At 73.8% G+C, this 42,009-nt stretch carries 41 protein-coding genes; 28 read left to right on the top strand and 13 right to left on the bottom strand.

What is annotated here, in order from left to right:
- The first annotated feature begins 137 nt into the window (after nucleotides 1–137).
- Entirely contained in the window at nucleotides 138–443 is a 306-nt protein-coding gene (locus PKE99_RS33615) for an adhesin (RefSeq protein WP_037053146.1), read from the top strand.
- 95 nt (nucleotides 444–538) lie between these two features.
- Here the strand turns inward: PKE99_RS33615 and PKE99_RS33610 are convergent, their stop codons facing one another.
- The 6 genes from PKE99_RS33610 to PKE99_RS33585 all read right to left on the bottom strand — a co-directional run bounded on the left by PKE99_RS33610 (nucleotide 539) and on the right by PKE99_RS33585 (nucleotide 4,696).
- Nucleotides 539–1,429: an oxidoreductase gene (locus PKE99_RS33610; protein WP_037053145.1), complete on the bottom strand. Its 891-nt coding sequence runs from the start codon at nucleotides 1,427–1,429 to the stop codon at nucleotides 539–541.
- A gap of 33 nt (nucleotides 1,430–1,462) precedes the next feature.
- Nucleotides 1,463–1,756, bottom strand: a complete 294-nt coding sequence (locus PKE99_RS33605; protein ID WP_037053144.1) for a YciI family protein — start codon at nucleotides 1,754–1,756, stop codon at nucleotides 1,463–1,465.
- On the bottom strand, nucleotides 1,753–2,262 hold the full coding sequence (locus PKE99_RS33600; protein ID WP_231498439.1) for an SRPBCC domain-containing protein: 510 nt from the start codon (nucleotides 2,260–2,262) through the stop codon (nucleotides 1,753–1,755). Before PKE99_RS33600 ends, PKE99_RS33605 begins: the two co-directional genes overlap by 4 nt.
- Nucleotides 2,259–2,585 (bottom strand): ArsR/SmtB family transcription factor, encoded by a 327-nt coding sequence (locus tag PKE99_RS33595; RefSeq protein WP_231498437.1) that lies wholly within the window; start codon nucleotides 2,583–2,585, stop codon nucleotides 2,259–2,261. Before PKE99_RS33595 ends, PKE99_RS33600 begins: the two co-directional genes overlap by 4 nt.
- Nucleotides 2,582–2,956, bottom strand: a complete 375-nt coding sequence (locus tag PKE99_RS33590) for a VOC family protein (protein WP_037053143.1) — start codon at nucleotides 2,954–2,956, stop codon at nucleotides 2,582–2,584. The genes PKE99_RS33595 and PKE99_RS33590 overlap by 4 nt, the downstream gene beginning before the upstream one ends.
- A 93-nt stretch (nucleotides 2,957–3,049) precedes the next feature.
- Nucleotides 3,050–4,696, bottom strand: coding sequence for an ABC-F family ATP-binding cassette domain-containing protein (locus PKE99_RS33585; protein ID WP_037053141.1), 1,647 nt, complete (start codon nucleotides 4,694–4,696; stop codon nucleotides 3,050–3,052).
- 32 nt (nucleotides 4,697–4,728) lie between these two features.
- Between PKE99_RS33585 and PKE99_RS33580 the strand changes: the two genes are divergently transcribed.
- The 3 genes from PKE99_RS33580 to PKE99_RS33570 all read left to right on the top strand — a co-directional run bounded on the left by PKE99_RS33580 (nucleotide 4,729) and on the right by PKE99_RS33570 (nucleotide 8,485).
- The gene (locus PKE99_RS33580) at nucleotides 4,729–5,445 is read left to right on the top strand and encodes a PIG-L deacetylase family protein (protein ID WP_037053139.1); all 717 of its coding nucleotides are present in this window, start codon (nucleotides 4,729–4,731) and stop codon (nucleotides 5,443–5,445) included.
- A 61-nt stretch (nucleotides 5,446–5,506) separates the two neighbouring features.
- Complete coding sequence (gene menD, locus PKE99_RS33575) at nucleotides 5,507–7,186, top strand: 2-succinyl-5-enolpyruvyl-6-hydroxy-3-cyclohexene-1-carboxylic-acid synthase (RefSeq protein ID WP_051738248.1); 1,680 nt, start codon at nucleotides 5,507–5,509, stop codon at nucleotides 7,184–7,186.
- A gap of 198 nt (nucleotides 7,187–7,384) precedes the next feature.
- A complete protein-coding gene (locus PKE99_RS33570) occupies nucleotides 7,385–8,485 on the top strand; it encodes a hypothetical protein (RefSeq protein ID WP_271214959.1) in 1,101 nt (366 codons plus the stop codon).
- Nucleotides 8,486–8,664: 179 nt separating this feature from the next.
- Here the strand turns inward: PKE99_RS33570 and PKE99_RS33565 are convergent, their stop codons facing one another.
- Together PKE99_RS33565 and PKE99_RS33560 are read right to left on the bottom strand one after the other, a co-directional pair.
- The gene (locus tag PKE99_RS33565) at nucleotides 8,665–9,945 is read right to left on the bottom strand and encodes a calcium-binding protein (protein WP_231498435.1); all 1,281 of its coding nucleotides are present in this window, start codon (nucleotides 9,943–9,945) and stop codon (nucleotides 8,665–8,667) included.
- Between the two features lie 91 nt (nucleotides 9,946–10,036).
- Nucleotides 10,037–10,654, bottom strand: coding sequence for a TasA family protein (locus PKE99_RS33560; protein ID WP_037053135.1), 618 nt, complete (start codon nucleotides 10,652–10,654; stop codon nucleotides 10,037–10,039).
- 194 nt (nucleotides 10,655–10,848) lie between these two features.
- On the opposite strand from PKE99_RS33560, the gene PKE99_RS33555 reads away from it, so the two are divergent.
- Nucleotides 10,849–11,421, top strand: coding sequence for a signal peptidase I (locus PKE99_RS33555; protein ID WP_051738246.1), 573 nt, complete (start codon nucleotides 10,849–10,851; stop codon nucleotides 11,419–11,421).
- Nucleotides 11,422–11,608: 187 nt separating this feature from the next.
- Here the strand turns inward: PKE99_RS33555 and PKE99_RS33550 are convergent, their stop codons facing one another.
- Nucleotides 11,609–12,811 carry an isochorismate synthase gene (locus PKE99_RS33550; protein WP_231498433.1) on the bottom strand — a complete coding sequence of 401 codons (1,203 nt, stop codon included), beginning with the start codon at nucleotides 12,809–12,811 and terminating at the stop codon, nucleotides 11,609–11,611.
- Nucleotides 12,812–12,890: 79 nt separating this feature from the next.
- Between PKE99_RS33550 and PKE99_RS33545 the strand changes: the two genes are divergently transcribed.
- Complete coding sequence (locus PKE99_RS33545; RefSeq protein WP_051738245.1) at nucleotides 12,891–13,376, top strand: DUF3592 domain-containing protein; 486 nt, start codon at nucleotides 12,891–12,893, stop codon at nucleotides 13,374–13,376.
- Here the strand turns inward: PKE99_RS33545 and PKE99_RS33540 are convergent.
- Nucleotides 13,355–14,152, bottom strand: coding sequence for an inositol monophosphatase family protein (locus tag PKE99_RS33540; RefSeq protein WP_037053132.1), 798 nt, complete (start codon nucleotides 14,150–14,152; stop codon nucleotides 13,355–13,357). The two genes, PKE99_RS33545 and PKE99_RS33540, sit on opposite strands and share 22 nt — an antisense overlap.
- 84 nt (nucleotides 14,153–14,236) lie before the next feature.
- On the opposite strand from PKE99_RS33540, the gene PKE99_RS33535 reads away from it, so the two are divergent.
- A complete protein-coding gene (locus tag PKE99_RS33535) occupies nucleotides 14,237–15,460 on the top strand; it encodes a glycosyltransferase family 4 protein (RefSeq protein ID WP_269323057.1) in 1,224 nt (407 codons plus the stop codon).
- A 1-nt stretch (nucleotide 15,461) separates the two neighbouring features.
- A complete protein-coding gene (locus PKE99_RS33530) occupies nucleotides 15,462–16,559 on the top strand; it encodes a glycosyltransferase (RefSeq protein WP_037053128.1) in 1,098 nt (365 codons plus the stop codon).
- 110 nt (nucleotides 16,560–16,669) lie between these two features.
- On the opposite strand, the gene bla is transcribed toward PKE99_RS33530, so the two are convergent.
- Nucleotides 16,670–17,557 carry a class A beta-lactamase gene (bla, locus tag PKE99_RS33525; RefSeq protein ID WP_037053126.1) on the bottom strand — a complete coding sequence of 296 codons (888 nt, stop codon included), beginning with the start codon at nucleotides 17,555–17,557 and terminating at the stop codon, nucleotides 16,670–16,672.
- Nucleotides 17,558–17,644: 87 nt separating this feature from the next.
- Between bla and PKE99_RS33520 the strand changes: the two genes are divergently transcribed.
- The 18 genes from PKE99_RS33520 (at nucleotide 17,645) to PKE99_RS33435 (ending at nucleotide 38,478) form a co-directional block, all read left to right on the top strand.
- The gene (locus PKE99_RS33520) at nucleotides 17,645–18,220 is read left to right on the top strand and encodes a hypothetical protein (RefSeq protein ID WP_156068066.1); all 576 of its coding nucleotides are present in this window, start codon (nucleotides 17,645–17,647) and stop codon (nucleotides 18,218–18,220) included.
- A 410-nt stretch (nucleotides 18,221–18,630) separates the two neighbouring features.
- Entirely contained in the window at nucleotides 18,631–19,323 is a 693-nt protein-coding gene (locus PKE99_RS33515; protein WP_037053124.1) for a demethylmenaquinone methyltransferase, read from the top strand.
- 530 nt (nucleotides 19,324–19,853) lie between these two features.
- Nucleotides 19,854–21,227: a geranylgeranyl reductase family protein gene (locus PKE99_RS33510; protein ID WP_081924702.1), complete on the top strand. Its 1,374-nt coding sequence runs from the start codon at nucleotides 19,854–19,856 to the stop codon at nucleotides 21,225–21,227.
- Nucleotides 21,228–21,365: 138 nt separating this feature from the next.
- Nucleotides 21,366–21,731, top strand: coding sequence for an NADH-quinone oxidoreductase subunit A (locus PKE99_RS33505; RefSeq protein ID WP_037053122.1), 366 nt, complete (start codon nucleotides 21,366–21,368; stop codon nucleotides 21,729–21,731).
- A 10-nt stretch (nucleotides 21,732–21,741) separates the two neighbouring features.
- Complete coding sequence (locus PKE99_RS33500) at nucleotides 21,742–22,293, top strand: NuoB/complex I 20 kDa subunit family protein (RefSeq protein ID WP_037053119.1); 552 nt, start codon at nucleotides 21,742–21,744, stop codon at nucleotides 22,291–22,293.
- Nucleotides 22,294–22,295: 2 nt separating this feature from the next.
- Entirely contained in the window at nucleotides 22,296–23,150 is an 855-nt protein-coding gene (locus PKE99_RS33495) for an NADH-quinone oxidoreductase subunit C (RefSeq protein ID WP_037053118.1), read from the top strand.
- Between the two features lie 55 nt (nucleotides 23,151–23,205).
- On the top strand, nucleotides 23,206–24,528 hold the full coding sequence (locus tag PKE99_RS33490) for an NADH-quinone oxidoreductase subunit D (protein WP_037053116.1): 1,323 nt from the start codon (nucleotides 23,206–23,208) through the stop codon (nucleotides 24,526–24,528).
- 31 nt (nucleotides 24,529–24,559) lie between these two features.
- The gene (gene nuoE, locus PKE99_RS33485; protein ID WP_037053114.1) at nucleotides 24,560–25,378 is read left to right on the top strand and encodes an NADH-quinone oxidoreductase subunit NuoE; all 819 of its coding nucleotides are present in this window, start codon (nucleotides 24,560–24,562) and stop codon (nucleotides 25,376–25,378) included.
- Between the two features lies 1 nt (nucleotide 25,379).
- Nucleotides 25,380–26,738, top strand: a complete 1,359-nt coding sequence (nuoF, locus tag PKE99_RS33480; protein WP_051738242.1) for an NADH-quinone oxidoreductase subunit NuoF — start codon at nucleotides 25,380–25,382, stop codon at nucleotides 26,736–26,738.
- Complete coding sequence (locus PKE99_RS33475) at nucleotides 26,735–29,200, top strand: NADH-quinone oxidoreductase subunit G (RefSeq protein WP_037053111.1); 2,466 nt, start codon at nucleotides 26,735–26,737, stop codon at nucleotides 29,198–29,200. The genes nuoF and PKE99_RS33475 overlap by 4 nt, the downstream gene beginning before the upstream one ends.
- Before the next feature lie 26 nt (nucleotides 29,201–29,226).
- The gene (nuoH, locus tag PKE99_RS33470) at nucleotides 29,227–30,495 is read left to right on the top strand and encodes an NADH-quinone oxidoreductase subunit NuoH (protein ID WP_037053155.1); all 1,269 of its coding nucleotides are present in this window, start codon (nucleotides 29,227–29,229) and stop codon (nucleotides 30,493–30,495) included.
- 3 nt (nucleotides 30,496–30,498) lie between these two features.
- A complete protein-coding gene (nuoI, locus tag PKE99_RS33465) occupies nucleotides 30,499–31,056 on the top strand; it encodes an NADH-quinone oxidoreductase subunit NuoI (protein WP_037053108.1) in 558 nt (185 codons plus the stop codon).
- Nucleotides 31,053–31,922, top strand: a complete 870-nt coding sequence (locus tag PKE99_RS33460; RefSeq protein WP_051738241.1) for an NADH-quinone oxidoreductase subunit J — start codon at nucleotides 31,053–31,055, stop codon at nucleotides 31,920–31,922. Before nuoI ends, PKE99_RS33460 begins: the two co-directional genes overlap by 4 nt.
- Nucleotides 31,919–32,218, top strand: a complete 300-nt coding sequence (nuoK, locus tag PKE99_RS33455; protein WP_037053106.1) for an NADH-quinone oxidoreductase subunit NuoK — start codon at nucleotides 31,919–31,921, stop codon at nucleotides 32,216–32,218. The genes PKE99_RS33460 and nuoK overlap by 4 nt, the downstream gene beginning before the upstream one ends.
- 11 nt (nucleotides 32,219–32,229) lie before the next feature.
- Complete coding sequence (gene nuoL / locus PKE99_RS33450; RefSeq protein ID WP_051738240.1) at nucleotides 32,230–34,197, top strand: NADH-quinone oxidoreductase subunit L; 1,968 nt, start codon at nucleotides 32,230–32,232, stop codon at nucleotides 34,195–34,197.
- The gene (locus tag PKE99_RS33445) at nucleotides 34,194–35,837 is read left to right on the top strand and encodes an NADH-quinone oxidoreductase subunit M (protein ID WP_231498431.1); all 1,644 of its coding nucleotides are present in this window, start codon (nucleotides 34,194–34,196) and stop codon (nucleotides 35,835–35,837) included. Before nuoL ends, PKE99_RS33445 begins: the two co-directional genes overlap by 4 nt.
- Nucleotides 35,834–37,450 (top strand): NADH-quinone oxidoreductase subunit NuoN, encoded by a 1,617-nt coding sequence (gene nuoN / locus PKE99_RS33440; RefSeq protein ID WP_037053103.1) that lies wholly within the window; start codon nucleotides 35,834–35,836, stop codon nucleotides 37,448–37,450. The genes PKE99_RS33445 and nuoN overlap by 4 nt, the downstream gene beginning before the upstream one ends.
- Nucleotides 37,451–37,479: 29 nt before the next feature.
- Nucleotides 37,480–38,478 carry a polyprenyl synthetase family protein gene (locus PKE99_RS33435; RefSeq protein WP_081924703.1) on the top strand — a complete coding sequence of 333 codons (999 nt, stop codon included), beginning with the start codon at nucleotides 37,480–37,482 and terminating at the stop codon, nucleotides 38,476–38,478.
- A gap of 190 nt (nucleotides 38,479–38,668) precedes the next feature.
- On the opposite strand, the gene rarD is transcribed toward PKE99_RS33435, so the two are convergent.
- Complete coding sequence (rarD, locus tag PKE99_RS33430) at nucleotides 38,669–39,604, bottom strand: EamA family transporter RarD (protein ID WP_051738239.1); 936 nt, start codon at nucleotides 39,602–39,604, stop codon at nucleotides 38,669–38,671.
- Nucleotides 39,605–39,743: 139 nt separating this feature from the next.
- On the opposite strand from rarD, the gene PKE99_RS33425 reads away from it, so the two are divergent.
- Together PKE99_RS33425 and PKE99_RS33420 are read left to right on the top strand one after the other, a co-directional pair.
- On the top strand, nucleotides 39,744–40,295 hold the full coding sequence (locus PKE99_RS33425; RefSeq protein ID WP_037053102.1) for an OmpA family protein: 552 nt from the start codon (nucleotides 39,744–39,746) through the stop codon (nucleotides 40,293–40,295).
- Nucleotides 40,296–40,349: 54 nt separating this feature from the next.
- Nucleotides 40,350–40,874 (top strand): hypothetical protein, encoded by a 525-nt coding sequence (locus PKE99_RS33420; RefSeq protein ID WP_037053101.1) that lies wholly within the window; start codon nucleotides 40,350–40,352, stop codon nucleotides 40,872–40,874.
- A gap of 65 nt (nucleotides 40,875–40,939) precedes the next feature.
- On the opposite strand, the gene PKE99_RS33415 is transcribed toward PKE99_RS33420, so the two are convergent.
- Complete coding sequence (locus PKE99_RS33415; RefSeq protein WP_051738249.1) at nucleotides 40,940–42,001, bottom strand: 2-oxoacid:ferredoxin oxidoreductase subunit beta; 1,062 nt, start codon at nucleotides 41,999–42,001, stop codon at nucleotides 40,940–40,942.
- Nucleotides 42,002–42,009 lie beyond the last annotated feature (8 nt).

The raw sequence follows: 42,009 nt of genomic DNA, 5'->3' as shown, positions 1-42,009 counted from the left end.
AACGCGACCGGCTCATCCACCAACTCCACAACCTCGGCTACCGGGTCACCCTCGACAAGACCGCGTAGCCCGGCTGCGGTCGATTCTCTTCACAGCCTGGTCTGCACGCCTGGCCGGTTCTCGGTACGGTCGCTCGAATGCTGGCAATCACCGACACCGCGGCAGAAGCCATCAAGTCCCTGACCACGGACGCCGAGCTGCCGGACGGCGGGGGGCTGCGGATCGCGGCCACCGACCCGGAGCAGGGCCTCGAGCTCTCGCTGGCGGCGCAGGCGGACCAGAGCGACACCGTGCTGACCGGCGAGGGGCTGAACGTCTTCCTCGAGCCGATGGCGGCCGAGGTGCTCGACGACAAGGTCCTCGACGTGCAGCCCTTCACGAACGAGCAGGGCCAGGAGGAGCTGCGCTTCGCGATCGGCCCGCAGGGCGAGCCGCAGGCCTGACGCACCGCACGTCCGACAGGGGCGGTCCCTCCACCCGGAGGGGCCGCCCCTTCGCCGTGCTCGGGACTGTCTGCAGGGCCGTCTGCAGGCCGTGTTCAGCGCCGCACGGGCACGGCGATCGACACGCCGGTGAGTGCCTCGGCGCGCTCCCAGAGCGCCCGCTGCACCGCGCGGTCGTGCGAGGCGCGGCCGGACCCGACCGGCCGCGGCGCGCCGCGGGTCTCGCCCGGCCCGCCGGGCCCGACGTAGGTGCCGCCGGGCAGGTCCGGCACCGTGGCCGCGTACAGCGTCGGCAGGGCCCCGGCGGCCGCGTCCTGGGCGACGACCCGGTTCGCGATCGCCATGAACCGGTCCTGGACCGTCCCGGTGCGGGTCTGCAGGTTGGTCGCCGCGTACCCGGGGTGCGCGGCCACCGAGCGCAGCAGCGATCCGGCGGCCACGAAGCGGTGCTGCAGCTCGTAGGCGAACATCAGGTCCGCCAGCTTCGACTGCCCGTACGCGAGCCAGCGCTGGTAGCGGCGCCGCTCCCAGTTCAGGTCGTCCAGGTCGATCCGCCCGATGCGGTGCATGAGGCTCGACAGCGTGACCACCCGGTCGGTGATCCGCGGCAGCAGCAGCCCCGTCAGCGCGAAGTGGCCGAGGAAGTTCGTGCCGATCTGCATCTCGAACCCGTCGGCCGTCCGCTGCTCGGGCACGGCCATCAGGCCGGCGTTGTTGACGAGCACGTCGACGGGACGGTCGAGGTCCGCGGCGAACCGGCCGACCGAGCTCAGGTCGGCCAGGTCCAGCTCGCGGACCTCGGTCGAGCCGGTGAGCGAGGCGGCGGCCGCCTCACCCTTCGCCGTGTTCCGGCAGGCCAGGACGACGTGCGCGCCCGCGGCCGCGAGCGCCCGCGCCGCCTCCAGCCCGATCCCGCTGTTGGCGCCGGTGACGACGACCGTCCGGCCGGTCAGGTCGGGGACGTCCGCTGTGCTCCAGGAGGCCATGCGGCGTTCCTACCAGCGGCGCCCCCGACCGGCTCAGCGGGTGACCGCCGAGATCATCGGGAACATCTCGAACCGGGCGATCCCGGCCACGACGGCCGGGTCCCCCTCGCCGAGCGCCCGGGCGTCGTCGAGCGACTCGCCGTTGACGATGCCGAGGCCCCACGCCCCGGCGGGGTCGGCGACCGGCCCGAAGAAGATCGTCCGCCCGGCCTCCAGGAGGCCCCGCCAGTACTCGCCGTGCTCCGTCATCGCGGCGCGCTCGCGCTCGTCCATCGTCATGGCGAAGTCCGGGCGCGGCGGCACGAGCCGGTACAGGAACCAGTTCACGGTGCGTCCTCCCGCACGGCGTCGGCGAAGGCGCCGAGGATCGTGGCCCAGCCGCGCTCGAAGGCGCCGCCGGAGTAGCCCCCGGGCAGCGCGCACGCGGCCCGCAGCTCCTCGAGCGAGAGCCGCTCCCAGCCCCGGTGCTCGAGGTCCACCCGGGTGGTGGTCCCGTCCAGGGCGACGAACCGCAGCTCGACCTCGGTCGGGGTGCCGGTGACGTTCCACGTCATCGTCAGCCCGACCGGCGGGTCCCAGGCCAGCAGCGTGCCCCAGTCGTGGCTGCTGCCGTCGTGCCAGTGCTCGGTGACCGTGCCGCCGACCCGGCGGTCGACGGTCACCGAGGCGATCCGGTCGCTGCCGCCGAGGGAGAACGGGTCGAGGGGCCACCACTCGGCGAGCCGGTCGACGAACACGCGGAACGTGCGCTCCCGGGCCGCCGCCACGACGGTCGAACGGTGGATGGGTGGGCGGGCGAGGTCGACCACCTCGCCGTAGGTCTCGCTGCTCACGACTCCTCCTCCACGAGGGCGCGCGCCCGGTCGAGCGCGTCGGACCAGATGCCGTCGAGGGCCGCCTGCAGCTCGCGGACCGCCTCCCGCCGGGCACGGTACAGCCGGCGGGTGCCCTCGCGGCGCTCCGCGATCAGCCCGGACTCCTTCAGCACGGTGAGGTGCTGGCTGACGGCCGTGCGGGACACCTCGAACTCCGCGGCGATCTCGCCGGCCGCGCGTTCGGTGGTGGCGACCAGCCGCAGGATCGCCCGGCGGCGCGGCTCGGCGAGGGCCCGGAGCATGGCCCCGACCCGGTCGTCGAGCGGGGCGGGAGAGGTCACGATCCCCCCGTCGGTCCCGCCCACAGGCCGACCGTGTTGCCGTCCGGGTCGGCGAACATCGCGAACGAGCCGTACCCCTCGGGCAGGTCGGTGGGCTCCACCAGCCGGGACGCCCCGAGCCCCTCGGCCTTGCCGAGCCAGGCGCCGAGGTCGTCGACCCCGACGTAGAACTTCACGCCTGTGTCCCCGGGCTGGTACGACGGCCCGATCCCGCCCATCAGCGGTCCGGGCTCCGAGTGCGTGTCGACGAGCCCGTAGCCGCCCCAGGCGGGGTCGGCGTTCACGGTCCAGCCGAAGAGCTCGCCGTAGAAGCGGCCCAACCGGCTGGGGTCGGTGCTGACGATCTCGAACATCGCGACCGGGTTTCCCATGACGACCTCCCGAGTTGTTCTGTGCGTGTTCGCTAACGTTAGCGAGAACTGACAGAAGGCGCAAGGGCCGATCCCGCCCGGTCGCGCAATGAATCAGGCCTCGGTGAGGCGGCCTTCCTCGACGCGCCACCGGCGGGTGGCGCGGACCGTGTCGAGCATCCGGCGGTCGTGCGTGACCAGCAGGACCGTGCCGGGGAAGGCGTCGAGGGCCTGCTCGAGCTGCTCGATCGCGGGGAGGTCGAGGTGGTTGGTGGGCTCGTCGAGCACCAGCAGGTTCACCTCGCGGGCCTGCAGCAGTGCCAGCGCCGCCCGGGTGCGCTCGCCGGGGGAGAGCGACGAGGCGGGCCGCGGCACGTGCTCCTTCGACAGCCCGAACTTGGCCAGCAGCGTGCGCACCTCGGACTCGGGCCAGTCCGGCACCGCCCGGCCGAACGCCGTGACCAGCGGCTCGTCGCCGAGGAAGAGCCCGCGGGCCTGGTCGATCTCGCCGACGGTCACGCCCGCCCCGAGCCCGGCGGAGCCCTCGTCGACCGGGATCCGCCCGAGCAGGGCGCCGAGCAGCGTGGACTTCCCGGCCCCGTTCGCCCCGGTGACGATCACCCGGTCCGCCCAGTCGACCTGCGCCGTGACCGGGCCGAGGACGAAGTCGCCCCGGCGGACGACGGCGCCGTCGAGCCGCGCGGCGACCGCCCCGGACCGGGGGGCCGCGGCGATCGTCATCCGCAGGTCCCACTCCTTGCGGGGCTCCTCGACGACGTCCAGCCGCTCGATCGCGCGCTGGGTCTGCCGGGCCTTGGCGGCCTGCTTCTCGCTGGTCTCCGCGCGCTTGGCCCTGACGTTCTTGTCGTTGTCCTTCGACTTCCGCCGCGCGTTGCGCACGCCCTGGGCCATCCAGTTGCGCTGCATCTGCGCGCGGTCCTTCAGCGCGCCGAGCTTGTCGTCGTACTCCTCGTAGGCCTCGCGGGCGTGCCGGCGGGCAATCTCGCGCTCGACCAGGTAGCTGTCGTAGCCGCCGTCGTAGACCCCGACCTGCCGCTGGTGCAGGTCCAGCTCCACGATCCGGTTGACGGTGCGGGCGAGGAACTCGCGGTCGTGGCTCACGATCACGGCCGGGCTCCGCAGACCCTGGACGAACTTCTCCAGCCGCTCCAGGCCGTCGAGGTCGAGGTCGTTGGTGGGCTCGTCGAGGAGCAGCACGTCGTAGCGGGAGAGCAGCAGCGCGGCCAGCCCGGCGCGCGCGGCCTGGCCGCCGGACAGTGCCGTCATGGGGGCGTCGAGCGGCACGCCGAGGCCGACCTCGGCAGCCACCTCGCCGGCCCGCTCGTCGAGGTCCGCGCCGCCGAGGGCGAGCCAGCGGTCGAGGGCCGCGGCGTACCTCTCCCCGTCCCCGCCCGCGCCGAGCTCCTCGGCCGCGGCGTCCATCGCGACCTGCGCGGCCGCCACCCCGGTGCGGCGGGCCAGGTACTGCGCCACGCTCTCGCCCGGGCGGCGCTCCGGTTCCTGCGGCAGGTGGCCGACCGTCGCGTCGGGCGGGCCGAGGGTGACCTCGCCCTCGGCGTCGCCTCCCCACCCACCCGGCTGCTCGCCGGCGAGCAGGCGCAGCAGGGTGGACTTGCCGGCGCCGTTCACCCCGACGAGCCCGACGACGTCGCCGGGCGCGACCACGAGGTCCAGGCCGCTGAACAGGACGCGGGCACCGTGCCCGGCGGACAGGCCCGTGGCCCGGAGGGTCGCGCTCATGACATCGCCGAGGGTACGGGGACGATGTGCGCATGACGCTCCAGCCCTTCCCCGACGACTGGTCGCGCGCCCTCGTCGTGGTCGCACACCCCGACGACATGGAGTACGGCGGGTCGGGCGCCGTCGCCTGCTGGACGGAGGCGGGCAAGGAGGTGACGTACCTGCTGGTCACCCGGGGCGAGGCGGGCATCGACACGATCCCGCCCGTGGAGGCCGGGCCGCTGCGGGAGGCCGAGCAGCGGGCGGCCTGCGCCGCCGTCGGGGTCGCGGAGGTGGAGTTCCTCGACCATCCGGACGGTGTGGTCGAGTACGGGCTCCCGCTGCGCCGCGACATCGCCGCGGTGATCCGGCGGCGCCGGCCCGAGCTGGTCGTCACGGGGAACTTCGCCGACCGCTGGCCGGGCGGCTGGCTCAACATGGCCGACCACGTCCACACCGGGCGCGCCGTCCTCGACGCCTGCCGCGACGCGGGCAACCGCTGGGTCTTCCCCGGCGCGGGCGGCGACCCGTGGACGGACGTGCGGTACCTCGCCGCGACCGGCGTGCCCGAGCCCACCCACGCCGTCGACATCGGGCCGGTGTTCGACCGGGCAGTCGCGTCGCTGTCCGCCCACCGGGCCTACCTGGCCGCGCTCGGCGACGACGTGATGGCCGACCCGGCGACCTACCTGCGGTCGCACGCCGAGGCGGTCGCGCAGCAGTTCCCGGGCGCGGACCTGGCCGTCGGCTTCGAGCTGTTCCCGATGTGACGGGGTGGTGTGAGCAGCGGAGCACGGCGGGACCGGCGGGTGGCGACATAGGGTCGGAGGCGTGAACCCGGCACCGACGAGCGACCCCGCGGCAGGGCCCGTCCAGGCCCGCGTGGTCGTGGACGAGCTGGTGCGCCTCGGCGTCACCGACGCGGTCCTGTGCCCGGGGTCGCGCAACGCGCCGCTCGCCTTCGCCCTGCACGCGGCCGACGCGGCCGGCCGGCTGCGCCTGCACGTGCGGATCGACGAGCGCACGGGCGGGTTCCTCGCGCTCGGCCTGGCGCTCGGCTCCGGCCGCCCGGTCCCGGTGGTCACGACCTCGGGCACCGCCGTCGCGAACCTGCACCCGGCGGTGCTCGAGGCCTCGCACTCGGGGGTCCCGGTGCTCGCGCTCACCGCGGACCGGCCCCCGGAGCTGGTCGGCACCGGCGCCAGCCAGACGATCGAGCAGCAGGGGATCTTCGGCGGGGCCGTCCGCCGGGCCGGCACCCTGGCCGTCGCCCGGCTCGCGCCCGGGGAGCCGGGACGGTGGCGCGCCGCCGTCGACCGCATCGTGGCCGCGGCGACCGGCGCCCTCGGCGAGCCGCCGGGTCCGGTCCACCTGAACATCCCGTTCGCCGAGCCGCTGGTTCCCGACCCGGCCGCGGAGGTTCCGCCCGGGCGCCCCGACGGCGCCCCCTGGACGGTGGTGCCGCCGGCGCGCCGGACCGCGCCGCCGCTGCCGCTGGACCCCTCGGCGCCGACCCTCGTGATCGCCGGTGGCGGGGCGGGGGTCGACCCGGCACTGCTGGGCGGGGCCCCGATCGTCGCCGAGCCGTCGTCGCCGCTGTGGCCGCACGCCCTGCGCAGCGGGCCCTGGCTGCTCGGGGCACCCGGCGGCCCGCCGCGGCCGCGGCAGGTGCTCGTCGTCGGGCGACCGACCCTGCACCGGTCCGTCGCGCGCCTGCTCGCCGCGTCCGACCTGCAGGTCTACGTCGCGGCGGACCCGCAGGGCACGCCGTGGACGGACGTCGCCGGCACCGTGCGGGCGGTCGGCGACGTGCCGGCCCTCGCGCCACCGCGGGCGTGGGTGCAGCGCTGGCGGGAGGCCGACGAGGTCGCGTCCGCCGCGCTCGACCGGGCGCTGCCCGAGGGGCCGCGAGGACTGTCGCTGGCACGCGAGCTGGTCGGCGCGCTGCCCGACGGCTCCCGGCTGGTCCTCGGCTCGTCGAACCCCGTGCGGGACGTCGCGCTCGCCGCGGTGCCGCGGACCGGCCTGTCCGTGCTGTCCAACCGCGGGGTCGCGGGGATCGACGGGACGGTGTCGACGGCCGTCGGCGCCGCGCTGACGCATCCCGGCCCGACGGTGGCGCTGCTCGGCGACCTGACCCTGCTGCACGACACCACCGGTCTGCTCATCGGCCCGGACGAGCCGCGGCCGGCGCTGTCGATCGTGGTGCTCAACGACTCCGGCGGCGGGATCTTCGGGCTGCTCGAGCAGGGGGCACCGGCACACTCCGCGTCGTTCGAGCGGGTCTTCGGCACTCCGCACCGGGCCGATCTCGCCGCGGTCGCGACCGGCCTCGGCGCCGCGCACGTGCTGGTCACCGCGCCGTCGGAGCTGGTCGAGGCCGTGCTGCCGGCCGGTCCGGGGCTGCGGATCGTCGAGGTCCGCGCCGATCGGGCGACGCTGCGCGCGGGCCACGCCGCGCTCGCCGACGAGGTCGCCACCGCCCTGGCCGCCCTGCCCGCCCGGACCTGAGCCTCCTCGCTACGGCGTTGGCCCGCAACGAGTATGGGCCGTCCGTCGCAGAGGGCTCGTCCGGGCGGTCACTGTGCGGCAGCTACTGTGCGGTCTGCGTAACGGCCGGTGGTGGAGCGCCGACAGGGGAGCGGAGCCGACGCTCCCGGCCTCGCCCGCTCCCCGCGCCCGGCCGCCCGTCGAACGACCGAGGTACCGGTGACTTCCAGCACCCGGAGCCGCGCGGACGCCCCCGCCGCGCGGCCCGCCGCCCCCGACGCATGGCCCACGGGCCGGCGCCGCCGCGGGGCCGGCCCCGGCGTTCCCGGCCGCGGTGCCGACGCACGCCCGTCCGTCCGCTTCCGTGTGCGGCCGGTGGCCGCGCGGGCCTTCGCGCTCGAGGTCGGTCTGGTGGCCCTGACCGGCGGGCTCGCGTGGACCGCGGTGCGGGGCGTCGACGCCGCGGGGCTGCCGGCCGCGCGGATCGCCTCCGTGCTCGTGTTCGCCGGGGGGATCTCGGCGGCCGTGATGATCGCCGTGGCCGGCCGGGCCTCCGGCAGCCGGCGCGCGGCCGGGATCGCCGCCGCGGTCGGCGGGGCCGCCCTCGTCGGGCCGCTGCCCGTGGCGCTCGACCTGGGCGGTGCGGCGGGCCTCTGGCCGGCCGTGGCCGTGGTGGGGCAGCTCGCCGCCGTCGCCCTGCTGGTGGTGGCGGTGCGCCGGCGGTCGCCCGCGCACCGGCCCGTCGTGACCCTCGCCGCCGCGGTGCTGGCCTGCGCGGCCGCCCTCGCCGGGACGCTGCACGGCCTCGCCCCCTCCGTCGGGCTGCCCGCCGCGCTGGTCGCCGACGCCGCCCTCGCCGCCTGGGCCGGCACCGGCGCGGCCGGCCTGCTTGCCGTCGGGGCGGGGCTGCGGCGGGACCGCCCGCTGCTGCGCCGGGTCGGGGTCGCCTTCGCCGTGCTCGCCGCCTCCCATGCCGTGCGGGCGTCGGGGGCCGCGGTCGTCGTGCCCGTCGCACTGACCTTCGCCGCCACCGCCGCGCTCCTGGCTGCGGCCGTGCCGTTCCTGTTCAGCGCGGTGCGGGGGCTGTGGGAGCAGCGCGAGGCGTACCGGGTGGAGGCGGAGCGGCTGCGCGCCGCCCTCCGCTCGGCCGGGTCCGAGACCCGCGCCCCGGCCGTCGCCGAGGTCGTGGCTCTCGCCGACGCGGTCGACGAACGCCGCAGGACGACCCGTGCCCCCCTCCGCCTCGTCGCGGCCCCGCCGCCGCGCGGCGAGCCCTCCCCGGCGCCGGAGGGGGCGCCGGGGAAGGTGAGCCGGGGGTAGTGCCCGCGGTCCGTGGACGGTCGGGGATCGTCTGCGCCGCTCCCGACGTGGTGATCGTTTCCGTGGTGATCTTTTCCGTGGTGATCGCTGTCCGGGACGGGATGCGGCCGTGGGTGGCCGAGGTCGGTCCGGGGCGGTGATCTTCGCTGGCCGGCAGGGCCGCTGCTGTGTGCCGCCGCTCAGGTGGGTGGGGCGGAGCTGGTGGGGTCGGCGGAGCCCTCCGGGACGGCCGCCGGGGCGCTGCTGCCGGGCGGCGGGTCGGGCGCGATCGTCGTCGGGACCGCGGTCGTCGTGGTGACCGGGGCGGGGGAGGTGGTGGTCGTCGGGTCGGCGCCGCCCTCGACGGCCGCGGCGAGGCAGCCGGTGGTCGTGTCGGAGGCGTCGGTGGTGCAGGTCGCGCCGTCGACCCCGCCGTCGAGCAGGTCGGCGCCGGCGCCGCCGTCGAGCGTGTCGAGGCCGGGTCCGCCGTGGAGACGGTCGGCGCCCGCATCGCCGGAGAGGCGGTCGGCGCCCGCCCCGCCCACGAGGACGTCGTCGCCCGTCCCGCCGGACACGACGTCGTCGCCGTCGCCCGTGGACACACAGTCGGCGCCCGCGGAGCCGATCACCGTGTCCGCGACCGGGGAGCCGAGGACCAGGAACGGTCCGGCGCTGCCCGGCCGGTCGCGCCCGGCGTCGAAGCTCGGCCGGGTCGCGGTCAGCGTGATCTTCTCGACGAAGGAGGCCGCGGTCATCCCGGCGGCCGTGCACTCGGCCGGCACGTCCCCGCCCGCGACCGGCGTGCCGGTGGGTGCGGTGGTGGTCGTGGGCGCAATTGTGCTCGTCGGCGTGGTGACGACGGCCAGCGACCGCGGGGTCGGCGACGCGCTCGTCGCGACGCCGAGGGTGCCGGACACGACGTCGGAGAAGCCCGAGCCGCTGGCGCCGTAGGCGTGGACGAGCAGCGGCACGTTCTGGTCCTTCTTGGGCGTCGCTCCGCTCAGCAGGCCGAAGGTGGCCGAGGTCGCCACGGCGGCGGTGCTGCCCGCCGCGACCGAGCTCGCGAGCGTGACCTCGGCGCCGTTGAGCAGGGTGCAGTAGTCGACCGTCGTGCCCCCAAAGGACAAGGTGATCGGTGTCGCCAGGGTCGTCCGCGACCAGGACCTCGTCGACGCCGAGTACGTGCAGAAGGCCGACGAGTAGGTCGAGGCCGGCTTGGCCTGCAGCGTCAGGCGCGCCGGCGTGGTGCCGGTGTAGACGACGTTCAGGATGGCGGAGGACACGCCGCCGAGCAGGACTCCGGTGTAGCTCAGCGCCGGCGCCCGGGACGACGTCCCGATCACCACGGTCGCGGCGCCCACGGTGCCCGGTTTCGCCTCGACGTCCGTGTACCGGGCGTAGGTGCCACTGCCCCCGGACAGGACGCCCGTGGCGGTGACGACCACCGCCACGAGCGTCCCGGCGATCACTCGGCGTCGCATCGAAATCCTTCAATTGCGGCGGCCGATCCTGAATGACGTGAACCGCCGGACGTTCATATCCTCGCAGTGACCCGCTAATGGTCTGTTCGGGTCAGCTCGTCACCTGGTCGAGGTTGAAGGTCGAATTCAGGGTGACCGTGTCGCCCTGAACGATGTTGCCCGTGTCTGCCGGGAGCGAGAAGACGAGTGTGTAGGTGGCGCTCTTTCCGCCCTCCAGGGTGCCCCCGGTAGGCAGCTTCTTACCGGACACGAAGTCCGCGAGCTTCGTCTTTCCTACCGTCGCGCCCGACGGGCTGCCGGTCACCTCGACCATCAGGTAGTCCTGCAGGTCGCCGGTCGACTTGCAGCCGCCTGTGAGCTCGCTCTCGGGCTCCGGACAACTGCCGTCTCCACCATTCACGGTCAGGGAGTTGGATAGGGTGCCTGCGATGGTCCCGGCGTTGCGCACGGTGATCGTCACCGGCGTGGGGCTCACATAGCCCGGCGCGATGTTGGAGGCGCTGAACAGCGTCGCGTTTGCAGGGGCGCTGCCCACCTCGAGGTCCAATGTGCCCGCGCCGATGGTGCCGCTCGGCCCGGTCTCCGTGTCGCTGAAGGCGGCGTAGGTGCCCGCCCCGATCGCGGCGGCGGCGACCACCAGCGCGACGAGCCCGACGATCAGGCCCGCCTTCCGCTTGCGGTTCTTCTTGTCTTCCGACTGAACGGCCATGCTGATGCTCCGGGGAGTGGATTTCGACGGGGCCGCGGGAACGGTGCGGAATCGACGCGGCAGGCTTCGAGTATCCGCACGGCACAACGCACGCGCCGATTCCGGAACCAATCGCCATTCGATCGGGTGGTGTTCCGTCGGGTCGGTGTGTGTTCCGGGTACGACTCGGTCGGACGACTGCACCGGGAGGGCGGATGGGCTCGCACGCGCGTACGGCGGACGCCGACCAGGAGACGGCGCGGCACGCCTCGGCGCCGCCACGGGTGCACCCGGTCCGCCGGGTCCTGAACCTGGTGCTCGGCCTCGTCGTGCTGGTCGTGGTCGCCCTCGCGGCGGCGGTCGCGCTGGTCCCCGCCGTGGTGGGCGGGCACTCGCTGACCGTCCTGTCGGGCTCGATGGAGCCGACGCTGCAGGTCGGGTCGGTCGCCGTGATCAAGCCCGTCGACACCGCGCAGGTCAAGCCGGGCGACGTCCTGAACTTCACCGACCGCGACGCCGCCACCGGGCAGGCGCGGGTCGTCACGCACCGCGTCGTCGAGGTCCTTCCGGGACCCGCGTTCGTCACCAAGGGCGACGCCAACCGCACGAACGACCCGGCGCCGGTCGCGGCGCAGGACGTCCACGGGGTCCTCTGGTACGACGTCCCCTACGTCGGCGGCCTGCGCGACCGCCTCGTCAGCCCCGCCGGCCTTGCCATCGCGGGCGGGATCGTCCTCCTCGCGCTCGCCCTCGCCCTCCTCGTGCCGAAGCACGCGAAGCAGCGGTAAAGGCCCTCAGTACTGCTCCTTCGGCACGAGACCCTGCTCGCAGGCGTACGGGAACTGGGCCTCCCCCCGTCCCCCGACGTGTCGGCCGCCCGAACCGACGGCATCCGCGCCCTCCGTCGCGCAGGGACGTGAAGCTGTTTCAGCGGAGTAACGGAATACATCGACGGGGCAGTGAGCTCGCCGGCTCCTACCCCTCCAACGCCTCCCGCACCGCGAGGAGCTTGGCGGCGGCCTCGCGGACCTCGGTGTCGGGGTCGGAGTCGGCGACGATGCCGCAGCCCGCGAAGAGGCGGGCGACGGGTCCGGCGAGCTGGGCGCAGCGGAGGGCGACGCCGAGCTCCCCGCCGCCGTCGGCGCCGACCCAGCCGACGGGGCCGGCGTAGCGGCCGCGGTCCATGCCCTCGAGGGTGGCGATGAGGGCGACGGCGTCCTCGCGCGGGGTGCCGCCGACCGCAGCGGTGGGGTGCACAGCGCCGGCGATGCGGAGCAGGGAGGCGTCGCCGCGGACCCGGCCGCGGACGTCGCTGGCCAGGTGCGAGACGTTGTGCAGGGCCAGCACCGTCGGCTCCGACGGCACCTCGAGCGAGCGGCAGAAGGGGCGCAGCCGCTCGGCCAGCGAGTCGACGGCGTAGGCGTGCTCCACGCGGTTCTTGTCCGAGCTCAGCGAGCCCTCGCCCGGCCACACCGTGCCGGCCAGGACCCGCGACTCGACGACCGCGCCGCGCTTGCGCAGCAGCAGCTCCGGGGTGGCCCCCACCAGCCCGTCGACGGCGAAGGCCCAGCAGGTGGGGTAGCGCTCGGCGAGCCCGCGCAGCAGGTGCCGGGGGTCGTGCGGGGCCTCGTCGACCGCGAGCAGGTCGTGGGCGAGGGCGGCCTTGTCCAGCTCGCCCGCCCGCATCCGCCGGACGGCCTCGGCGACGGCGGCGCGATAGCCCGCGACCGGCAGGTCGCCGTCGGCGTAGCGGAGCCGGGTGCTGGGCCGGACCGGCTCGGCCGCGGTCATGGGGTGCGGGTCGCCGAACTCGGTGACCCACGCGCGCCCGCCCCGCATCCCGACGATGACCCGCGGCACCACCAGCACGGACCCGGGCGAGCGGTCGGCGAAGGTCAGTGACGCGAAGGCGACCGCTCCGGTGCCCGGCAGGCCCACCTCGTCCGTGACGTCGAGCTCGGCGAGCAACCGCCGCCACCAGGCGTCGGCCTCGGCGAACCGGCCCGCGCCCGTGCCGGTGAAGCGCGCGACCTCGCCCCAACCGACCAGTCCCTCGCCGCCGCGCACCCAGGACAGCGCGCCCCGCGCCTCCGGCAGGAGCGACAACAGGCCGCCCGCGGGCGGGTCCACCTCACGGGTCCGGACCTCCAGACCGGTGGGCAGCGCAGCGGTCGTCACGCCGTCGAGCGTAGGCACCGCGACCGGCCGGCGCCCGTCCCCGGCGGGGAGGCGGTAGCCACACTCCTATGCTCGACCCATGGCCGGAGGCGTGGCGGGCGAGGTGTTCGTCGAGGCCGGGCGCACCGCCCGGGCCGTCGGCCGCACCCTGTGGCGGCGGCTGCCGACGATCCTGACCGGGCTCGCCGTGCTGGCCACGTTCCTGTCGGTCGTCGGGTTCCTCGGGGCCGTGGCGGACGACGTCGCCATCAACCGCAACCGCGCCACCGCCACCGCCGAGGTGCTGGACGGGTCCACCTTCTCCCGCACGCTCGTGCGGTTCCCGGTACCCGACGGCCAGCTGCTGGTCCCCGAGCGGGGCGTCTACCACCCGCGCGGCCTGCAGCCGGGCACGACCGTCCTGGTCGAGTACGACCGCGCCGACCCGGACCTGGTCCGCGTGGCCGGGCGCACGGCGTTCTCCGGCCTGCCGCTGACGATCGGGTTCGTCGCCCTCGCCTGGGCGGCGTTCGGCGGGGCGGCGGTGCTCGTCCGCAGGCGGCGTCAGGCCGCCCACCACGAGTAGACCTGCTCGACGACGGCGGGGACCGCCACCAGCAGCCCGTCCGCCGGCATCGGGTCGGGCCGCCCGGCCCGGTCGACGACCACGGCCCCGGCCTCCAGCGCCAGGCAGAGCGCGCCGGCGACGTCCCACTCGTGGTAGTCGTCGATCACCGCGGCGACCGCCCGGCCCAGCGCGACCTGCGTGATCGCGAGCGCGGTCGAACCCAGCACCCGCACGCCCGTGTGGTGCGCGGTCGCGCGCTCGGTGAGCTGCGGCGAGGGCGACTCGGCGCAGACCAGCGCCCCGACGGCGGTGGTGCGGGTCGCCGCGCGCACCGGGGTGCCGTTGGCCCGCACGCCGCGCCCGCGGGCCGCCGCGTACATCTGCGCGCGACTCGGGTCGGCCACGACCCCCACGACCGGCCCGTCGCCGTCGACCAGGCCGAGGCTGTAGGCGCACCACGGGAAGCCGGCGACGTAGTTGGCCGTGCCGTCGACCGGGTCGACGATCCAGCGGTAGGCCGAGCCGGCCGCCGTCGCGTCGGCGCCGTACTCCTCGCCCACCACCGGGATGCCGGGGAACTCGGCGGCCAGGACCCGGCGGGTGTGCCGTTCGAGGGTGCGGTCGGTGTCGGTGACCCAGTCGAAGGGATCGGCCTTGGCCTCGGACCCCGGCGCGCGGCCGGCGGTCGCGGCGATCACCTCCGCCGCGTCGTTGGCGAGCCGGCCCGCGACCTCGAGGGCGCGGGAGAGCAGCCCGGGGTCCACCGGGGTCGGGGTGCGGGTGAGGACCGTCATGGCGCCGAGGGTCCGCGAACGGGGTATCGCCGGGGCGTCCCGCCGGTGACGGCCCGGGGTGGGCCCGCGTGAACTCTCGCGCTGTTGTCCGGACGTTCCCCCGCAGGTCACGTCGCCGACGGCGGGTGGCGCGGCGGGCACGACAGCTTCTCCGACGTGCGTGTCGCGATCGTGTCCGAGTGCTTCCTCCCCGTGGTCAACGGCGTCACGAACTCGGTGCTGCGGGTGCTCGAGCACCTGCGCGACGCCGGGCACGACGTCCTCGTCGTCGCCCCCGGCGCCGACGAGCCGGACTCCCACGACGGCGTCCCGGTCGTGCGGGTGCCGGCGCTGGAGCTGCCCGTCGTGTCCTCGATGCCGGTCGGGGTGCCGAGCCGGCGGATCGTGAAGGCCCTGCGCGCCTTCCGGCCCGACGTCGTGCACCTGGCCGCGCCGTTCGTCGTCGGTGCGCGGGGGTTGTGGGCGGCCCGCCGGCTGGGGATCCCGACGGTCGCGGTCTACCAGACCGACGTTGCCGGGTTCGCCTCGTCGTACGGGCTCGGGCTGACCGCGCGCGCCGCCTGGCGCTGGACCTGCCGGCTGCACGCGCAGGCCGACCGGACGCTGGCGCCGTCGAGCTGGGCCACCGAGGCGTTGCGCGAGCGCGGGGTGCCGCGGGTGCACCAGTGGGCCCGCGGCGTCGACACCCGGCGGTTCACCCCGGCCCGGCGGTCGGCCGCGGTGCGGGAGCGGCTGGCGCCGAACGGGGAGCTGCTGGTCGGCTACGTCGGCCGGCTCGCCCCGGAGAAGCAGGTGGAACGGCTGGCCGCGCTGCGCGGGATGCGCGGCACCCGGCTCGTCGTGGTCGGGGCCGGGCCCAGCGAGGAGCGGCTGCGGGCGGCGCTGCCGGGGGCGGCGTTCCTCGGTTTCCGGGGCGGCGACGAGCTGGCCGAGCTCTACGCCTCCCTCGACGTCTTCGTCCACACCGGCCCCGCCGAGACCTTCTGCCAGGCCGTGCAGGAGGCGCTGGCCAGCGGGCTCCCGGTCGTCGCACCCGACGCCGGCGGCCCGCGCGACCTCGTCCTGCCCGGCCGGACCGGCTACCTCGTCCCGCCCCTGCCCGACGACGAGGCGGGCCGGCCCGCCGCCGACGCCGCCCTCCGCGCCGCGGTCGACCGGCTCCGCGACCCGGGCCTGCGCGCCGAGTTCGGGGCGGCCGCGCGCCGCTCGGTCCTGCGCCGGACCTGGTCGACGGTGTGCGACGAACTGGTCGGCCACTACTGCGAGGTCGCCGGGGTCACGGGGCTCCTCCACGACGAGGCCGCCTGACGTGCGGATCGTCCAGCTCGCCAACTTCTACGGGCCGCGCTCGGGCGGCCTGCGCACGGCGCTCGACGCCCTCGGCACCGGCTACGCCGCCCGCGGCCACGAGGTCGTGCTGGTCGTCCCCGGTCCGCGGGCCGAGGACCGCCGGCTTCCCGGCGGCACCCGCCGGATCACGGTTCCGGCGCCGCGGATCCCCGGCACCGGCGGCTATCGCGCCGTCGACCCCTGGCGGGTGCAACGCCTGCTCGACCGCCTGCGGCCCGACGCCCTCGAGGTCTCCGACCGGCTCACCCTGCGTGGGCTGGGCGCCTGGGCCGCGCGCCGCGGCATCCCGAGCGTGGTGATCTCGCACGAGCGGCTCGACCGGCTGCTGCACCAGTTCCTGCTGCCCGCGGGCACCGCCCGCCGGGTCGCCGACCACGCCAACGCGCGGATGGCGGCCGCCTACGACACGGTCGTGTGCACCACTGGGTTCGCGCGGGCGGAGTTCGACCGGATCGGGGTGCGCAACGTCCGGCAGGTCCCGCTCGGCGTGGACCTCGCGACCTTCTCGCCGCGGCGGCACGACCCGGCGTTGCGGGCCCGGCTGGGTGGCGGTGCCGACGCCCTGCTCGTCCACTGCGGGCGGTTGTCGCCGGAGAAGCACCCCGAGCGCAGCGTGGACACGGTCGCCGCGCTGTGCGATGCCGGGCACCGGGTGCGGCTGGTCGTCGCCGGGGACGGGCCGCGGCGGGCGGCGCTGGAGCGGCGGGCGGCCGGGCTGCCGGTGTCCTTCCTCGGGTTCGTGCCGGACCGGGCGCGGCTGGCGGCCCTGCTGGCGTCGGCCGACGTCTCGCTCGCCCCCGGCCCGCACGAGACGTTCGGGCTGTCGGCGCTGGAGTCGCTGGCCAGCGGCACGCCGGTGGTGGTGTCGCGGTCCTCCGCACTGCCCGAGATCGTCGGCGACCCCGGGGCCGAGGACTCGCCCGAGGACTTCGCCCGCGGCGTCACGACCCACCTCGCCGCCGACGAGGGGGTCCGCCGCAGCGCCGCCCGCACCCGCGCCGAGGGTTACGGCTGGCCCGCCTCCGTGGAGCGCATGCTGTCCGTCCTCACCCCGTGAGTGGCAACTGCCCCTAGAGGGGCAGTTGCCACTCACGACCCCTGCTGAGCTGCGGGTTTCGGACAGCGCCGGGCGCTCGACCTCGGGAGCCCGGGGCTCGGTGGACTGGCTCAGGCGAAGGACCGGGCCACGATCCGGGCGGCCTCGGCGACGGTCGGGGCGGCGTCGGCGTCGGGATCGGGCGGCTCGGTGTAGACCGCGATCACCAGCGGGGCCCGCCCGGGCGGCCAGACGACCGCGACGTCGTTGATCTCGCCCCGCGCGCCCGCCCCGGTCTTGTCGCCGACGACCCAGTCCGCGGGCAGTCCCGCGCGGATCCGGGTCACGCCGGTGGTGTTGGCCTTGAGCCAGCCGACGAGGACGTCCCGGTTGTCGGGCGTGAGGCCGTCGTCGAGGGCGAGAAGGCGGGTGTTCGCGGCCATCCGTGCCGGGGTGGAGGTGTCCAGGTCGCCGTCGCGGGCGTTGAGCGCGGTCTCGGTGCGGTCCAGCCGGCTGACCGGGTCACCCGCGCTGCGCAGGAACGCCGTGACCTTCTCCGGTCCGCCCAGCACGCCGAGCAACAGGTTCATGGCGGTGTTGTCGCTCAGGGTCATCGCGGCGTGGCAGAGCTCGCCGACCGTCATCGACGTGTGCTTGCCGGTCTCGGGGGAGTTCGGGACGAGCACGGACGAGGTGTACGGCACCACCCGCTCCAAGATGTCCCGGTCGGCCTCGAACTGCCGGCGGTGCAGGATCGCCGCAGCGGCCAGCAGCTTGCCGGTCGAGCACAGCAGGAACCGCTCGTCGGCCCGGTGTCCGAGCGCGGCGCCGGAGCCGGTGTCCAGCGCGGACACGCCGAGGCGGCCGCCGGCCCGTCGTTCGAGGTCGGCCAGCTCGGCCTGGGCGGGGGCAGGGTCGAAGGTGGGTGTGGCCGGTGGGTCGGCGCAGCCGGTCGCGAGAGCACCCAGGCCGGCGAGTCCGGCGAAGAGGACCGCGCGACGGGGAAGCGAGGCGATCATGTGACGCACGGTAGGCGGCCGCGCACGCTCCGTCCTCCGTAGAGTCACGGATGCCCGGAGGTGGTCGTGCGGGCGAGGCTCACGGACATGAACAGGACCGTGGTGGTCGAGCCCACCGGCGAGCACGCGACGATCGACACCGCCCTGGCCCGCGACGCGATCGCCGGCCTCCTCGACGCCGACCCGGACGTCCGGCGGCGGGTGGCGGAGCTGGTCCAGCTCGAGCCGGAGCGCGTCGCGCCGCCCGTGCTGTACGCGCTGTCCGAGGTACTGCTCGACCAGGGCCGTCCCGCCGACGCCGCCTTCTGGTTCTACGCCGGGCAGGTCCGCGCCCGGTTCGACGCCCGCCGCTGCACCGACGCGACCGCTGCTGCCGCCGTCGACGCCCTCAATCAGCGCTTCGGCGGCCCCATCAACCGCTTCGCCTTCACCGACCCCGAGCGGTTGCGGCGCACGGTGATCCGCGCCGTGGCCTGGGACCGCCGCACCCAGCACGCCTACGACCACCGCTGGATCGCGCTGCACGGGATGGGCGCCTACCTCGGCTCGGACGGCCCGCTCTCGGTGCCGGAGGGGGAGTGGGACGCCCTCGCCGCTCGCACCCGCGCCGAGTACCTCGAGGGCCTCCGCACCGCCCTCCGCGCCATCCCCCACCCCCGCTGACCCGACATCGCCGACTCGGTGAGCGAAAGTGCCGACTCGGGAGTCGGGGGTGGGCGCGACTCGCAGGGGGTGAGGTCCCGACTCGCGAGCGCGGAGACCCCGACTCGCACAGCTCCCGACTCGCGATCCCAGAATTCGCGACTCGCGGCCCCAGAACTCCCGACTCGCGGGCGGATAGCTGTCGCTCCGCGAGTCGGGAGTTCCTGCACCGCGAGTCGGGAGTTCCTGCTCCGCGAGTCGGGAGTTCCTGCACCGCGAGTCGGGAGTTCCTGCACCGCGAGTCGGGAGTTCCTGCTCCGCGAGTCAGGGTGTGAGGTTCCGCGAGTCGGGGTGTGGGCTTCTGTGAATCGGGGCCGGCCGCCCTCCGGCCCACGGGCGGGACGCAGGGGCGGGGCCGTAGGGTTCCCGCTGTGGGCAGGGCCGAGCTCGACAAGGACCCGCACGACGTCGCGGCGATGTTCGACGACGTCGCGCGGCGGTACGACCTCACCAACACCGTCCTCACCGCCGGGCAGGACCGGCGCTGGCGGCGGTTGACCCGGGAGGCCCTGGAGCTGCGGCCCGGTCAGCGGGTGCTGGACCTGGCCGCCGGGACCGCGGTGTCGACGGTCGAGCTGGCGAAGTCCGGGGCGTGGACCGTCGCGGCCGACTTCTCCCTCGGGATGCTGAAGGCCGGGGCGCAGCGCCCGGTGCCCAAGGTCGCCGCCGACGCCCTGCACCTGCCCTTCGCCGACGACGCCTTCGACGCCGTCACCATCAGCTTCGGCCTCCGCAACGTCGCCGACACCGCACGCGCCCTCGCCGAGCTCGCCCGCGTCACCCGGCCCGGCGGGCGTCTCGTGGTGTGCGAGTTCGGCACCCCGACGTGGACGCCGTACCGCGTCGCCTACCAGGACGTGGTGCTGCGCCGGGTCCTCCCGGCGATCGCGCGCCGGGTCTCGTCGAACCCCGAGGCCTACACGTACCTGAGCGACTCGATCCTCGACTGGCACCCCCAACGCCGGCTCGCGGAGATCATCGCGGGCGCCGGGTGGTCCCGCGTGGCCTGGCGCGACCTCGCCGGCGGGGCCGTCGCCCTGCACCGCGCCACCAAGCCCGCCTGACGACCGACTTCGCCCGCAAGCCCACCCGACGAGCGACTGCGCCGCCAGGCCCGTCTGACGCCCGAGCCCCTGGTGGGCTTCCGCCCGGCTCTCCTCCTGCGCGCACAACCGTTCGCGCCGCTCACACCTCGTCGACGCCCTGTGCGGCTGACCTTCCGGGTGTGCGACGGCGCTCGGCGGGTGTGCCGCGCTCGCCCGGGTGTGCCGATGGTTCCTGCAGGTGTGCCGCTCCGCCCCGACGACGCCCGTCCCTCTCCACCGTGGCGTCGCGCCACCTGATCAACCCGCCGGGGCGCAGCTCCCCGACTCCCCGGAGCCCAACTCCCGACTTGCGTGAGCCCAGCCCCCGACTCGCGGGAGCCCAGCCCCCGACTCGCGGGAGCCCAGCCCCCGGCTCGCGGGGGCCTCGCCGATCTTCCCGCTGATCGTTCCCCAGCTCGCGACCCGATCGGTCGGGGGTGCCTGGACATCCCGCCGAACTTCGTGAAACAGTTCACAAGAACCTCGTGAACCAGTTCACAAGGAGCGGAATGCAGGCGCCCGAGCCCACCACCAACGGCGCCGCGGCCCCGCAGGCCGCGGGCTCGCGAGGTGCTGCCGGGCGCACGGCGGGAACGGCGGACGCGGACGTGCTCGTCGTCGGCGCCGGACCCGCGGGCTCGACGGCCGCGGCCCACCTCGCGCGCGCGGGCCTGGACGTGCTGGTGCTGGAGAAGGCGACCTTCCCCCGGCCCAAGGTGTGCGGCGACGGCTTCACCCCGCGCGGGATGAAGCAGATCATCGACCTGGGCATCGACTGCTCCGAGGGGAACGGCTGGCTGCACAACCGCGGCCTGCGCGTGGTCGCCGGCGGGGTGAGCCTCGACCTGCCCTGGCCCACGCTCGCGAGCTTCCCGGACTTCGGCGCCGTCCGCCCCCGCCAGGACTTCGACGAGCTGCTGGTCCGGCACGCGGAGAAGCAGGGCGCCCGGCTGCGCGAGGCCACCACGGTCACGGCCGCGGTGGCCGACGAGCGGACCGGCCGGGTCGTGGGCGTCGAGGGCCACGAGGGGCCGGAGAAGCGGCCGGTGTCGTACCGCGCGCCGCTGACCCTGGCCTGCGACGGCGTGTCGGCGCGGGTCGCGCTCTCGCTCGGCATCGCCAAGGACGACCGCAGGCCCCTCGGGGTCGCCGTCCGGCGCTACTACGAGAGCCCCCGCACCCACGACGACCACCTCGAGACCCACCTCGAGATCTGGGACCGCTCCGACCCGGAGCACCCGCGGCTCCTGCCCGGCTACGGCTGGGTCTTCGGGATGGGCGACGGCACCTCGAACGTCGGGCTCGGCGTCCTCGGCACCGACCGCAGGGCCGGCGGCTCCTGGGACTACCGGGCGCTGCTGCGGTCCTGGCTGGACGGTCTGCCGGAGGAGTGGGGCTACCGGGAGGACAACGCCGTCGGCGGCATCGGTGGCGCCGCGCTGCCGATGGGCTTCAACCGGACCCCGCACTACCGCCCCGGCCTGCTCCTCGTCGGCGACGCCGGGGGCATGGTCAACCCGCTCAACGGCGAGGGCATCGCCTACGCGATGGAGTCGGCCACGGTGGCCGCCCGGTGCGCGGTGCAGGCCCTCGCCCGGTCCGGCGACTCCCGCGAGGCCGCACTGGCCGCGTACCCGCGGGAGATCAGCCGGGCGCTCGGCCGCTACTACCGCCTCGGCACCGTCGCCGCCCGCCTGATCGGCAACCCGACCGTCATGCGGGTCGCCACCCGGCACGGGCTGCCGCGGCGGTCGGTGATGCAGGCCCTGCTCAAGCTGCTCGCCAACCTCTACGACGACCCGACCACCGCGCACGACCGGAAGGAGGGCGAGTGGAGCGACCGCATACTCGGCGCGTTGACCCGGCTCACCCCGGCCCTTTGAGATCCCAGGCCCGGGACCGGTAAGGCGGGCCTGACCACCCGGGCGTGACCCCGCACACGTAGGGTCACGCCGCGGACCGGCCGGGTCACCCACCGCCACGTTCAGACCAGTCGGCAGTGCAGACAACGAAGGTGCACGATGCTCGATCCCTATCTCGCGTTGTTCCTGATGTTCGTCCTCGCGGGAGCGTTCGCGCTGTTCTCGGTGACGGCCGCCCCGTACGTCGGGCCACGTCGGTACAACCGCGCCAAGCTGGACTCCTACGAGTGCGGGATCGAGCCCTCGCCGAAGCCGGTGGTGGGTGCCGGCCGGATGCCGGTCGCCTACTACCTCACGGCGATGCTGTTCATCCTCTTCGACATCGAGATGGTCTTCCTCTACCCGTTCGCCGTGAACGCGGACGCGCTCGGCCTGTTCGGCCTGGTGGAGATCGTCCTGTTCATCGTCACCGTGGGCTTCGCGTACGCGTACGTGTGGCGCCGCGGCGGCCTCGACTGGAACTAGGGGAACCGGAATGGGACTCGAGGAGCACCTGCCCAGCGGCGTCCTGCTGACCAGCGTGGAGAAGCTGGTCAACTGGACCCGCAAGTCGTCGCTCTGGCCCGCCACCTTCGGTCTGGCCTGCTGTGCGATCGAGATGATGACCACCGGTGCGCCGCGCTACGACCTGGCCCGGTTCGGCATGGAGGTCTTCCGGGCCTCGCCCCGGCAGGCCGACCTGATGATCGTGGCCGGCCGGGTGAGCAACAAGATGGCGCCGGTCCTGCGCCAGATCTACGACCAGATGCCCGAACCCCGGTGGGTGCTGGCGATGGGCGTCTGCGCCAGCTCCGGCGGGATGTTCAACAACTACGCGGTCGTGCAGGGTGTCGACCACGTCGTGCCGGTCGACATGTACCTCCCCGGCTGCCCCCCGCGCCCGGAGATGCTCATGGACGCGATCCTCAAGATCCACGCGAAGATCATGGACGAGCCGCTGGGCAGCAAGCGGGCCGCGGAGCTGGCCGCCAGCGGGCACAAGACGGAGCTGGTCCCGTCGTCCGTCAAGTACGCGAAGAAGAAGTAGCGATGACCGAACCCACGGGAACGTCCAAGGACGACCAGGAGCCCACCGGCGGGAAGCAGTCGTCGGCCGAGGCGAGCGGTGCGGCCACCGAGGAGCAGCGCACCCGCGGCGGCGAGCCGCCGCGCGAGGGCGAGGTGGAGCAGAGCGCGGACGGCGCGGCCGACACCTCGCCGGAGGGCGGCACCCGGCTCGCCCCGACCCGCGAGCGCCGCGGCATGTTCGGTGTCCGCGGCACCGGCGACACCTCCGGCTTCGGCGGGCTCACGCTGCCCGGCTATGCCCCGGCCCCCGCCGAGCGGCCCTACGGCGGCTGGTTCGACGAGCTGGCCGACGAGCTCGCCGATGCCCTGGACCGCAACGGGATCGCCCGCTCGGCGGTCCGGCAGATCACGATCGACCGCGGCGAGATCACGTTCTACGTGGAGCGCGAGCGGATCCTCGAGCTCTGCCGGCTGCTGCGGGACGAGCCGGCGCTGCGCTTCGAGCTCTGCTCGAGCGTGTCCGGCGTGGACTACACCGCGCCCGACGGCGCCGAGGTCCGCCAGCCGCTGCACGTCGTCTACCAGCTGCTGTCGATGACCCACCGGCGGCGCATCCGGCTCGAGGTCGCGCTCGACGTGGCCGACCCGCACGTGCCGAGCGTCGTCGAGGTCTACCCGACGGCGGACTGGCACGAGCGCGAGACCTGGGACATGTTCGGCGTGATCTTCGACGGCCACCCGGCGCTGACCCGGATCCTCATGCCGGACGACTGGGAAGGCCACCCGCAGCGCAAGGACTACCCGCTGGGCGGGATCCCCGTGGAGTACAAGGGCGCCGAGATACCGCCGCCCGACGAGCGGAGGGCGTACTCGTGAACGGCTTCCTGGCGCCGAGATCTCGGCTGCGAGGCGACGAGCGGAGGGCGTACTCGTGAGCACAGATCCGTACGCGGAGGCGCGGGAGACCACCGAGGGGACCGTCTACACGGTCACCGGCGGGGACTGGGACTCGTTGCTGGACAGCGTGTCCACCGACGAGCACGACGACCGCATCGTGATCAACATGGGCCCGCAGCACCCGTCGACGCACGGCGTGCTCCGGCTCGTGCTGGAGCTCGAGGGCGAGACGGTGACGCAGGCCCGGTCGGTGATCGGCTACCTGCACACCGGCATCGAGAAGAACTGCGAGTACCGGAACTGGACCCAGGGCGTCACGTTCGTGACGCGCATGGACTACCTGGCGCCGCTGTTCAACGAGGCCGCGTACTGCCTCGGCGTGGAGAAGCTGCTCGAGGTGGAGGCCCCACGGCGGGCGCAGCTGATCCGCGTGCTGCTCATGGAGATCAACCGGATCGGCTCGCACCTGGTGTGCCTGGCGACCGGCGGCATGGAGCTCGGTGCGCTCACCGGCATGACGGCCGGCTTCCGCGAGCGCGAGGAGGTCCTGCACCTGCTCGAGTACCTGACCGGGCTGCGGATGAACCACGCGTACATCCGGCCCGGCGGGCTCGCCCAGGACCTGCCGGAGGACTGGAAGGAGAAGGTCACCGATTTCGTCAAGGTGATGAAATCGCGCCTCCCCGACTACGACAAGCTCCTCACCGGCCAGCCGATCTGGAAGCAGCGCCTCGAGGGCGTCGGGTACCTGCCGGTCGACGGCTGCCTGGCGCTCGGCGCCACCGGCCCGATCCTGCGCAGCGCGGGCCTGCCCTGGGACCAGCGCAAGATCGAGCCGTACTCCTGCTACGAGGAGTTCGACTTCGAGGTCCCGACGGCGACCGAGGCGGACTGCTACGCCCGCTACCGGCTGCGGGTGGCCGAGATCCACGAGTCGATCAGGATCATCGAGCAGGCCGTGCAGAAGATCGAGCCCGGCCCGGTGATGGTCGAGGACCGCAAGATCGCGTGGCCCGCCCAGCTGTCCATCGGCAGCGACGGCATGGGCAACTCGCTCGAGCACGTCCGCAAGATCATGGGGCAGTCCATGGAGTCCCTGATCCACCACTTCAAGCTGGTCACCGAGGGCTTCCACGTCCCGCCGGGGCAGGTGTACTCGTGCGTCGAGTCGCCGCGCGGCGAGCTGGGCTACCACCTCGTGTCCGACGGCGGCACGCGCCCGGTGCGCGTCCACGTCCGGGACCCCAGCTTCGTGAACCTGCAGACCATGCCGGCGATGAGCGAGGGCGGCATGGTCGCCGACGTCATCGCCGCCGTCGCGAGCATCGACCCCGTCATGGGAGGTGTGGACCGATGACACCGTCCACGGAGCGCAGCGGAGTGGCGCGATGACACTGCCCGAGGGGACTCCCGAGAAGCTGCCCGGGCCCGCGGCCCCGGCCGAGCGGACCTGGGAGGCGCAGCCCGACCAGCACCCCGTCTCGCCGACGTTCGACGAGCTGACCCGGCAGCGGGCGAAGGAGGTCATCGCCCGCTACCCGGTGGCGCGGTCCGCGCTCCTGCCGCTGCTGCACCTCGTGCAGTCGGTGGAGGGGTACGTCAGCCAGGACGGCATCCGCTTCTGCGCCGAGCAGCTGGAGCTGACGACCGCCGAGGTCAGCGCGGTGGCCACCTTCTACACGATGTACAAGCGCACCCCGTGCGGCGAGCACCTGGTGAGCGTCTGCACGAACACGTTGTGCGCGGCGCTCGGCGGCGACGCCATCTACCGCAGCCTCACCGAGGCGCTCGGCGGCCCCGACCGCCCGCTCGGCCACGAGGAGACGGCGGGCGAGCCCGGCACCCCCGGCTCGGTCACCCTCGAGCACGCGGAGTGCCTCGCGGCCTGCGACCTCGGCCCCGTCCTGCAGGTCAACTACGAGTACTACGACAACCAGACCCCGGAGTCGGCCGTCGCGCTCGTCGAGGCGCTGCGCCGCGGCGAGAGGCCGCCGCCGACCCGCGGCGCGCCGCTGACGGACCTGCGCACCGTCGAGCTGGAGCTGGCCGGGTTCACCGACGACGTGACGGTCGCCGCGGCGGCCGTGGCCGGCCCGTCCGCCGCGGTCGAGTCCCTGCGCGGCACCGCGCTGGCCGCCGAGCGCGGCTGGGCCGCCCCCGCGCTGCCCGACGAGCCCCCGGCCCTGCCGCCTCTCCCGGAGAAGTGAGATGACAGGCACCGAGATCACACCGGACACCCTCACCCCGGTCCTCACCCGCCGGTGGTCCGAGGAGCGGTCCTGGACGCTGGAGACCTACGAGCGGACCGGCGGCTACCGGGCGTTGCGCACCGCCCTGGCGGCGCACCCGGACCAGCTGATCACGCTGGTGAAGGACTCCGGCCTGCGCGGCCGCGGCGGCGCCGGCTTCCCCACGGGCATGAAGTGGTCCTTCATCCCGCAGGGCGCCGAGGGCCCGGGCGCCAAGCCGAAGTACCTGGTGGTCAACGCCGACGAGGGCGAGCCAGGGACCTGCAAGGACATCCCGACGATGATGGCGGACCCGCACTCGCTCATCGAGGGCTGCGTGATCACCAGCTACGCGATCCGCGCGAACTTCTGCGCGATCTACGTGCGCGGGGAGGCCCTGCACCCGATCCGCCGGGTCCGCGCGGCGGTGGCCGAGGCCTACGCCAAGGGCTACCTGGGCAAGGACATCCTCGGGACCGGGTTCGACCTGGACATCGTGGTGCACGCCGGCGCGGGCGCGTACATCTGCGGCGAGGAGACGGCACTGCTCGACTCGCTCGAGGGCCGCCGCGGCCAGCCCCGGCTCAAGCCGCCCTTCCCCGCCACGGCCGGCCTGTACGCGTCGCCCACGGTGGTCAACAACGTGGAGACCATCGCGTCGGTGCCGTTCATCGTGGCCGGCGGCTCGGACTGGTTCCGCACCATGGGCTCGGAGAAGTCCCCGGGCCCGAAGATCTACTCGGTGTCGGGGCACGTCGAGCGGCCCGGGCAGTACGAGGCCCCGATGGGCATCACGCTGCGCACGCTGCTGGAGCTGGCCGGCGGGATGAAGGACGGGATCCCGCTCAAGTTCTGGACGCCCGGCGGCAGCTCGACCCCGATGTTCACCGCCGAGCACCTCGACGTCCCCCTGGACTTCGAGGGCGCGGCCGGCGCGGGCTCCATGCTCGGCACCACCGCGGTGCAGGTCTTCAACGAGACCGTCTCCGTGCCGTGGGCGGTCATGAAGTGGACCGAGTTCTACAAGCACGAGAGCTGCGGCAAGTGCACGCCGTGCCGGGAGGGCACCTACTGGCTGGTGCAGATCCTGGAGCGGATGGTGCACGGCGAGGGCACCGCCGAGGACGTCGAGACCATGCTCGACGTCTGCGACAACATCCTCGGCCGCTCCTTCTGCGCGCTGGGCGACGGCGCCACGAGCCCGATCACCAGCGGGATCAAGTACTTCCGCCAGGAGTTCCTGGACCTGATCGCCGAGCAGCCCGCGGTCGCGAGGCCCGCCCAGCTGGCGGACGTGGAACGGGCGGCCGACACCGAGCTGAGCGGAGCCCCCGCATGACACTCGCTCCCGAGAACGAGAAGGCCCCCGTCCCCGAGGGCCACGTGCGGCTGACCATCGACGGCATCGAGGTCGACGCGCCCAAGGGCGAGATCCTCATCCGCACCTGCGAGCGGCTGGGGATCATCGTCCCGCGGTTCTGCGACCACCCGCTGCTCGACCCGGCAGGCGCCTGCCGGCAGTGCCTGGTCGAGGTGGAGATGGGCGGCCGGCCGATGCCGAAGCCGCAGGCCAGCTGCACCATGACCGTGGCCGACGGGATGGTGGTCAAGACCCAGCACACCTCGCCGGTGGCCGACAAGGCTCAGCAGGGTGTGATGGAGCTGCTGCTCATCAACCACCCGCTGGACTGCCCGATCTGCGACAAGGGCGGCGAGTGCCCGCTGCAGAACCAGGCGATGTCCTCGGGCCGCACGGACTCCCGGTTCGTCGAGACCAAGCGGACCTTCCCCAAGCCGCTGCCGATCAGCTCCCAGGTGCTGCTGGACCGCGAGCGCTGCGTGCTCTGCCAGCGCTGCACCCGCTTCTCCGAGCAGATCGCCGGCGACCCGTTCATCGACCTGCTCGAGCGTGGCGCGAACCAGCAGATCGGCACCGCCGAGGACAAGCCCTTCCAGAGCTACTTCTCCGGCAACACGATCCAGATCTGCCCGGTCGGCGCCCTGACGAGCGCGGCCTACCGGTTCCGCTCGCGGCCGTTCGACCTGCGCTCCACCCCGAGCGTGTGCGAGCACTGCAGCTCCGGCTGCGCGCAGCGCAACGACTCCCGGCGCGGCACGGTCATGCGCCGGCTCGCGGGCAACGACCCCGAGGTCAACGAGGAGTGGAACTGCGACAAGGGCCGGTTCGCCTTCCGGTACCTGCAGTCCAAGGAGCGGATCACCCGCCCGCTCGTCCGGGACGCGTCGGGCCAGCTGGTCGAGGCCTCCTGGACCGAGGCGCTGCGGATCGCCGCCGAGGGCCTGCTCGCCGCGCGGGCGCGGCGGGGCATCGGCGTGCTGGCCGGCGGCCGGCTGACCGTCGAGGACGCCTACGCCTACGCCAAGTTCGCGCGCGTCGCCGCCGGCACCCACGACGTCGACTTCCGGGCCCGCCCGCACAGCGCCGAGGAGCTGGAGTTCCTCACCACCACGCTGGGCACCACCCCCGAGACCGGCGTCGGCTTCGCCGCGGTCGAGGCCGCGCCGTCCGTCCTCACGGTCGGGCTGGACCTCGAGGAGGAGGCGGGCATCGTCTTCCTCCGCATCCGCAAGGCCGTGCGCAAGCGGGGGCAGAAGGTCTTCCAGCTCGGCCAGTGGACCACCGAGGGCGCCCGTAAGACCAAGGCCACGCTCGTCCGGTCGGTGCCGGGCGCCGAGGCCGCGGTGCTGCGCGAGCTCATGACCGCCACGGACGACGCCGGCAAGGAGCTGGTCGACGCCCTGTCCGCGGCGGGCGCGGTGATCCTCGTCGGCGACCGCGCCGCCGAGGTGCCCGGCCTGCACTCGGCCGTCGCCGCGCTGGCCACCCGGACCGGCGCGAAGGTCGCCTGGATCCCGCGCCGGGCCGGCGACCGGGGCGCCCTGGAGGCCGGCGCCGTCCCGACCCTGCTGCCCGGCGGCCGCCCGGTCACCGACGCGGCGGCCCGCGCCGAGGTCGAGCGGGCCTGGGGGCTGCCGGAGGGGTCGCTGCCCGCGGGCCCGGGCCGCAGCACGGACGAGATCGTGGCCGCGGCCGCCGCCGGCGAGCTGTCCGCGCTGGTCGTCGGCGGGGTCGACCCGCACGACCTGACCGATCCGGCGGTCGCGCTCGCGGCGCTGGAGAAGGTCGGCTTCCTGGTCAGCCTGGAGCTGCACGCCTCGGCGGTCACCGAGCGCGCCGACGTCGTGCTCCCGGTGGCGCCCGACGCCCAGCGCGAGGGCAGCTACCTCAACTGGGAGGGCCGCCGCCGCCCGTTCGGCGTCACGCTCGACGCCAGCGGTGTCCTGCCGGACTGCCGGGTGCTCGACACCCTGGCCGTCGAGATGGACGCGGACCTGTTCACGCAGACGCCGGCGGCCTCCGCGGGCGATCTCGAGCGGCTCGGCCGGTACACCGGCTCCGCCGCCGCGCCGACGGCCGAGCCCGGGCACACGCCGCGTCCGGCGCAGGTCGGGCAGGCCGTCCTGGCCACCTGGCGGCAGCTGATCGACGAGGGCTCGCTCCTCGTCGACGAGCCCGCACTGGCCGGCACCGCCCGCCCGCCGCGGGTGCGCACCAACGCCGCCACGGCCGAGCGGCTCGGCCTGGTGGAGGGCGAGGCGGCCGGCGTCGCCACCGACCGCGGCGCGATCACGCTGCAGGTCGAGCTGGCGGACCTGCCCGACGGCGTGGTCTGGCTCCCGGCGAACTCGCCCGGCTCGGCGGTGCGCAGCACCCTCGGGGTCGGGCACGGCGCGCTGGTCCGGGTCGCCCCGGCCGGTGCTCTCGGAGGTGCCCGGTGAACCCGGCGATCGACCCCGTCGACGGCATGACGCGCACCCAGCAGCTGCTGGCGGACGACCCGCTCTGGCTGGTGGTCCTCAAGGTCGTCGTGCTGTTCGCGGTCGGCGTGGTGCTGACCCTGTTCATGATCAACTGGGAGCGCAAGGTCGTGGCCCGGATGCAGCAGCGTCCGGGACCGAACCGGGTGGGCCCCAACGGCTGGCTGCAGTCGCTGGCCGACGGGCTCAAGCTGGCCTTCAAAGAGGACATCATGCCGGTCCTCGCCGACAAGAAGGTCTACTTCATCGCCCCGGTGATCTCGACGATCCCGGCCTTCCTCGCCTTCTCGGTCATCCCGTTCGGCGGCGAGGTCTCGATCTTCGGCGAGCGCACGGTCCTGCAGCTGGTCGACCTGCCGGTCGGCGTGCTGGTGGTGCTGGCCTGCTCGTCGATCGGCGTCTACGGCATCGTGCTCGGCGGCTGGGCCTCCGGCTCGCCGTACTCGCTGCTCGGCGCGCTGCGCTCGGCCGCGCAGGTGATCTCCTACGAGATCGCGCTCGGCCTGTCGGTGGTCGCGGTCGTGCTCTACGCGCGGTCGATGTCCACCGCCGACATCGTGGCCGCGCAGGGCTCGGGTTGGTACTTCTACCTGCTCATCCCGAGCTTCGTGGTCTTCGTGGTCGCCATGGTCGGCGAGACGAACCGGGCGCCGTTCGACCTGCCGGAGGCGGAGTCCGAGCTGGTCGGCGGCTTCCACACCGAGTACACGAGCCTGAAGTTCGCGCTCTTCTTCCTGGCCGAGTACGTCAACATGGTCACGGTCTCGGCCATGGCGACCACGCTGTTCCTGGGCGGTGGGCGCTGGCCCTGGCCGCTGTCGTCGTTCAACGACAACGGTTGGCTGATGTTCGTCGCGTTCCTGATCAAGACGCTGATCTTCCTGTTCGTCTTCATCTGGCTGCGCGGCACGCTGCCCCGCTTCCGCTACGACCAGTTCATGAAGCTGGGCTGGAAGGTGCTGGTCCCGGTCAGCCTCGGCTGGATCCTGGTGATCTTCGCGATCCGCGCCTACCGCAACAGCACGGGCGGCGAGTCCACCGCGGCGCTGCTGATCACGATCGGCATCGTGATCCTGGCGATCCTCGCGGTCGCCTTCCTGCTGCCGGACCGCGGGACGCCGGACCAGGAGGTCGAGGTCGCGTCGGACTACCCGGTGCCGCCGCTGGACCTGAAGGTCCCTTCGGCGCCGAAGCGGCGCCGGCCCGTCGAGCGGCGACAGCCCGCCGGTGCGCTCACCGGGAAGGAGGAGGAGTAGACGATGTTCGAGTTCTTCAAGGGCTTCGGCGTCACCTTCTCGACGATGTTCAAGAAGGTCGTCACCGAGGAGTACCCCGAGGACTTCCCGCCCGCCGCGCCGCGCTACCACGGCCGGCACCAGCTCAACCGGCACCCGGACGGGCTGGAGAAGTGCGTGGGCTGCGAGCTGTGCGCCTGGGCCTGCCCGGCCGACGCGATCTACGTCGAGGGCGGGGACAACACCGAGGAGGCGCGGTACTCCCCGGGCGAGCGCTACGGCGCGATCTACCAGATCAACTACCTGCGCTGCATCGGCTGCGGGCTCTGCATCGAGGCGTGCCCCACGCGCTCGCTCACGATGACGAACTTCTACGAGCTCGCCGACGACAACCGGCAGGACCTCATCTACACCAAGGAGCAGCTGCTGGCGCCGCTGCTGCCGGGGATGGAACAGCCGCCGCACCCGATGCGCCTCGGCGCGGACGAGCAGGACTACTACGTGCAGGGCCCGGTCCTGGCGCGGAAGTCCGCCGCGGGTGAGGACGTGCCGGGCGAGCCGGTGGGGGAGCAGGTCCGATGACCGCGCTGCTGGCACAGGCCGCCTCCACCGCCGGCGACGCCGGGGTGGGCGAGGCGGTCGTCTTCTGGATCCTCGGGCCGGTCGCACTGGCCGCGGCCATCGCGATGGTCCTCGCCCGGAACGCGGTGCACTCGGCGCTGTTCCTGGTGCTGACCATGCTCTCGCTGGCCGTGTTCTACCTGATGCAGCAGGCGCCCTTCCTCGGGTTCGTGCAGATCATCGTGTACACGGGCGCCGTGATGATGCTGTTCCTGTTCGTGCTCATGCTGGTGGGCCGGGACAGCTCGGACTCGGTGGTCGAGGTGCTGCGCGGCCAGCGGGTCGCGGCGGTGCTGCTCGGCCTGGCGTTCGCGTTGCTGCTGGTCGCCGGCGTCGGCCGCGCGGCCTTCGCGATCCCGTCCGCCGGGCTCGGTGTGGCGGCGTCGAACGGCAACCTCCCGGGCATCGGGCGGCTGGTCTTCACGGACTACCTGCTGCCCTTCGAGCTCACCTCGGCGCTGCTGATCACCGCCGCGCTGGGCGCGATCGTGCTGGCCTTCGCGCAGAAGAAGCCGAAGGCCAAGCTCGGCCAGCGGGCCACCGTCATCGCGCGGCTGCGCGGCGAGCACGCCCGCGTCTCGCCGCTGCCCGGCCCCGGCGTCTACGCCACGGCCAACTCGGTGGCGGTGCCGGCGCTGCTGCCGGACGGCTCGATCGCCCGCGAGTCGCTCTCCGAGATCATCGAGGGCCACGAGGTCGACGAGCACCCGCGGCCCCCGGCCGACGCGCACGCCCTCACCGACGGGCGGCGGGCCGAGCCGGAGAGCGCGGGGACCGAGGCGCGGACCACGGGCGCCGCCACGGGTGGCGAGGAGGAGCGCGCATGAGCCCCACCAACTACCTGCTGCTCTCCGGGCTGCTGTTCACCGTCGGCGCGATCGGGGTGCTGGTGCGCCGCAACGCGATCGTCGTGTTCATGTGCATCGAGCTGATGCTCAACGCGGTGAACCTGTCGCTGGTGACCTTCGCCCGCATCAACGGCCAGCTCGACGGCCAGGTCATGGCGTTCTTCGTCATGGTCGTCGCCGCGGCCGAGGTGGTGGTCGGGCTGGCCATCATCATGTCGATCTTCCGGACCCGTCGTTCGTCCTCCGTGGACGACGCGAACCTGCTGAAGTACTAGGAGCCTCATCGATGACCGCTCCCCCTGAGGTGCTGCCGGCGGGTGGCGCCGCGTCGGCGGCCTGGCTGCTCTTCGCGATCCCCGCCCTCAGCGCGGTGGTGCTGTTCCTGGCCGGGAAGCGCGCGAACGCGTGGGGCCACTGGCTCGGCGTCGGCTCCGTGCTCGCGTCGTTCGCGCTGGGCGTGGTGATCTTCGTCCAGACCCTGGGCGTGGCCCCCGAGCAGCGCACCACCGAGGTGTCGCTGTACTCCTGGATCGCCTCCGGCACGCTCGACGTGGACTTCGGGCTCCGCATCGACCCGCTGTCGCTGACGTTCGTGCTGCTCATCACCGGTGTCGGGTCGCTGATCCACATCTACTCGGTGGGGTACATGGCACCGCACGAGGGCGCCGAGCCCTCGTCGGACTCCAGCCGGCGGCGCTTCTTCGCGCAGCTCAACCTGTTCGTCGCGGCCATGCTCGTCCTGGTCCTCGGCAACAACTTCGTGCTGCTGTACCTCGGGTGGGAGGGCGTCGGCCTGGCGTCGTACCTGCTCATCGGCTTCTACCAGGACCGCCCCTCGGCGGCGACGGCCGCGAAGAAGGCCTTCCTGATGAACCGGGTCGGCGACGTCGGGCTGGCCCTCGCGATCTTCCTGCTCTGGCTGGAGCTCGGGACGCTGCAGTACACCGAGGTCTTCGCCCGCATCGGCGAGCTCGGCGGCGGCACGATCCTGGCGATCACGCTCCTGCTGCTGCTCGGCGCGTGCGGCAAGTCCGGCCAGTTCCCGCTGCAGGCGTGGCTCCCGGACGCGATGGAGGGCCCGACCCCGGTCTCCGCGCTCATCCACGCGGCCACCATGGTCACCGCGGGCGTCTACCTCATCGCCCGCACGAACCCGATCTACGACCTCAGCGCGACCGGACGAGTGGTCGTCGCGCTGATCGGGGTGGTCACGCTGCTGATCGGGGCGATCATCGGCTGCGCCTACGACGACATCAAGAAGGTGCTCGCCTACTCCACGGTCAGCCAGATCGGGTACATGATCCTGGCCGTCGGGCTCGGCCCGGCGGGCTACGCGCTCGGCATCTTCCACCTGCTCACGCACGGCTTCTTCAAGGCCGGGCTGTTCCTCGGGGCCGGGTCGGTCATGCACGCCATGAACGACGACGTGAACATGCGGCACTTCGGCGGCCTCGGCCGGCGGATGCCGATCACGTTCGTGACGTTCGGCCTCGGCTACCTCGCGCTGATCGGCTTCCCGTTCCTGTCCGGGTACTTCTCGAAGGACGCGATCATCGAGGCCGCGTTCGGGCAGGAGGGTTGGCAGGGCTGGGTGTACGGCGGCGCGGCGACCCTGGCCGCCGGGCTCACCGCCTTCTACATGACCCGCCTGATGATCATGACGTTCTTCGGCGAGGAGCGGTGGCAGAAGCTCACCGCACCGAACGGCGAGCACTACCACCCGCACGAGTCGCCGCCGGTGATGACCGGGCCGATGATCCTGCTGGCGATCGGCTCGGTGTTCGCCGGCTTCGTGCTCAGCGCCGTCGGGCTGAACCAGTGGCTGGCGCCCTCGCTCGGCGAGCTGGAGGAGTCCACGCACGGGGTGCTGCCGCACGCGCTGGTCCCGTGGCTGGTCCTGGCCTTCTCGGCGCTCGGCGTGCTGGTGGCCTACCTCGTGGTCGGCCGCCGCCCGACGCCGGTGGAGCGGCCCGAGCCGGTCTCGCTGCCGGTCCGCGCCGCCCGGCGGGACCTCTACGCCAACGCCGTCAACGAGAGCGTCATCGAGCGGCCGGGCATCTGGCTCACCCGGGCGCTGGTCTTCCTCGACAACAGGGGCGTCGACGGGCTGGTCAACGGCCTGGCCGCCGGCCTCGGCGGCGGGTCGGCCCGGTTGAGACGGCTGCAGACCGGGTTCGTGCGCTCCTACGCGCTCTCGATGCTGGGCGGCAGCGTGTTCGTCGTCGCGGCCCTGCTGGCGGTGAGGTTCGCATGAGCACCGCTCCGGACACCGGCGGCAACGTGATGCTGCTGGTCCTGCTCCTCCTGCCGGTCGTCGGCGCGCTGCTGATGTACCCGCTGCGCCGCAACGTCCCCGCCGCCAAGGCCGCGGCCATGGCGACGGCGCTGCTGGAGTTCGTCCTCGTCGTCGTGACGTGGGTGGGGTACTCCACGGACGCCGCGAGCTCCGGCGAGCGGTTCCAGTACGTGTTCTCGGTGCCGTGGATCCCGGCCTTCGGCACGCACCTGGCCGTCGGGATCGACGGCATCGCGCTCGTCATGATCGCGCTGACGGCCTTCCTCGTGCCCGGCCTGATGCTCTTCGCCTGGGCGGAGAAGCTGCCGGAGGGCCGCACGGCCTCGGGCTACTTCGCCCTGCTGCTGGCCACCGAGGCCACGCTGATGGGCGTCTTCACCGCCACGGACGTCTTCCTGTTCTACGTCTTCTTCGAGGCGATGCTCATCCCGATGTACTTCCTCATCGGGCGCTTCGGCGGGCCGAACCGGCAGTACGCCTCGGTGAAGTTCTTCCTGTACTCGCTGCTCGGCGGGCTGATCATGCTGGCCTCGCTGATCGGGCTGTACGTGACGAGCGCCGACCAGCTCGGCGCCGGCACGTTCACCTGGAGCGACCTGCAGTCGATCGCGCAGAGCACCCCGACGTCGACCCAGATCTGGCTGTTCCTGGGCTTCTTCGTGGCGTTCGCGATCAAGGCGCCGCTGGTGCCCTTCCACACCTGGCTGCCCGACGCCGGTGCCGAGGCCCCGATCGTGGCCGCGGTCCTGCTCGTCGGCGTGCTGGACAAGGTCGGCACCTTCGGTTTCCTGCGCTACTGCCTGCCGCTCTTCCCGCAGGCCAGCCAGGTCCTGGCGCCGCTGGTGCTGGTGCTGGCGGTCATCGGGATCATCTACGGCGCGCTGCTCGCCGTGGGGCAGAAGGACATGAGCCGGTTCGTGGCGTACACGTCGATCGCGCACTTCGGCTTCATCGCGCTCGGCACGTTCGCCTTCTCCAGCCAGGCCTTCGCCGGCGCGACGCTGTACATGGTCAACCACGGCCTCTCCACCGGCATGCTGTTCGTGATGGTCGGCCTGCTGGTGGCCCGCGGCGGGTCGCGGCTGATCAGCGACTACGGCGGCGTGTCCAAGCTCGCCCCGCTGCTGGCGGGCTGCCTGCTGCTGGCGGGGATGTCGTCGCTCGCGCTGCCCGGCACCAACTCGTTCGTCAGCGAGTTCCTGGTGCTGGTCGGGTCGTTCCCGCGCGAGCCGGTGGCGACGATCATCGCGACCGTCGGCATCATCTTCGCCGCGCTCTACATCCTGTGGTTCTACCAGCAGACGATGCAGGGCCCGGTCCGCGGCAACGCCGTGATCCGGGCCCTGGAGGCCGGCGGCGTGGGCGGGCCGGGCGCGATGATCGACCCGGCGGTGGCCGCCGAGCGCGGCGCCGGGTTCCCCGACCTCACCAAGCGTGAGATCGGCGTGCTGGCCCCGCTGGTCGTCGTGATCGTGGTGCTCGGGTTCTTCCCGGGCCCGGTGCTCGACGTCATCAATCCGTCCGTGCAGGCGACGATCACCGAGGTCGGGCTGCCCGACCCGGTGCCGGCCGGCGGCGTCGTGGGAGGTGTCCGGTGATCGCGCTCGCGCAGGTGGCCCCGCTGACGGCGCCGCCGATCGACTATGCGGCGATCGCGCCGCTGCTCGTCGTGCTCGGCGGCGCGTGCGTCTCGGTGCTGTTCGAGGCGTTCCTGCCGCGGCACCAGCGCTGGCCCGCGCAGGTCGCGCTGTCGGTGCTGGTCGTCGCGGTCGCGGGGATCGCGCTCGGCGTCTACGCCGGGTCGGCGCCCGTGGCGGGGATCGTCACCCTGGCCAGCGCGCTGTCCGTCGACGGCCCGACGCTGTTCCTCTGGGGCACGCTGCTGGTGCTCGGGTTCGGCTCGCTCCTGCTGATCGCGGACCGCTCGGTGGAGCCGGGCGGCGCGTTCATCGCGTCCGCGGTGGAGCGGGCCTCGGTCGCGGCCGCGCCGGGCACCACGACCGGGCCCACCGGCGTCGACCCGGAGCACGTCGACCGGTCCTACGGGGCGCCCGGCGAGGCGCCGACGATGCAGACCGAGGTCTTCCCGTTCGTGCTGTTCGCGCTCGGCGGGATGATGGCCTTCGTCGCGGCGAACGACCTGCTCACGATGTTCGTGGCGCTCGAGGTGCTCTCGCTGCCGCTGTACCTGGTGTGCGGGCTGGCGCGGCGCCGGCGGCTGCTGTCGCAGGAGGCCGCGGTCAAGTACTTCCTGCTCGGGGCGTTCGCGTCGGCGTTCTTCCTCTACGGGCTCGCGCTGCTCTACGGCTACGCCGGCTCGGTCAAGCTCGTGGCCATCGCGACCGCCGCGGTGGGCACGCCGAGGTCCGACGCGCTGCTGTTCGGCGGGCTCGCGCTGCTCGTCGTCGGGCTGCTGTTCAAGGGTTCGGTCGGCCCGTTCCACACCTGGACGCCGGACGTCTACCAGGGCGCCCCCACGCCGATCACCGCGTTCATGGCGGCCTGTACCAAGGTCGCGGCGTTCGGGGCGCTCCTGCGCGTGCTCCACGTGGCCTTCGGGTCCACGCACTGGGAGTGGCGCGGGGTGATGTGGGCGGTCGCGATCGCCTCCATGGTCATCGGCGCGGTGCTCGGCCTCACCCAGACCGACCTCAAGCGCATGATCGCCTACTCGTCGGTGGCGCACGCCGGGTTCCTGCTGCTCGGGGTCATGGCGATCACGCCCGAGGGCGTGTCGTCGACGCTGTTCTACCTGCTGGCCTACGGCTTCACCACGCTCGCCGTGTTCGGTGTGATCTCGCTGGTGCGCAACGCCGACGGCGAGGCCACGCACCTGTCCCAGTGGGCGGGGCTGGCGAAGCGCTCGCCGATCCTCGCCGGGGTGATGACCTTCCTGCTGCTCGGCCTCGCCGGGATCCCGCTCACCAGCGGTTTCACCGCCAAGTTCGCGGTGTTCTCGGCGGCCCTCGGGGACGGGATGGCGCCGCTCGTCGTCATCGCGCTGGTGGCGTCGGCGGTCGCGGCGTTCTTCTACCTGCGGGTGATCGTGCTGATGTACTTCAGCGAGACGCCGGAGGACGGGCCCACGGTCACGGTGCCGGGCGCGTTCACCACCGTCGCGATCACGCTCGGTGTCGTGGTGACCCTGTTGCTCGGTGTCGTCCCGACGCTCGTGCTCGGCTGGGCCGGCGCGGGCGGGCTCACAGGCTGAGCGCAGGAACGCCTCGTAGGCTGGTGCGCGTGGAGACGCAGAGCGTGGCGGGTGTGGAGCTCGCCGACCCGGACCTGGCCGCCGCGACGGCGCGCGGGCTCGAGCGGGTGGAGGAGCTGCTGCACCGCGAGGTGCACAGCGAGTACCACTTCGTCAGCGAGACGTCCCTGCACCTGATCGATGCCGGGGGCAAGCGGTTCCGGCCGCTGTTCACGCTGCTCAGCGCGCAGATCGGGCCCTCGCCGAACGGGGACGACGTGGTGCGGGCGGCCGCCGTCGTGGAGCTGGTCCACCTGGCCACGCTCTACCACGACGACGTCATGGACTCGGCCACCATGCGCCGGGGCGCGGAGAGCGCGAACCACCGCTGGGACAACACGGTCGCGATCCTGACCGGGGACTTCCTGTTCGCGCACGCGTCGCGTCTCGTGGCCGACCTCGGGCCCAACGCGGTGCGGATCATCGCCGAGACCTTCGCGGAGCTGGTCACGGGGCAGATGCGGGAGACCCGCGGCCCCGGCCCGTCGGACGACCCGGTCCAGCACTACCTGCAGGTCATCGCCGAGAAGACCGGCTCGTTGATCGCCACCTCCGGCCGGTACGGCGGGATGTTCTCCGGCTGCACCGCCGAGCAGGTCGAGTCGCTGCACCGCTTCGGCGCCACGATCGGCACGGCCTTCCAGATCTCGGACGACATCATCGACATCGCCTCGCCCTCGCTCGACTCGGGCAAGACGCCGGGCACGGACCTGCGCGAGGGCGTGCACACGCTGCCGATGCTCTACGCGCTGCAGGACCCGGGCTGCCCGCCGCGGCTGCGAGAGCTGCTGGCCGCCCCGATCGAGGCGGACGCCGAGGTCGAGGAGGCCCTGGAGCTGCTGCGTTCCGGCCCGGGCATCCCGCGGGCCAAGGACACCCTCGCCGGGTACGCGGAGGAGGCCCGCGCCGAGCTGGGCAAGCTCCCGGCCTGCCCCGCCACCGAGGCCCTCGGCACCCTCACGGCCTACACGATCGACCGCATCGCCTGATACCCGCGAGTCGCGCTGGGCCTCCGCGAGTCGCGCTGTGAGCTTCCGCGAGTCGGGAGTTCCGGCAGCGCGAGTCGGGAGTTCTGGCAGCGCGAGTCGGGAGTTCTGGCAGCGCGAGTCGGGGGTTCTGGCAGCGCGAGTCGGGGGTTCCGGCAGCGCGAGTCGGGGGTTCCGGCAGCGCGAGTCGGGGTCAGCGGGTCTCGGGCTCCGGCACGGGCTGCAGCTCACGGTCGGGGCGGACGCGGGTCGCGCGGATCAGGTCGACGGTGAAGACGGCCAGGGCGATCCACACCAGCCCGAAGCCGAGCCACCGGGAGAGCGGCATGTCCTCGCCGTTGACCAGCACGCCCCAGAGGAACTGCATCGTGGGCGTGAGGTACATCAGCGTGCCGAGCGTGGTGAGCGGGATCAGCCGGGCCGCGGCGCCGTAGAGCAGCAGCGGAAGGGCGGTGACCGGGCCGGCGAGCACCATCATCGCCATGTGGAAGCCGCCGAGCTCCGTGAACGTGCCCTGCCCCGTCACCTGCAGGTAGACCACGAACGCGAGGGCGATCGGGCCGACCACCAGGCCCTCGCCCGTCAGGCTCGCCGTCGAGGGCAGGGAGACCTTCTTCTTCAGCAGCCCGTACACCCCGAAGGACACGGCCAGGCACAGCCCGAGCCAGGGCGGGCTCCCGGCGCCCACGCTGATCACGACGACCGCGAGCGCCGCGATGCCGAGCGCCACCACCTGCGCGCGGTTCGGCCGCTCGCGCAGGACCAGCACGCCCAGCAGCACGCTGACCAGCGGGCTCATGTAGTAGCCGAGGGCGATGTCGACGACGCGCTCGATCGAGACGCCGTGGATGAACACACCCCAGTTGACGGTGATCACCGCGGCCGCCGCGGCGACCGTCAACCAGCCGCGCCCCGGCAGGGCCCGCAGCGTGCCCCAGCCCCGCAGCAGGGTCAGCACGCCCGCCATCAGCACCATCGTCCACAGGATCCGGTGCGCCAGGACCTCGACGGGGCCTGCCGGGTCGAGCAGCGGCCAGAACGCCGGGAAGAGCCCCCAGGCGACGTGTGCGCCGACGCCGAGGCCGACGCCCCGGCGGTCCAGCTCCGGCGCGGCTTCGGTGACGGTCACGTCCCCATCAGAACATCCGAGCGCGGATTGTTCGAGCGCGAAACGGCTCGCGCACCCGGCACGCTCTCGTGACGCCGACGAGACCGCCCTGTGATCCGGATGGGTGACCGTCGTCCTTCCGGTCGACGGAAGGGGAGCGGTGGGAACGACCGCGGGAGTCGGCCGGTCGCGGCGTGCGCTCTGGATCGCCGCCGCCGTCCTGGTGCCGGCGGTGCTGGCCGGGATCGGCCTGCTGTGGGTCCGTCCCGCCCCCGAGGGCCCCGGCCCCGAGGACCGGGCGGCCGCCACGGGGCCGGCGTCCTCGGCCGCCCTGCCGACGGCCGCCACCGAGCCGCCGCCCCTCGTGACCGCCGACCGGTCGGGCGTCGAGCGTCTCCTCGCCGAGGCCCCGCTGCTGTTCGACGGCGAGAGCGCGCAGTTGCGGCCCGTGACCGCCGACACGGTGCGCCGGCTCGGTGGCATGCTCGAGGTGATGCCCGACGTCCCGGTGCGGCTCGTCGGGCACACCGCGGACCTGCCCGGACCGGCCGAGCGGGCGCGGCGGCTGTCCCGGGAGCGGGCGGAGGCGGTCGCGGCGGCGCTGGTCGCGGCCGGGATCGAGCCGCAGCGGATCAGCGTCGACGGCGTCGGCGAGGCCGGCCCGCTCGGCACGCCGGAGGCCAGCCGGCGGGTCGACGTGCTGCTGGGGTAGGCCGGTAGCGGACCACACGGCCGGAGCGATGAACGGGCAAAGGGGGGTGACGGCGTGGCGGCACTGTTCGCGCAGATGTGGCTGCTCTGCCTCGCCGCGTTCTTGCTCGGTGCGCTGCTGACCTGGCTGCTGGTGGCCCGCCCGGCACGGCGGGAGGCGGATCGGGCCCGGGCCGCGCTCGAGCAGCGCGACGAGCCCGTCGACCCCGTCCGCGCGGCCCAGGCCCCGCCGACGCCGATCCCCGGCGTCCCGCGGCACGCCCGGACCACCGGCCCCGGCAACCCCGCGCTGTCGGCGCTCGGCCGCCGGCGTCGTTCCGGATCGTCCGCCGTGGGCGCCCTGGACCGGCTGCGCCACGGCAGCCCGGACGGGGCGCGGTCGGGCGACGGACCGGTCGTGCCCCGGCAGCCCGGCCCCGGCTCCCGGGGCTCCTCCGACCGGCCCGACGACGGCCCCTCCGTGCCGTCGCAGGACCGCGGGCACTCCCTGTTCACCCCGCCCGAGCCGCGCGCACCCGAACCGGACGAGCCGCCCGACGTCCCGCCGCGCCGCGAGCGCCCGGACGACCCAGCGCACTGACCCCGGACACACCACCGCCCGGCGAGGCGGTGCCTGCCGGGCGGTGGGGGCGTGCGCGCGGACGGTCAGCCGGCGATCGTCCAGGTGTCGCGGCCGGTCAGCAGGGCCTGCAGGTCCGTGCCACCCGGCTTCTGGGCGGCCAGGTCCTTGGCCTGCTGCAGCTGGGCGCGGGCGGCGTCGTCGTAGGTGGTGCGGTCGACGTTGCGGAAGATGCCCGTGACGGTGTGGTTGAGGTCCTGGTCCGACAGCCGGGACAGGGCGAACGCGAGCTCGAGGTTGTTCGCGTCGTGGACCATGATCTCCGACGGGTCGACGTCCGCGGCCTTGACGACCTCGAGCCGGAACCCGCGCTGGACCACGGCGAACTTGTCGTCCTCGGGGCCGAAGGTGATCGGCTCGCCGTCGACGACGTGGACGAGCCGCTGGTCCTTGGTCTCGGGCTTGCGGAGCACGTCGAAGGAGCCGTCGTTGAAGATCGGGCAGTCCTGGAAGATCTCGACCAGGGCCGAGCCGCGGTGGGCCGCAGCGGCGCCGAGGACCTCGGTGAGGCCCTTGCGGTCGGAGTCCAGCGCCCGGCCGACGAAGCTGGCCTCGGCGCCCAACGCGAGGGAGATCGGGTTGAACGGGTGGTCGAGCGAGCCCATGGGGGTGGACTTGGTGACCTTCCCGACCTCCGAGGTCGGGCTGTACTGGCCCTTGGTGAGCCCGTAGATCCGGTTGTTGAACAGCAGGATCTTGAGGTTGACGTTGCGGCGCAGCGCGTGGATCAGGTGGTTGCCGCCGATGGAGAGCGCGTCGCCGTCGCCGGTGACGACCCAGACGGACAGGTCGGGCCGGGAGACGGCGAGGCCGGTGGCGATGGTCGGGGCGCGGCCGTGGATGGAGTGCATCCCGTAGGTGTTCAGGTAGTACGGGAAGCGGCTCGAGCAGCCGATCCCGGAGACGAACACCGTGTTCTCGCGCTTGATCCCCAGGGTGGGGAGGAACTGGCGCACCGCGGCGAGCACGGCGTAGTCGCCGCAGCCGGGGCACCAGCGCACCTCCTGGTCGGAGGTGTAGTCCTTGGCGGTCTGCTTGGCGTCGGTGGTCGGGACGAGGTCCAGCCCGCCGATCGACGGCAGACCCAGGTCGGTGC

It is taken from the genome of Pseudonocardia halophobica (assembly GCF_027922425.1).
Taxonomy (GTDB): Bacteria; Actinomycetota; Actinomycetes; order Mycobacteriales; family Pseudonocardiaceae; genus Pseudonocardia; species Pseudonocardia halophobica.
Note: the sequence above shows the minus strand (reverse complement) of the source record. Positions and strands in the feature narration are given on the sequence as shown.

Bases quoted from the DNA above. Each gene is read 5' to 3' on its own strand.
- PKE99_RS33555 (WP_051738246.1), top strand. From the start codon at position 10,849: ATGGGCTCGCACGCGCGTACGGCGGACGCCGACCAGGAGACGGCGCGG.
- PKE99_RS33505 (WP_037053122.1), top strand. From the start codon at position 21,366: ATGCTCGATCCCTATCTCGCGTTGTTCCTGATGTTCGTCCTCGCGGGA.
- PKE99_RS33610 (WP_037053145.1), bottom strand. From the start codon at position 1,429: ATGGCCTCCTGGAGCACAGCGGACGTCCCCGACCTGACCGGCCGGACG.
- nuoH (WP_037053155.1), top strand. From the start codon at position 29,227: ATGACGCGCACCCAGCAGCTGCTGGCGGACGACCCGCTCTGGCTGGTG.
- PKE99_RS33615 (WP_037053146.1), top strand. From the start codon at position 138: ATGCTGGCAATCACCGACACCGCGGCAGAAGCCATCAAGTCCCTGACC.
- PKE99_RS33445 (WP_231498431.1), top strand. From the start codon at position 34,194: ATGAGCACCGCTCCGGACACCGGCGGCAACGTGATGCTGCTGGTCCTG.
- nuoI (WP_037053108.1), top strand. From the start codon at position 30,499: ATGTTCGAGTTCTTCAAGGGCTTCGGCGTCACCTTCTCGACGATGTTC.
- PKE99_RS33520 (WP_156068066.1), top strand. From the start codon at position 17,645: ATGAACAGGACCGTGGTGGTCGAGCCCACCGGCGAGCACGCGACGATC.
- PKE99_RS33565 (WP_231498435.1), bottom strand. From the start codon at position 9,945: ATGCGACGCCGAGTGATCGCCGGGACGCTCGTGGCGGTGGTCGTCACC.
- PKE99_RS33475 (WP_037053111.1), top strand. From the start codon at position 26,735: ATGACACTCGCTCCCGAGAACGAGAAGGCCCCCGTCCCCGAGGGCCAC.
- PKE99_RS33540 (WP_037053132.1), bottom strand. From the start codon at position 14,152: ATGACGGTCCTCACCCGCACCCCGACCCCGGTGGACCCCGGGCTGCTC.
- PKE99_RS33560 (WP_037053135.1), bottom strand. From the start codon at position 10,654: ATGGCCGTTCAGTCGGAAGACAAGAAGAACCGCAAGCGGAAGGCGGGC.
- bla (WP_037053126.1), bottom strand. From the start codon at position 17,557: ATGATCGCCTCGCTTCCCCGTCGCGCGGTCCTCTTCGCCGGACTCGCC.
- nuoF (WP_051738242.1), top strand. From the start codon at position 25,380: ATGACAGGCACCGAGATCACACCGGACACCCTCACCCCGGTCCTCACC.
- PKE99_RS33460 (WP_051738241.1), top strand. From the start codon at position 31,053: ATGACCGCGCTGCTGGCACAGGCCGCCTCCACCGCCGGCGACGCCGGG.
- nuoK (WP_037053106.1), top strand. From the start codon at position 31,919: ATGAGCCCCACCAACTACCTGCTGCTCTCCGGGCTGCTGTTCACCGTC.
- PKE99_RS33545 (WP_051738245.1), top strand. From the start codon at position 12,891: ATGGCCGGAGGCGTGGCGGGCGAGGTGTTCGTCGAGGCCGGGCGCACC.
- PKE99_RS33510 (WP_081924702.1), top strand. From the start codon at position 19,854: ATGCAGGCGCCCGAGCCCACCACCAACGGCGCCGCGGCCCCGCAGGCC.
- nuoE (WP_037053114.1), top strand. From the start codon at position 24,560: ATGACACTGCCCGAGGGGACTCCCGAGAAGCTGCCCGGGCCCGCGGCC.
- PKE99_RS33495 (WP_037053118.1), top strand. From the start codon at position 22,296: ATGACCGAACCCACGGGAACGTCCAAGGACGACCAGGAGCCCACCGGC.
- PKE99_RS33585 (WP_037053141.1), bottom strand. From the start codon at position 4,696: ATGAGCGCGACCCTCCGGGCCACGGGCCTGTCCGCCGGGCACGGTGCC.
- nuoL (WP_051738240.1), top strand. From the start codon at position 32,230: ATGACCGCTCCCCCTGAGGTGCTGCCGGCGGGTGGCGCCGCGTCGGCG.
- PKE99_RS33500 (WP_037053119.1), top strand. From the start codon at position 21,742: ATGGGACTCGAGGAGCACCTGCCCAGCGGCGTCCTGCTGACCAGCGTG.
- PKE99_RS33580 (WP_037053139.1), top strand. From the start codon at position 4,729: ATGACGCTCCAGCCCTTCCCCGACGACTGGTCGCGCGCCCTCGTCGTG.
- PKE99_RS33590 (WP_037053143.1), bottom strand. From the start codon at position 2,956: ATGGGAAACCCGGTCGCGATGTTCGAGATCGTCAGCACCGACCCCAGC.